41 protein-coding genes, 1 tRNA gene and 2 pseudogenes are annotated in these 50,266 nt (G+C 71.7%); 16 read left to right on the forward strand and 28 right to left on the reverse strand.

Annotated elements, in window-relative coordinates; translation table 11 throughout:
* The 4 genes and pseudogenes from J7E97_RS21370 to rsmI all read right to left on the reverse strand — a co-directional run.
* Window positions 1-395: pseudogene (locus J7E97_RS21370) on the reverse strand (hypothetical protein); the annotation flags it as partial.
* A 197-nt stretch (window positions 396-592) separates the two neighbouring features.
* Window positions 593-1,471 carry a TatD family hydrolase gene (locus tag J7E97_RS21375; protein WP_215029672.1) on the reverse strand — a complete coding sequence of 293 codons (879 nt, stop codon included), beginning with the start codon at window positions 1,469-1,471 and terminating at the stop codon, window positions 593-595.
* A gap of 10 nt (window positions 1,472-1,481) precedes the next feature.
* On the reverse strand, window positions 1,482-1,985 hold the full coding sequence (locus J7E97_RS21380) for a hypothetical protein (RefSeq protein ID WP_374224202.1): 504 nt from the start codon (window positions 1,983-1,985) through the stop codon (window positions 1,482-1,484).
* A gap of 138 nt (window positions 1,986-2,123) precedes the next feature.
* A complete protein-coding gene (gene rsmI / locus J7E97_RS21385; RefSeq protein ID WP_215029768.1) occupies window positions 2,124-3,029 on the reverse strand; it encodes a 16S rRNA (cytidine(1402)-2'-O)-methyltransferase in 906 nt (301 codons plus the stop codon).
* Between the two features lie 224 nt (window positions 3,030-3,253).
* Between rsmI and J7E97_RS21390 the strand changes: the two genes are divergently transcribed.
* Window positions 3,254-5,047, forward strand: a complete 1,794-nt coding sequence (locus J7E97_RS21390) for a phospholipid carrier-dependent glycosyltransferase (protein ID WP_215029675.1) — start codon at window positions 3,254-3,256, stop codon at window positions 5,045-5,047.
* Between the two features lie 140 nt (window positions 5,048-5,187).
* The gene (locus J7E97_RS21395; protein WP_215029678.1) at window positions 5,188-6,828 is read left to right on the forward strand and encodes a penicillin-binding transpeptidase domain-containing protein; all 1,641 of its coding nucleotides are present in this window, start codon (window positions 5,188-5,190) and stop codon (window positions 6,826-6,828) included.
* A 25-nt stretch (window positions 6,829-6,853) separates the two neighbouring features.
* Here J7E97_RS21395 and J7E97_RS21400 read toward each other — a convergent pair whose 3' ends face one another.
* The 5 genes from J7E97_RS21400 to J7E97_RS21420 form a co-directional block, all read right to left on the reverse strand.
* The gene (locus J7E97_RS21400) at window positions 6,854-7,330 is read right to left on the reverse strand and encodes a YbaK/EbsC family protein (RefSeq protein WP_215029681.1); all 477 of its coding nucleotides are present in this window, start codon (window positions 7,328-7,330) and stop codon (window positions 6,854-6,856) included.
* 117 nt (window positions 7,331-7,447) lie between these two features.
* Entirely contained in the window at window positions 7,448-8,611 is a 1,164-nt protein-coding gene (locus J7E97_RS21405; protein ID WP_215029684.1) for a serine hydrolase domain-containing protein, read from the reverse strand.
* 28 nt (window positions 8,612-8,639) lie between these two features.
* Window positions 8,640-9,404: an energy-coupling factor ABC transporter ATP-binding protein gene (locus J7E97_RS21410; RefSeq protein ID WP_374224203.1), complete on the reverse strand. Its 765-nt coding sequence runs from the start codon at window positions 9,402-9,404 to the stop codon at window positions 8,640-8,642.
* Window positions 9,401-10,162: a cobalt ECF transporter T component CbiQ gene (gene cbiQ, locus J7E97_RS21415; RefSeq protein ID WP_215029690.1), complete on the reverse strand. Its 762-nt coding sequence runs from the start codon at window positions 10,160-10,162 to the stop codon at window positions 9,401-9,403. The genes J7E97_RS21410 and cbiQ overlap by 4 nt, the downstream gene beginning before the upstream one ends.
* A 1-nt stretch (window position 10,163) precedes the next feature.
* Window positions 10,164-11,225, reverse strand: a complete 1,062-nt coding sequence (locus tag J7E97_RS21420; protein ID WP_215029693.1) for an energy-coupling factor ABC transporter permease — start codon at window positions 11,223-11,225, stop codon at window positions 10,164-10,166.
* Window positions 11,226-11,408: 183 nt separating this feature from the next.
* Here J7E97_RS21420 and J7E97_RS21425 point away from each other — a divergent pair, with 183 nt between their 5' ends.
* A complete protein-coding gene (locus J7E97_RS21425) occupies window positions 11,409-11,831 on the forward strand; it encodes an SsgA family sporulation/cell division regulator (RefSeq protein WP_215029696.1) in 423 nt (140 codons plus the stop codon).
* Between the two features lie 70 nt (window positions 11,832-11,901).
* Here the strand turns inward: J7E97_RS21425 and J7E97_RS21430 are convergent, their stop codons facing one another.
* Window positions 11,902-14,118, reverse strand: a complete 2,217-nt coding sequence (locus tag J7E97_RS21430) for an MMPL family transporter (RefSeq protein WP_215029700.1) — start codon at window positions 14,116-14,118, stop codon at window positions 11,902-11,904.
* A 137-nt stretch (window positions 14,119-14,255) separates the two neighbouring features.
* Window positions 14,256-14,846, reverse strand: coding sequence for a TetR/AcrR family transcriptional regulator (locus J7E97_RS21435; protein ID WP_215029703.1), 591 nt, complete (start codon window positions 14,844-14,846; stop codon window positions 14,256-14,258).
* Between the two features lie 220 nt (window positions 14,847-15,066).
* On the opposite strand from J7E97_RS21435, the gene J7E97_RS21440 reads away from it, so the two are divergent.
* A complete protein-coding gene (locus J7E97_RS21440; RefSeq protein ID WP_215029706.1) occupies window positions 15,067-18,366 on the forward strand; it encodes a S41 family peptidase in 3,300 nt (1,099 codons plus the stop codon).
* A 156-nt stretch (window positions 18,367-18,522) separates the two neighbouring features.
* On the opposite strand, the gene J7E97_RS21445 is transcribed toward J7E97_RS21440, so the two are convergent.
* Genes J7E97_RS21445 through J7E97_RS21455 form a run of 3 tightly spaced genes read right to left on the reverse strand, consistent with a single transcriptional unit; the run spans window position 18,523 to window position 21,970 of the window.
* On the reverse strand, window positions 18,523-19,407 hold the full coding sequence (locus tag J7E97_RS21445; protein WP_215029709.1) for an SDR family oxidoreductase: 885 nt from the start codon (window positions 19,405-19,407) through the stop codon (window positions 18,523-18,525).
* Window positions 19,404-20,348, reverse strand: a complete 945-nt coding sequence (locus tag J7E97_RS21450; RefSeq protein WP_215029711.1) for an alpha/beta fold hydrolase — start codon at window positions 20,346-20,348, stop codon at window positions 19,404-19,406. The genes J7E97_RS21445 and J7E97_RS21450 overlap by 4 nt, the downstream gene beginning before the upstream one ends.
* Window positions 20,345-21,970, reverse strand: coding sequence for an NAD(P)/FAD-dependent oxidoreductase (locus J7E97_RS21455; RefSeq protein WP_215029771.1), 1,626 nt, complete (start codon window positions 21,968-21,970; stop codon window positions 20,345-20,347). The genes J7E97_RS21450 and J7E97_RS21455 overlap by 4 nt, the downstream gene beginning before the upstream one ends.
* A gap of 227 nt (window positions 21,971-22,197) precedes the next feature.
* On the opposite strand from J7E97_RS21455, the gene J7E97_RS21460 reads away from it, so the two are divergent.
* Window positions 22,198-22,857 (forward strand): MerR family transcriptional regulator, encoded by a 660-nt coding sequence (locus J7E97_RS21460; RefSeq protein ID WP_215029713.1) that lies wholly within the window; start codon window positions 22,198-22,200, stop codon window positions 22,855-22,857.
* Here J7E97_RS21460 and J7E97_RS21465 read toward each other — a convergent pair.
* A complete protein-coding gene (locus J7E97_RS21465; protein ID WP_215029715.1) occupies window positions 22,839-23,642 on the reverse strand; it encodes an exodeoxyribonuclease III in 804 nt (267 codons plus the stop codon). The genes J7E97_RS21460 and J7E97_RS21465 overlap by 19 nt on opposite strands.
* A gap of 38 nt (window positions 23,643-23,680) precedes the next feature.
* Between J7E97_RS21465 and J7E97_RS21470 the strand changes: the two genes are divergently transcribed.
* From J7E97_RS21470 to J7E97_RS21495, 6 genes are all read left to right on the forward strand, one after another.
* Complete coding sequence (locus J7E97_RS21470) at window positions 23,681-24,178, forward strand: GNAT family N-acetyltransferase (protein WP_215029718.1); 498 nt, start codon at window positions 23,681-23,683, stop codon at window positions 24,176-24,178.
* Between the two features lie 433 nt (window positions 24,179-24,611).
* A complete protein-coding gene (locus J7E97_RS36845) occupies window positions 24,612-25,991 on the forward strand; it encodes a glycosyl hydrolase (protein WP_215029719.1) in 1,380 nt (459 codons plus the stop codon).
* A gap of 139 nt (window positions 25,992-26,130) precedes the next feature.
* Complete coding sequence (locus J7E97_RS21480; protein WP_215029721.1) at window positions 26,131-26,970, forward strand: hypothetical protein; 840 nt, start codon at window positions 26,131-26,133, stop codon at window positions 26,968-26,970.
* Window positions 26,971-27,060: 90 nt separating this feature from the next.
* Entirely contained in the window at window positions 27,061-28,458 is a 1,398-nt protein-coding gene (locus J7E97_RS21485) for a glycosyltransferase family 2 protein (RefSeq protein ID WP_251054915.1), read from the forward strand.
* A gap of 25 nt (window positions 28,459-28,483) precedes the next feature.
* Window positions 28,484-29,731, forward strand: a complete 1,248-nt coding sequence (locus J7E97_RS21490; RefSeq protein ID WP_215029727.1) for a hypothetical protein — start codon at window positions 28,484-28,486, stop codon at window positions 29,729-29,731.
* Window positions 29,732-29,805: 74 nt separating this feature from the next.
* Complete coding sequence (locus tag J7E97_RS21495) at window positions 29,806-30,894, forward strand: sugar phosphate nucleotidyltransferase (protein ID WP_215029730.1); 1,089 nt, start codon at window positions 29,806-29,808, stop codon at window positions 30,892-30,894.
* A gap of 92 nt (window positions 30,895-30,986) precedes the next feature.
* Here J7E97_RS21495 and J7E97_RS21500 read toward each other — a convergent pair whose 3' ends face one another.
* From J7E97_RS21500 to galU, 10 genes are all read right to left on the reverse strand, one after another.
* The gene (locus J7E97_RS21500; RefSeq protein ID WP_215029734.1) at window positions 30,987-31,385 is read right to left on the reverse strand and encodes a hypothetical protein; all 399 of its coding nucleotides are present in this window, start codon (window positions 31,383-31,385) and stop codon (window positions 30,987-30,989) included.
* Between the two features lie 128 nt (window positions 31,386-31,513).
* On the reverse strand, window positions 31,514-32,959 hold the full coding sequence (locus J7E97_RS21505) for a hypothetical protein (protein WP_308346614.1): 1,446 nt from the start codon (window positions 32,957-32,959) through the stop codon (window positions 31,514-31,516).
* Window positions 32,960-32,973: 14 nt separating this feature from the next.
* The gene (locus tag J7E97_RS21510) at window positions 32,974-33,444 is read right to left on the reverse strand and encodes a hypothetical protein (RefSeq protein WP_215029737.1); all 471 of its coding nucleotides are present in this window, start codon (window positions 33,442-33,444) and stop codon (window positions 32,974-32,976) included.
* 321 nt (window positions 33,445-33,765) lie between these two features.
* A tRNA-Ala gene (locus tag J7E97_RS21515) sits at window positions 33,766-33,839 on the reverse strand.
* Window positions 33,840-33,917: 78 nt separating this feature from the next.
* On the reverse strand, window positions 33,918-34,931 hold the full coding sequence (gene glpR, locus J7E97_RS21520; RefSeq protein ID WP_215029740.1) for a gephyrin-like molybdotransferase receptor GlpR: 1,014 nt from the start codon (window positions 34,929-34,931) through the stop codon (window positions 33,918-33,920).
* 160 nt (window positions 34,932-35,091) lie between these two features.
* Window positions 35,092-35,706, reverse strand: a complete 615-nt coding sequence (locus tag J7E97_RS21525; RefSeq protein WP_215029743.1) for a GNAT family N-acetyltransferase — start codon at window positions 35,704-35,706, stop codon at window positions 35,092-35,094.
* 17 nt (window positions 35,707-35,723) lie between these two features.
* Complete coding sequence (locus J7E97_RS21530; RefSeq protein ID WP_215029777.1) at window positions 35,724-36,215, reverse strand: molybdenum cofactor biosynthesis protein B; 492 nt, start codon at window positions 36,213-36,215, stop codon at window positions 35,724-35,726.
* Between the two features lie 101 nt (window positions 36,216-36,316).
* Entirely contained in the window at window positions 36,317-36,820 is a 504-nt protein-coding gene (moaC, locus tag J7E97_RS21535; protein ID WP_215029746.1) for a cyclic pyranopterin monophosphate synthase MoaC, read from the reverse strand.
* A gap of 73 nt (window positions 36,821-36,893) precedes the next feature.
* Window positions 36,894-38,261, reverse strand: coding sequence for a gephyrin-like molybdotransferase Glp (gene glp, locus J7E97_RS21540; protein WP_251054916.1), 1,368 nt, complete (start codon window positions 38,259-38,261; stop codon window positions 36,894-36,896).
* Between the two features lie 4 nt (window positions 38,262-38,265).
* Window positions 38,266-39,168 (reverse strand): UTP--glucose-1-phosphate uridylyltransferase GalU, encoded by a 903-nt coding sequence (gene galU / locus J7E97_RS21545; RefSeq protein ID WP_215029748.1) that lies wholly within the window; start codon window positions 39,166-39,168, stop codon window positions 38,266-38,268.
* 93 nt (window positions 39,169-39,261) lie between these two features.
* On the opposite strand from galU, the gene J7E97_RS21550 reads away from it, so the two are divergent.
* The gene (locus tag J7E97_RS21550) at window positions 39,262-39,879 is read left to right on the forward strand and encodes a 5-formyltetrahydrofolate cyclo-ligase (protein WP_215029750.1); all 618 of its coding nucleotides are present in this window, start codon (window positions 39,262-39,264) and stop codon (window positions 39,877-39,879) included.
* Between the two features lie 44 nt (window positions 39,880-39,923).
* On the opposite strand, the gene J7E97_RS21555 is transcribed toward J7E97_RS21550, so the two are convergent.
* Complete coding sequence (locus J7E97_RS21555; RefSeq protein WP_215029752.1) at window positions 39,924-42,782, reverse strand: penicillin acylase family protein; 2,859 nt, start codon at window positions 42,780-42,782, stop codon at window positions 39,924-39,926.
* Window positions 42,783-42,988: 206 nt separating this feature from the next.
* On the opposite strand from J7E97_RS21555, the gene J7E97_RS21560 reads away from it, so the two are divergent.
* The 4 genes from J7E97_RS21560 (at window position 42,989) to J7E97_RS21575 (ending at window position 47,563) form a co-directional block, all read left to right on the forward strand.
* On the forward strand, window positions 42,989-44,551 hold the full coding sequence (locus tag J7E97_RS21560) for a potassium/proton antiporter (RefSeq protein WP_308346615.1): 1,563 nt from the start codon (window positions 42,989-42,991) through the stop codon (window positions 44,549-44,551).
* 360 nt (window positions 44,552-44,911) lie between these two features.
* Window positions 44,912-46,252, forward strand: coding sequence for an MFS transporter (locus tag J7E97_RS21565; protein WP_215029754.1), 1,341 nt, complete (start codon window positions 44,912-44,914; stop codon window positions 46,250-46,252).
* Window positions 46,253-46,319: 67 nt separating this feature from the next.
* Window positions 46,320-46,640, forward strand: a complete 321-nt coding sequence (locus tag J7E97_RS21570; RefSeq protein ID WP_215029756.1) for an FmdB family zinc ribbon protein — start codon at window positions 46,320-46,322, stop codon at window positions 46,638-46,640.
* Between the two features lie 89 nt (window positions 46,641-46,729).
* Window positions 46,730-47,563, forward strand: coding sequence for an S-methyl-5'-thioadenosine phosphorylase (locus J7E97_RS21575; RefSeq protein ID WP_215029758.1), 834 nt, complete (start codon window positions 46,730-46,732; stop codon window positions 47,561-47,563).
* Between the two features lie 92 nt (window positions 47,564-47,655).
* On the opposite strand, the gene J7E97_RS21580 is transcribed toward J7E97_RS21575, so the two are convergent.
* Window positions 47,656-49,644, reverse strand: a complete 1,989-nt coding sequence (locus J7E97_RS21580; RefSeq protein WP_215029760.1) for a hypothetical protein — start codon at window positions 49,642-49,644, stop codon at window positions 47,656-47,658.
* Window positions 49,645-49,855: 211 nt separating this feature from the next.
* A pseudogene (locus J7E97_RS21585) lies at window positions 49,856-50,266 on the reverse strand (WxL domain-containing protein); the annotation flags it as partial.

The raw sequence follows: 50,266 nt of genomic DNA on the forward strand, positions 1-50,266 counted from the left end.
ACGTCGGGGAACACGTCGGGGAACACGTCGGGGAGCGGGCCGGGCTGGGCGCGTCTGCGGCGGCCGGTGGCCAGTGGCTCCTGCACCGGGGCGGCCTCCGCCTCGGCCGCCCTGCGTCGCCGGGCGCCACCGCGCGGGGCCGGGACCCCGGGCTGCGGCAGCTGCGACTCCGGCCGTCCCGGATAGGGGCCCGGCCCCGCGTCCGGGCCGGGCCCCGGGTCCGCCAGGCCCACCGGTGAGGGCGGCCCGGCCTGGGTGGCCATCGCGTCGGCCCAACTGACGACCCCGTCGCCCGGAGCCCGGCCCTGTTCGTGCCCGGCATCCCGGTCCCACGGGTCCCGGGGATCGGGGCCTGCGGGATCCCCGCCACCGGCCGGCCAGGACATATCGCTCACGACGCTCGCTCCACTGGTCCGTCCCGCTGCTCCGGGCACGGCACCCTAGCGGAGCGACCGTCACGCCACAAAGCCGGACGGCTACGCACCGTGGCGAACGAGTGATGCGGGTGACGGGTGAGGGGTGACGGGTGGCGCGAGCTGACGCGGACGGAACGCCGGCCCCTCGATAGGGGGCGCGGGCGGCAGGCGGGCGCTCAGTAATCGAAGGCGCGGGCCGTGTTCGCCGCCAGGGCCGTCGCCATGGCGTCCTCGTCGAGGCCGCGGACCGCGGCCATGGCCCGTACCGTCAGCGGGATGAGGTACGGGGCGTTCGGCCGTCCGCGGTAGGGCGCCGGGGTCAGGTACGGGGCGTCCGTCTCCACGAGTACGAGCTCCAGCGGGGCCACCGCCAGGGCGGCGCGCAGCGGGGCCGCGTTCTTGAAGGTGACGGTTCCGGCGAAGGACATGTAGTACCCGGCGGCCGCGCATTCCAGGGCCATCTCGGCGTCGCCGGAGTAGCAGTGGAAGACGGTCCGCTCGGGCGCGCCCTCCTCGCGCAGCACGCGCAGGACGTCCGCGTGGGCCTCGCGGTCGTGGATGACCAGGGCCTTGCCCTGTCGTTTGGCGATCTCGATGTGGGCGCGGAAGGAACGCTCCTGCGCGGCCGCTCCCTCCGGCCCGGTACGGAAGAAGTCCAGCCCGGTCTCGCCCACCGCCTTCACGTGCGCCAGCGCCGCCAGGGCCTCGATCTCGCCGAGCGCGTCGTCGAGGGCGCCCTCGCCGCCGCCCTCGCGGGCGCCCTGGCGCGACCAGCCGTCGGGGTCTCCGTGCACGATCCGGGGGGCCTCGTTGGGGTGCAGGGCCACGGCCGCGTGGACGTTGGCGTACGCGGCGGCCGTCTCGGCCGCCCAGCGGGAGCCCTTCACGTCGCAGCCGACCTGGACGACGGTGCTCACGCCGACGGACGCGGCCTTGGCCAGGCCTTCCTCGACGGTGCCGGACTGCATGTCCAGGTGGGTGTGGGAGTCGGCGACCGCCACCCGCAGCGGTTCGGGCAGCGGGGGCGGCGCGTCGTTCGACGTACTACGGCTCATGCGGCCGATCTTATGACCGGCGCATAAGTCCGAGGAGCCGGGCCAGCAGCCCGGGCCGTTCCGCCGGGACGGGTCCGGGGCCCTCGTGCGGCACCTTGCGCTGCTTCGGCGGCCGGTGGTGCTCCTCCTCGTACGTCGCCGGGACGGGACCGGCGATGCCGGGGGCGGCGCGGTGGTGGTAGAGCTGGTCGATCATGCCGAGGACCGACTTGACCTGACCCTCCCGCATGATCCGCACCACGTGCCCGCCGCAGTTCGTGCACGTCGGGTTCGACAGCGGCGACGGAACCCGCAGGCCGTTCACGGTGTAGACGATGAAGGGGTGTCCCGTGCCGTCGACGTGGTGCTCTATCTCGTACCCCTGCTCCCAGGCGTAGCCGCACTTCATGCACGCGAAGGCGTACGCCTCGTGCACGGTCGGCACGCCGGTCGTGGTGGCGGCTGCGGTTGTGGTGGGCGCGGCGGGTACGGCGCGTTCGGCGACGGGTACCTGGGGGTCAGCGATCTCACTCATGCCAGCTCCTCTTGTTCCACTGGTGCAATGCCAGTGGACGCCTCTTCGGGCGGGAGCGCATCAGGCCCTGTCTACTGTTGGACGGTCTTTGGGCGAGTCATGCCCAAAGCGCCCGGTGCGCGGTCTGAGCTTTGCTTTTCAGGTTAGCTCTTTACCGACGGGCGGCACCTTTTGTGCCGCGTTCTTTGCCGCCACGACGGCGTCGAAGACCTCGCGCTTGGGTACTCCGGCCTCGGCGGCGACCGCCGCGATGGCCTCCTTGCGCCGCTCGCCCGCCTCCTCGCGCACCCGTACCCGGTTCACCAGCTCCTCGGCGTCCACGTCGCCGGGGGTCGCCGCCGGGGCGCCCTCGACCACCACGGTGATCTCGCCGCGCACGCCTTCGGCGGCCCAGGCGGCCAGCTCGCCGAGGCCGCCGCGCTTGACCTCCTCGTAGGTCTTGGTCAGCTCGCGGCAGACGGCGGCGCGGCGGTCGGCGCCGAAGACCTCGGCCATGGCCGCCAAGGTGTCGTCCAGCCGGTGCGGGGCCTCGAAGTAGACGAGGGTGCGGCGTTCCGCCTGGACCTCGCGGAGCTTGCCGAGGCGCTCGCCGGCCTTGCGCGGCAGGAAGCCCTCGAAGCAGAAGCGGTCGACGGGCAGGCCGGACAGGGCGAGCGCGGTGAGGACGGCGGAGGGTCCGGGTACGGCTGTGACCTTGATGTCCTTCTCCACGGCGGCGGCGACCAGCCGGTAGCCGGGGTCCGAGACCGAGGGCATGCCGGCGTCGGTCACCAGCACGACGCGCTTGCCGGCCTCCAGGGCCTCGACGAGCTCCGGGGTGCGCGCGGACTCGTTGCCCTCGAAGTACGACAGGACGCGCCCGGTGGTGTAGACGCCCAGCCCCTGGGTCAGCCGGCGCAGCCGGCGGGTGTCCTCGGCGGCGATCACGTCGGCGCGTTCCAGCTCGGAGGCGAGCCGCGGCGGCGCGTCGGCGAGGTCGCCGATGGGGGTGCCGGCGAGGACGAGGACGCCTGCTCCCGCCGCGCCGGAGGCGGCGGCGGGCAGGGCCGTGCGGGGCGCCGCGGAGACTGGTTCGCGGGCGGCTTCGGACGGCGCGTCGGCGGTGGCGTCGGCGGTGGCCTCGGAGGGGCGGGGCTGGTCAGTGGTCACCGCCCCATCCTCTCAGCCGTCCCGGCCCGCCCACCCCGGCGCTCCCGTCCCCGGGGTTTCGGCCCGGCCGCGGGTCACCCGGACCCCCTCGACGCGGCCTCGTTCCCTACGATGACCCGGTGACCAGTACCGCGACGCCGCCGCCCAGCCCCGCGGGGGCCCCGCCCGCCTCAACGGCGGGGCCCGACCTCGGCCCCGGATCCGGCCCCGCCGACCAGCCGTCAGCCTGGCTGCGCCGTCTGCGCGGCTTCGGGTACGCGGCCCGGACGGGGGCGCAGAAGCAGTCGGACGTCCGCACCCGCCTGGTGCCCCCGTACGCCCGTCCGTCCGCGCAGCTGTGGGCGACCCTGGGCATCGGGGCAGAGGCGGCCGCGGTCTGGGAGCGGGTGCTGGCGTGGGCCGGGCCGCTGCTGGTGGCGCTGGTCGCCGGGGTGCTGCGGTTCGCGCATCTGGGCACCCCGAAGGCGGTGATATTCGATGAGACGTACTACGCCAAGGACGCGTGGGCCACGATCAGCCAGGGCTACGAGGCGAGTTGGCCCAAGGACATCGACAAGTCGATCCTCGCCAACCCCGACGGGGTCGGCCTCCCCGTGGACCCGGGCTACGTCGTGCACCCGCCGGTCGGCAAATGGGTGATCGGCCTCGGCGAGTGGATGTACGGCTTCGACCCCTTCGGCTGGCGGTTCATGACCGCCCTGCTCGGCACCCTGTCCGTGCTGATGCTGTGCCGGATCGGGCGGCGGCTGTTCCGCTCGACGTTCCTCGGCTGCCTGGCCGGGCTCCTGATGGCGGTGGACGGCCTGCATCTGGTGATGAGCCGCACCGCGCTGCTCGACCTGGTGCTGATGTTCTTCGTCCTGGGAGCCTTCGGATCGCTGGTCATCGACCGGGACAAGGCGCGGGCGCGGCTCGCGGCGGCCCTCCCGGTGGACGACGAGGGGCGGACCCGCCCGGACGCCGGGATCGCGCGGACGCTGGGGCTGGGCTGGCGCCCGTACCGGATCCTGGCCGGTGTGTGCCTGGGTCTGGCCTTCGGCACGAAGTGGAACGGCCTGATCGTGCTGGCCTTCTTCGGCGTCCTGACCGTCCTGTGGGACGCGGCCGCGCGCCGCACCGCGGGCGCGGGCGCCCCGTACGCGGCGATGCTGCGCCGGGACGCGCTGCCCGGCTTCCTCTCCACCGTCCCCGTGGCGATCGCCGTCTACCTGACCTCCTGGCTCGGCTGGATCCTCTCCCCCGACAACGGCAAGGGCGGCTACTTCCGCGACTGGGCCGCCAAGAACGACCAGCACAGCTCGTGGTCGTTCGTGCCGGAGTGGCTGCGGAGCCTGTGGCATTACGAGACGGAGGTCTACAAGTTCCACGTGGGCCTGACCTCCGGCCACACCTACGAGTCGAACCCGTGGAGCTGGCTGGTCCTCGGCCGTCCCGTCTCCTACTTCTACGAGTCCCCCGCGCCCGGCACCGACGGCTGCCCGGCCACCGAGACGGCCAAGTGCGCCCGCGAGGTGCTGGCGCTCGGCACCCCGCTGCTGTGGTGGGCGGCCTGCTTCGCGCTGCTGTACGTGCTGTGGCGGTGGTTCTTCCGCCGCGACTGGCGGGCCGGAGCGATCGCGTGCGCGGTCGGCGCGGGCCTGCTGCCCTGGTTCAACTACCAGGAGCGGACCATCTTCTTCTTCTACGCGGTGGTCTTCGTCCCCTACCTGTGCCTGGCGGTGGCCATGATGATCGGCGCCCTCCTGGGCCGGGCCGGCTCCTCGGAACGCCGCCGCGCCCTGGGCGCGGTGGCGGCGGGCGTCCTCGTGCTCCTGATCGTCTGGAACTTCATCTACTTCTGGCCGATCTACACGGGCCAGAGCCTGCCGATGGATTCCTGGCGGGGCCGCATGTGGCTGGACACCTGGGTTTGAAGTGCGGCCGGGGACGAGGTCCCGGTCCTGTAACAACGCCCCCGGTCGCGCCTGCGTTCGACGTAAAGTTCGTCCCGAGGGCCTTTGAACGCGTTCAGCGTTCAGTGGGGGGCCGTGGTACGGGGGACGGGGACTGTGAAGTGAACGGGGCAGCGAAGGGCGCGGTCATCGGCGGGGTGTTCCTCGCGATGATGGGCGGAGCCGGGTACGGGGTGTACGCGCTGGTCGGCGACGCCGGCGGGGACGACGCCAAGAGCACGGGCGCCGCCGCACCGGCGGCGCCCGCCAAGGGCACGGGGCCGGTCAGCGACAAGGAGGCCGCGGAGACCGCCAAGGCCTTCTTCGCCGCGTGGTCGGCCGGGGACGCCGCCAAGGGCGCCGAGCTGACGAACAATCCGGGGGGCGCCCGGGACGCGCTGGGCGACTTCACGACCGCCGCCCTCGTGTCCAAGGTCGCGATCACCCCCGGCGCGCAGACCGGCACCACGGTGGCGTACTCCGTCGCCGCGGAGGTCACCTACCAGGGGGTCACCAAGCCGCTGGCCTACGAGTCCAAGCTCTCCGTGGTCCGCGGCAACACCACCGGGCTGCCGCTCGTCGACTGGGACCCCGCGGTGCTCCACCCGCAGCTCCAGAAGGGCGAGCGGCTGCGCGGCGGCCCCCCGCCCAGCCCGCCCGTCAAGGCGGTCGACCGCAACGGCAAGGAGCTGACGGCCGAGAAGTACCCGTCGCTGCGCAAGGTGCTCGACGACCTGCGCCAGAAGTACGGGGAGAAGCTGGGCGGCACGGGCGGCGCCGAGCTGTGGATCGAGCCGGCCACCCCGGGCGCCCCGCGACGGAACCTGCTGACGCTCGTCGAGGGCACGCCGGGCAAGATCCAGACCGTCCTGGACGCCGACGTGCAGGAGGCGGCCGAGAAGGCCGTACTGCGCTTCCCGCAGGCCTCGGTGGTCGCCGTCCAGCCCAGCACCGGGGACGTGCTGGCCATCGCCGACCACCGGTCGGACGGCTTCCCGGCCTCCGTCAGCGGCGGGCGCGCGCCCGGCTCCACGATGAAGATCGTGACCGCCGCGATGCTGCTGGACCGGGGCCTCGTATCGGCGGACAAGGTCGCCGAGTGCCCGCCGGAGGTCTCCTGGGAGGGCCGGCGCTTCACCAACCTGAAGGGTTTCAAGCTCGACGACGAGACCTTCGCGACGAGCTTCGCCCAGTCCTGCAACACCGCCTTCATCAAGCAGATCAAGCCGGTCGGCGACATCGGCGCGCTCCCCAAGGAGGCCCGGGAGGTCTTCGGCATCGGCGCCGAGTGGAAGGTCGGCGTGCCGACCGTCGACGGCAAGGTCCCGGAGGCCACCGGCCCGGCGGCGGCCGCCGCGTACATCGGCCAGGGCGAGATCCAGATGAACCCGCTGACCATGGCCTCGATCACGGCCACCGCCCGCACCGGGGTGTTCCGTCAGCCGGTCGTCGTCAAGGCCTCGCTGGACGGCCGCGCGCTCGCGAAGGCTTCGCGGTCGATGAAGCCGGCGGTGGCGGCGCAGCTGGTGCGGATGATGAAGCTGACGGCGAGCAGCGGTACGGCGCGGGCCGCGATGTCCGCGGTCGGCGGCTCCGACAAGGGCGCGAAGACCGGCTCGGCCGAGGTCGACGGCGCGCAGAACCCGGACAGCTGGTTCACCGGCTTCAGCGGTGACGTGGCGGCCGCGGCCATGGTCGAGGGCGGCGGACACGGCGGGGACGCGGCGGGCCCGATCGTGGCGGCCGTACTGAACGCGGGCTGAGGGCCGAGCCCTCAGCCCCCGGCTCTCAGCCCTCCCGTACGTCGGCCAGTGCGGCCCCCGCGTGGGCGATCAGCTCGCGCGGGGCCATCGGGAACACCGTGTGCGGGGTACCGGCGGCCGCCCAGACCACGTCGTGGGCCAGCAGGGAGCGGTCCGCGATGACCCGGGTGCGGGTGCGGTGCCCGAAGGGCGGGACGCCGCCGATGGCGTAGCCCGTGGTCTCGCGGACCAGGGCCGCGTCGGCCCGGGTCACGGCGGTCGCGCCGAGCTCGCGGCGCACCGCCTCCACGTCCACCCGCGACGCCCCGTCCATCAGGACCAGTACGGGCACCCCGTCGGCCGCGAAGATCAGCGACTTGACGATCTGGCTGAGCTCGCAGCCGATCGCGGCGGCCGCGTCGGCGGCGGTCCTGGTGCCGTCGGGGAAGCTCCGTACTCCGGGCTCCAGGCCCAGCGCGGCGAGGGCTTCGGCGAACAGCGGATGTGTGGTGGTGGTCGTCATGCGGCCACGCTAACGCCGTGCGCCGCCCGGAGCTCCGCATTTTCCCCGAGATCCCCCGGACCGCGGGGACCGCCCCGAGCGCCGAGCGCCGGGCCCCGGGCGAACCGGCGGCGGCGGTCACAGCGAGGCGCGGACCGCCCGGACCAACGACTGCGCGCGCGGGTCGGCGGTGACCGACTTGGCCAGCGCGTTCGTGACGTAGCCGAAGCCGATGCCCGCCTCCGGGTCCGCGAAGGCCAGCGAGCCGCCGCGGCCCGGGTGGCCGAAGGAGGACGGGGAGAGCAGCGGCGAGGCGGGGCCGTGCAGCATGTGGCCCGGCCCGAAGCGCGTGTTGACCACCAGGACCCGGTCCGGGCCCGAGGAGAGCTCCGTGCCCGCCAGCGCGGTGGTCCGCGGGGTGAAGAGCCGCGCCCCGTCCTGGGTGTCGGACAGCAGCGCCGCGTACAGGCCCGCCAGGGCCCGCGCCGTGCCGATGCCCGCCGACGCGGGGAGCTCGGCCGCCCGGTACTCGGGGGCGTTCTCGTCGGGCAGCGGGTCGATCGCCGCGAAGGCCCGCCGGGTCAGCGAGCCGGGGTCGGCGTAGGCCTGCGAAACGTTCCTGCGCGGCCGGATCTTCAACGCTCCCACCGACTCCGGCGGATCCACCGGCGCGACCCGGCCCACCCGCCCGGCCTGCGCCTGCGGCAGACCGATCCAGAAGTCCAGCCCCAGCGGCCCGGTGACCTCCCTGGCCAGCCACTGCCCCAGCGAGGTCCCGCCCGTCACCCGTGCCACCAGTTCCGACAACAGCCAGCTGTACGTCTGCGCGTGGTAGCCGTGCGCCGTGCCCGGCTCCCACAGGGCCCCCTGCGCGGCGACCGCCCGCGCGCCCGAATGCCCGTCGACCGCCTGCGCCGGGGTCAGCCCCCGGTCGAGCGCCGGGACCCCGGCGCGGTGCGCGAGCAGGTCCCGTACGCGCGCGTGCTCCTTGCCGCCCGCCTTGAACTCCGGCCAGTACGAGGCGACCGGCGCGTCCAGGTCCAGCAGCCCCCGCTGGTGGAGCAGCAGGGGGACGACGGCCGCGACGCCCTTGGTCGCCGAGCGCACCACCTGCGCGGTGTCGGCGCTCCAGGCCGCGCCGCCCCCGTCGGCGTCCTTCGTACCGGCCCACAGGTCCACGACCCGTCGCCCGTCGCGGTAGACGGCCACGGCCGCGCCCCGGTCGCCGAGCACCTCGAAGTTGCGTACGAAAGCCTCGCGGACGGCCTCGTAGCCTTCCGCCACCTCACCCTGGATCTCCACGAGCGGTCCAACAACCGGCCGTACGCGGTTATGCCACCGACACCGAGCGCGGGTCGAAGCCGAACGGCAGCTCCAGCCGGTGCGCGCGCATCAGCTCCTCGTCGCACAGCACGTCCTGCGTCCGCCCGTCCGCGACGATGGTCCCCTCGCTGAGGATCACCGCGCGCGGGCAGAGCTCCAGCGCGTACGGCAGGTCGTGCGTCACCATCAGCACGGTGACGTCCAGGGAGCGCAGGATGTCGGCGAGTTCCCGGCGCGACGCCGGGTCGAGGTTGGAGGACGGCTCGTCCAGCACCAGGATCTCGGGACGCATGGCCAGTACGGTCGCCACCGCGACCCGGCGGCGCTGCCCGAAGGACAGGTGGTGCGGCGGCCGGTCCGCGAAGGCGCCCATGCCGACCTGCTCCAGGGCGCTGCGCACCCGCGCCTCCAGCTCGGGACCGCGCATTCCGGCGGCGGCCGGGCCGAAGGCCACGTCCTCCCGCACGGTCGGCATGAACAGCTGGTCGTCGGGGTCCTGGAAGACGATGCCGACCCGGCGGCGGACCTCGGCGAGGTTCCGCTTCTCCACGGGCAGCCCGGCCACGCTCACAGTGCCGACGCCGCCGCTCAGGATGCCGTTGAGGTGCAGCACCAGCGTGGTCTTGCCGGCGCCGTTGGGTCCGAGCAGGGCCACCCGCTCGCCCCGCCCGACGGTCAGGTCGACCCCGAAGAGGGCCTGGTGGCCGTCGGGGTAGGCGTAGGCGAGGCCGGAGACGGCCAGCGAGGGGGCTTCGGCAGGGGGTGCGTTCAAAGCGTCCAACCCATCAGACAGACGGCGAGTGCCGTCACCGGGAGTGCGGCCGCGTACGCCCACTGGGCGCGGGTGGCCGCCACTTCGTCGATCACCGGCATGGAGCCGGCGTAGCCGCGGCTGACCATCGCGAGGTAGACCCGCTCGCCGCGTTCGTAGGAGCGGATGAACAGGGCGCCGGCCGTCTTGGCGAGGACGCCCCAGTGCCGGAGCCCGCGCGCCTCGAAGCCACGGGAGCGGCGGGCGATGGACATCCGGCGCAGCTCGTCGGTGATGACGTCGCCGTACCGGATCATGAAGGAGGCGATCTGGACGAGCAGCGGCGGCAGCTTGAGCCGCTGCAGCCCGAGCAGCAGGGCCCGCAGTTCGGTGGTGGAGGCGAGCAGGACGGACGCGGCCACGCCGAGGGTGCCCTTGGCCAGCACGTTCCAGGCGCCCCAGAGGCCGGAGACGCTGAGCGACATGCCGAGGACCTCGACCCGCTCGCCCTGGGCCACGAAGGGCATCAGGACGGCGAAGGCGACGAAGGGCACCTCGATCAGCAGCCGGCGCAGCAGGAAGCCGGCCGGGATCCGGGCGGCGGCCGCGGCCGCCGCGATGAGGACGGCGTAGAGCCCGAAGGTCCATACCGCCTCGCGCGGTGTGGACACGACGACCACGACGAAGGCGAAGGTCGCGGCGAGCTTGCAGTGCGGCGGCAGGCCGTGGACCGGCGAGTGCCCGTGCCGGTAGAGCTTGTGGGCGTGGCCCGCGCCCATGTCAGGCGACCGGCGCGGCGGTGGAGACGGCCGTCAGGTCGGCGCCGCGGCGGCGGCGGACGGTCCAGAAGACGCCGGTGCCCACCGCGACGGTCGCGCCGACGCCGATGACTCCGGCGAGGCCGCCGGAGAGGCGGGCGTCGGAGACGTCCTTGACGCTGTAGTCGGCGAGCGGGGATTCGGCGGCGGCGTGTTCCGTCACCTTCTCGTCGATGCCCTTGTCGGCGGCGACCTTCTCCAGGCCGTCGGGGCTCGCCGAGGCGTAGAAGGAGACGAAGCCTGCCAGCGCGAGGGCGGCGACCAGACCGGTGATCCACACGGGCTTCGTGGAGCGGGCGGCGAGGCCGGCCGCGGCGGCGGGGGCCGCGGCCGGGGCGTCGACCAGCTCGCCGCCGACGCGCAGCTTGAGCGGGGCGGACAGGCCGCGGGCGCCGTGGACCAGGTCGGGGCGTACGGCGATCACGGCGCCGACGGTGGCGGCGGTGATGAGGGCCTCGCCGACGCCGATGAGGACGTGGACGCCGACCATGGCGCCGAAGACCTTGGTCAGCGGCACGTCGGTGGTGCCGCCCAGCGCGTACAGGAGGGTGAACATGCCGGCCGCGGCGGGCACCGAGAGCAGGGCTCCGGTGAAGGCGGCGACGGTCACCGAGCGGCGGCCGTCGGGCAGCAGCTTGACCAGGCCGCGGAAGACGGCGTAGGCGACGACGACGGTGACGACGGCCATGTTCACGACGTTGACGCCGAGGGCGGTCAGGCCGCCGTCGGCGAAGAGGACGCCCTGCATGAGCAGGACCACGGACACGCAGAGCACACCCGTGTAGGGGCCGACGAGGATCGCGGCGAGCGCGCCTCCCAGCAGGTGGCCGCTGGTGCCGGCGGCGACGGGGAAGTTCAGCATCTGGACGGCGAAGATGAAGGCGGCGACGAGGCCGGCGAGCGGGGCGGTCCGCTCGTCGAGCTCCCGGCGGGCTCCGCGCAGGCTGACCGCCACGGCTCCGGCGGCGGCGACACCTGCGGCGATGGAGACGGGGGCATCGATGAAGCCGTCGGGCACATGCATGGATCTGCTCCGCTTCCTGCGGTCCGTTGAACTGACGAAATATTTAACCGTTTAAGCATAGGGCCCACTTGCGAACGGTTGGCAAGAGCGGTGGGAGCACAAATAGCCTCGTGCGGTTTCGTGGGAATGTGCGAGGCTGGGGGCAAGAGGGGCGTATATGTTCTGATTCGAGGAGCTTTGCCGATGTCAGCCGCTGCCGAGAATCCCCCCGCGGGCAACACCGCGACAGCCACCGCGACGGCCACCGTGACCGTGGTCGAAGAGCGCGTGCGCGCCCGCGTGATCACCGACGACCCGCTCTACCGGGCCGTTCCGGCAACGCTCCGCTTCGTCCCCGCCGAGCCCCTGGCCGTACGGATCGTCTTCCCCGCGGACCTGTCCCCCGAGGGCATCGACAACGAGTGGGTCTTCCCCCGCGCCCTCCTGGAGGCCGGCCTCCAGGCCCCGACCGGGACGGGCGACGTACGCATCTGGCCCTGCGGACGCGTGCAGGCCGTCGTCGAGTTCCATTCCCCCGAAGGTGTCGCGGTGGTCCAGTTCGACATCGCCGCGCTGCGCCGTTTCCTGCGCCGTACGTACGCGCCCGTGGCCGCCGCCACCCGTTAGGCCCAACGGGACCGGCCCCGCACCTCTCGGGTGCGGGGCCGGTCTTCATCTCGTACGAACCTTCGGCCGGTCAGACGTTGACCAGCTCGCGGTCCTTGCCGTGCCCGTCCGCGCCGCCCGGGCCGTCCGAGGACTCCCCGAGGTGCTTGCGCAGGCTCTCGCCCTCGACGTCCACGTTGGGCAGGATCCGCTCGAGCCACTTCGGCAGCCACCAGGCCTTGTGGCCGAGCAGCGCGAGGACGGCCGGGACGATGGTCATGCGGACGACGAACGCGTCGAAGAAGACGGCGACGGCCAGTCCGAAGCCGATCATCTTGACCATCTGCTCGCTGGCTCCGATGAAGCCGGAGAACACCGCGATCATGATGACGGCCGCGGCCACGACCACCCGGGCGCTGTACTGGAACCCGGTGACGACGGCCTGGCCCGGCCGCTCGCCGTGGACGTACGCCTCACGCATGCGGGTGACGAGGAAGACCTCGTAGTCCATGGCCAGGCCGAAGACCACGCCCACCATGAAGATCGGCATCATCGACATGATCGGACCGGTCTGCTCCACCCCGAAGAGCGAGCCGAGCCAGCCCCACTGGAAGACCGCTACGACGGCGCCGAGGGCGGCGACCACCGAGAGCAGGAAGCCGAGGGCCGCCTTGAGCGGGACCAGGATCGAGCGGAAGACGAGCATCAGGAGCAGGAAGGCCAGGCCGACGACGAGTGCCAGGTAGGGCAGCAGCGCGTCGTTCATCTTCTGCGAGAAGTCGATGTTCATCGCGGTCGCGCCGGTGACGAGGACGTCGTTGCCGCTGCCTTCGCGGATCTCGTGGACCAGGTCCTCGGTCGCCGCGGAGGAGGGGCGGTCCTTCGGGACCACCGTGATGACGGCGGCGTCCTTGGCCTCGTTCTGGGTGGGCGGCATGACCGCGGCCACGCCCTCCAGGCCCTTGATCCGGTCGGCGGTCTTGTCGGCGAGCGCCTTGTCCCCGTCCACGACGACCATCAGCGGGCCGTTGAAGCCGGGGCCGAAGCCCTCGGAGAGCAGGTCGTACGCCTGGCGCTGGGTGGTGGACACCGGCTGGGCGCCGTCGTCCGGCAGGCCCATCTCCAGCTTGCTCGCGGGAATCGCGATGATGCCGAGGCCGATCACTCCCGCGAGCAGCACCATGACGGGGCGGCGCAGGATGAAGCGGGCCCAGCGCGTGCCGCCGTTGGGCTTGGGCCCGGCGCCTTCGGCGGCCGGCTTGCCCTTGCCGAACAGCTTGCTCTTCGCTCCGGCGGGCAGCACCTTCCCGCCGGCGAATCCGAGGATGGCCGGGACCAGCGTCAGGGCGACGAGGACGGCGATGACCACGGTGCCGGCGGCGGCGAAGCCCATCTTGGTCAGCATCGGGATGTTGACGACGGCCAGACCCACCAGCGCGATGACCACGGTCAGACCGGCGAAGACGACGGCCGAGCCGGCGGTTCCGGCGGCGCGGCCCGCGGCCTCCTCGCGCTCGCGGCCCTCGGCGAGCTCCGCGCGGTAGCGGGAGACGATGAAGAGGGCGTAGTCGATGCCGACCGCGAGGCCGATCATCATCGCGAGGGTGGAGGTGGTGGAGCCGAGGTCCAGCACGTTGGCGAGGGCGGTGATGGAGGAGATGCCGATGCCCACGCCGATCAGCGCGGTCAGCAGCGGCAGTCCGGCCGCGATGAGCGAGCCGAAGGTGATGACGAGGACGATCGCGGCGATCGCGATGCCGATGATCTCGCCGGAGCCCGTCTCGGGGGCGGCCATCAGGGCGTCGCCGCCGATCTGGACGTTCAGGCCGTCGGCCTTGGCGGCCGTACCGGACTCCTTGAGGGCCTCGCGGGTGGCGTCCGTCAGCTCCATGCCGCTGACCTTGTACTTGACGCTCACGTACGCGGTGGAGCCGTCCTGGCTGACGGCCTGGGCCTCGTACGGGCTGGCGACCGAGGAGATCTGGTCCTTGCCGGGACCGTCCTTCAGGTCGGCGACGATCTTCTCGACCTGCGGCTTGACGGCCGCGGAGTCGACCTTCTCGCCCGCCGGGGCCTTGATGACGATGCGGGCGGTGGCGCCGTCGGCGGCCATTCCCGGGAAGCGCTGGTCCAGCAGGTCGAAGGCCTTCTGGGCCTCCGTGCCGGGTATGGAGAACGAGCCTGAGGTGGGGGCGGACGCCGAAGCCGCGCCGAAGCCGGCTACGAACAGCAGCGCCACCCAGACGAGGGCGACGAATCGGCGGCGCCGGAAGGCGCCCCTGCCGAGTCGGTAGAGGAAGGTGGCCACGTCGGTGGTTCTCCCGTTCGGGTCGTGGGATGGAACAGGGCATGGAATGCCGGTCCGACGACGAGAGCGGCGTGTCAGGAACAGCAGGGATCGAGCGCGAGCGCGGGGACAGCTCGCAGAACAGCGGGGAGAGCGGATCAGACGCCGAGGGCGGGGAAGACCACGGCGTCGATGAAGTCACCGAGGAAACACCGGTCGACGGACCGGTCCTCGATCAGCGGGAGCGCGATGAACGCTCCGATGAGCATGTGTGGCACGAAGGCAAGGGCCGGACAGCCCGGGGCGATCTCGCCTCGGTCCACCGCCCGCTGCAGCATCGCCTGGAGGCCGGTGATCTCCGGGTCGACCAGTAGTTCCCGCAGCGCCTTGTGGAGCTCGGGGCTCTCGTGGACCGCATGGGTCAGACCCCGCATCAGCGCGGTGTCCTTCGCCATCTGGGCGTCGTCGGAGTTCTCGACCATGACGGCGAAGTCCCCGCGGATGCTGCCCGTGTCGATCTCCCGGAGGGAGACCGGCTGGGTACAGCGCAGGGCCTTGGCCACCAGCTCCGGCTTGCTCCCCCACTGGCGGTAGAGGGTGGCCTTGCTGGACTTCGTACGGGCGGCGACCGCGTCCATGGTCAGCGCCTCGTAGCCGACCTCGCGCAGGAGGTCGAGGACCGCCCCGTGGAGTTCGGCTTCCCGCTCGGGGGTGATCCGGCTGCGGCGCGACATGACTTCTTCGACCATCTCGGCACCTCTTCCCGACCTGCCATCCGAACGAAACCGTTTCGTACGGATAAGACGATACCCCCGGCGCCAGCGAAACGAAACCGTTCCGTTTCGTTTCGGCAGTGGCGTCGGTCACGCTCCCGCTCCCTCCCGGCCGACCCGCCGGACGGTCCCCCGACACCCGCATGGATCACCTGTACGAGTTGCCAGCCCCCCTCCCCGCGGAAAGCATTGGGGTGTGAGTCACGACGCGGCGTACCTCCGGTTCCCCCACCTCCACGACGACCTGCTCTGCTTCGCCACCGAAGACGACCTCTGGGTTGCACCCCTGGTCCCCGCCGGCGGGTCCGCGGGCCGGGCCTGGCGGATCACCGTCGACCGGACCCGGGTGGGCCACCCTCGGTTCTCCCCCGACGGCACGCACATCGCCTTCACCACCTGGCGCAGCCTCGACCCCGAGATCCACCTCGCCCCCGTCGCGGGAGGCCCGGCCCGGCGCCTCAGCTACTGGGGTTCCAGCGACACCCGGGTCTGCGGCTGGACCCCGCCCGACAAGGACGGCCGCAGCGACATCCTCGCCGTCTCCTCCCACGGCCAGCCCTTCTCCTACTTCTCCTGGGCCTACATCCTGCCCACCGACGGCAGTCCCGGCGGCCGGCTCCCCTGGGGGCCCGTCTCCGACATCGCCGTCCACGAGGAGGTCCAGGCCGGCGGGGGGACCGGCGAGCGGCGCACCCTGCTGCTGACCGGCAAGCCCCCGCACGAGCCCGCCGCCTGGAAGCGCTACCGCGGCGGCGCCACCGGCCGGCTGTGGCTGCACGGCGAACGGCTGCTGGAGGACATCGAGGGACACCTGGACTCCCCGATGTTCGTGGACGGCCGGATCGCCTTCCTCTCCGACCACGAAGGCATCGGCAACCTCTACTCCTGCCTGCCCGACGGCGCGGACCTGCGCCGGCACACCGACCACGCGGAGTTCTACGCCCGGCACGCCTCCAGCGACGGCTCCCGGATCGTCTACCAGTGCGCCGGCGACCTGTGGATCGTCGAGTCGCTGGCCCGGGGCGCCGTCCCGCGCAAGCTGGACGTCCGCCTCGGCGGCCCCCGCGCGGGACGCCGCACCTACCAGATCTCGGCCGCCAGCCACGTCGACTCGCTCTCCGTCGACGCCACCGGGCGGGCCAGCGCCGTCGTCGTGCGCGGCAGCCTGTACTGGCTCACGCACCGCGACGGCCCCGCCCGCGCCATCGCCGACACCCCGGGGGTGCGGGTCCGGCTGCCCGAGATGCTCGGCAGCGGCGGGCAGGTGGCGTACGTGACGGACGCCGAGGGCGAGGACGCGATCGAGATCGCCTACCTGCCCCGGGCCTCCGGGGACCGGGAGCCGCGCCGGCTCGCCCCTGGCGAGCTGGGCCGCGTACTGGAGCTGGTCTCCGACCCCGAAGGGGAGCGGCTCGCCGTCGCCTCCAACGACGGGCGGCTGCTGCTCATCGACGCGACCGAGGAGTCCAACGGCGAGGCGAGCGAGCTGATCCGGTCCGACAACGGGCCCGTCACCGACCTCGCCTTCTCCCCCGACGGCTGCTGGCTGACCTGGTCGCACCCGGGCATCGGCCGCTCGCTGCGCCAGATCAAGATGGCCAGGATCTCCGGGCCCGGCGCGCACACGGTCGTGGACGTCACGGGCGGCCGCTTCGAGGACGAGAATCCGGTCTTCACCTCGGACGGCCGCTATCTCGCCTTCCTGTCGTGGCGCGGTTTCGACCCGGTCTACGACGTGCACACCGGCGACCTGTCCTTCCCACTGGGCTGCCGCCCCTACCTGGTGCCGCTGTCCTCGGCGACCCCCTCCCCCTTCGCGTTCTCCCCGGACGGCCGCCCGGCGGCGGGCGGGCTCGACCCGGCCGAGGGCGACTCCGGCGACTCCGGCGACGGCACCGTCACGGTCGAGGCGGAAGGACTGGAGAGCCGGGTGACGCCCTTCCCCGTGTCGGCGTCCAAGTACTCGGCCCTGTACCCGGTCAGCGGCGGCGGGCTGGTGTGGCTGCGCTGGCCCATCTCGGGCGCGCTCGGCGAGACCTTCGCCAATCCGGCCGACACCAGCGGCAAGCCGACGCTGGAACACTTCGACCTCGTCAAGGCCCGCAAGACCGAACTGGCCTCCGGGCTGGACTGGTTCGCCGTCAGCGGCGACGGCACCCGGCTCGTCGTCAACGACGACGGGGACCTGCGGGCGGTCCCCTCCACCGAGTCGGGCGACAGCGACTCCACCGTCTACCTCGACCTGCGGCGCATCCTGCACGAGGTGGACCCGGCGGCCGAGTGGCGCCAGGCCTTCGAGGAGGCCGGGCGGCTCATCCGCGCGTACTTCTGGGACCCGAACATGTGCGGCATCGACTGGGACGGCGTGCTGCGCCAGTACCGGCCCCTGGTCGAACGGGTCGCCTCCCCCGACGAGTTCGCCGACCTGTTGCGCGAGGTCCTCGGCGAGCTCGGCACCTCGCACGCGTACGTGTCCCCGGCCCGGCGCAACGAGGGGCCGCCGCACTACCAGCGGGCCATCGGCCTGCTCGGCGCCAACCTCTACCCCCGCGACGGGGCCTGGGTCGTCGGCCGGATCCTGCCCGGCGAGTCCTCCGACTCCAAGGCCCGCTCCCCGCTCGCCGGCACCGGCATCCGGGAGGGCGCGGTCCTCACCCACGTCGACGGCCGGCCGGTGGACCCGGTCACAGGGCCCTACCCCCTGCTGTCGGCGGCGGGCGGCACCACCGTGGAACTCACCTTCGAGCCCGCCGAGGGCCAGGGCCACGCCCGCCGGGTCGCCGTCGTACCGCTGGTCGACGAACGGCCGCTGCGCTACCAGGACTGGGTGGCCAAACGCCGCGCGGTGGCCCGCGAGGTCAGCGGCGGCCGGTGCGGGTACCTGCACATCCCCGACATGGGCGGCTCGGGCTGGGCGCAGTTCAACCGCGACCTGCGGGCGGAGATGTCGAAGCCGGCCCTGATCGTGGACGTGCGCGGCAACGCGGGCGGGCACATCAGCGAGCTGGTCGTGGAGAAGCTCACCCGCTCGATCCTGGGCTGGGACCTCACGCGGGGCGCCCAGCCCGTCTCCTACGCCTCCAACGCGCCCCGGGGCCCGATCGTGGCCCTGGCCGACGAGGCCACCTCCTCCGACGGGGACATGATCACGGCGGCCTTCAAGCTGCTGGGGCTCGGCCCGGTCGTCGGCCAGCGCACGTGGGGCGGGGTGGTCGGCATGACCGGGCGGCACACCCTCGGCGACGGCACGGTGATCACCGTGCCGATGAACGCGGCGTGGTTCCCCGAGTACGGCTGGTCGGTGGAGAACCAGGGCGTGGAGCCCGACCTGCCGATCCTGCGGACCCCGCTCGACTGGGCGGAGGGGCGGCACGCGCAGATGGACGACGCCGTGCACCTGGCGCTGGAGCTGCTGGAACAGGATCCGGCGGCGGTGCCGCCCGGCTACACGGACGTACCGGACCGGCGGCGGCCGCAGCTGCCGCCGCGCGGATGACGCCGTAGGGCATGCGAAGGGGGCGCGACCCGGGAACGGCGGGTCGCGCCCCTCGGCGCTTCAAGCCGTCAGTGCTTCAACACGTCAGTGCTTCAACACGTCAGTGCTTCAACACGTCAGTGCTTCAACACGTCAGCGCTTAAAGGCGTCAACCGGTCAGCGGCTCCGCGTGCGCTCCTGCTCGTCCGCCGCGCCGCCTGCTCCCACAAGTCCCGTGGAGACGCTGGCCAGTCGGGGCTCGAACCGCTTCATCTCGCGCTGTCCGACCGTCGCAATGATCCCGGGCAGGTAGCCGCGGAACCCCTGCATGCCGCGCAGCCACCACTGCGCGTAGACGTGCGCGGAGCGCCGCTCGATGCCCGCCACGATCCGGTCGACGGCCGGGCCCAGCGGGTACGTCTGGTTCGACGGCCACGGCAGCCGCTGGCGCAGCTCGCGCATGACCTCGTCCTGGTCGGCGCCGCGCACCATGTCGGTGTCGGTCCACGACAGGTAACCGACGCCGACCTTGACGCCCTTGTAGCCGACCTCGGCGCGCAGGCAGTGGGCGAAGGCCTCGACGCCCGACTTGGAGGCGCAGTACGCGGTCATCATGGGCGCCGGGGTGATCGCGGCGAGCGAGGCGATCTGGAGGAAGTAGCCGCGGCTCTCCATCAGTACGGGCAGGAAGGCGCGGGCGGTGACGGCCCCGCCGATGAGGTTGACCTCGATGACCCGGCGCCAGGCGTCGGGATCGGAGTCCACGAACGGGCCGCCGGCCGCGACGCCCGCGTTGGCGACGACGATGTCCACCTTGCCGAAGCGGTGCTTGACCTCCTCGGCGACCCTCGCCATGGCCTCGTGGTCGGTGACGTCGGCGTACCAGTGGTCGCTTTCGGTGTGCAGCCGCTCGGAGACCTCCTTGAGGGCCTCCGGCTCCAGGCCGACGAGGGCGACCTTCGCGCCGCGCGCGGACAGTTTGCGGGCGAGCAGCTCGCCGACCCCCCGGGCGGCGCCGGTGACGACGGCGACCTGGCCTTCCAGACTCCTGCGAGCACTCACGGCGTCTTCTCCTTCGTGGCGTTGGGATTCTGGGCGACGTGGAGCGCGACGAGTTCGCGCATCGTGTGGGTGACGGCTTCCGGAGCCTCGACGGGGGTCATGTGCCCCATGCCGGTCAGCTCGGTGAGGCCCACGCAGTGGGGCAGCGCGGCCGCCAGCCCCCGGGCGTGCCCGATCGGGGTCAGCCGGTCGCTGGTGCCCCCGATGACGGCGGTGGGCACGGTGAGCGCGGTCAGCTGCGCGTCCAGGTCCAGTCCGGCCAGCACTCCGGACCAGGCGCGGCGCACCCCGGCGGGGCAGGCGTGGACGATCCGGGCGCAGGCCTCGACCTTCTCGGGCGCCGAGCCGGGGCCCATCGTGGCGTACTTCAGCACCGCCTTGGCGACGGGGGTGACGGGGCCGAGCGGGGCCCGGGCGCCGAGCACGGCCGCGGTGATACGGGTCCTCGCGCGGCCGGGACGCCACGGCAGGACCAGCGCTTCCGCGACCAACCGGCCGCTGCCGGTGCTGCACAGCAGCGCGGCGGCGGCGTGCTCGGCGAACTCCGGCCGGGCGGCGGCGGCCATGACCGTCATCCCGCCCATGGAGTGGCCGGCGACGAGCGCCTTCTCGCCGGGGGCGAGGGTGGCCTTCAGGACGGCGACCAGGTCGTCGGCCAGCGCGGTGGTGCTGTAGCCGGCGGCGTCGGCGGCGGCCGGGCTGCGGCCGTGGCCGCGCTGGTCGTAGGCGATGACCCGGTGGTCGGCGGCCAGGTCCCGTATCTGCGCCGCCCAGAAGGCGGTGGAACAGGTCCAGCCGTGCGCGAGCACGACGGCCGGAGCCCCGTCCTCGCCGTGCACCTCGACGTGCAGGCGCGAGCCGTCGGCGGAGGTGGCGACCAGCTCGTGGCGGGCGGACGGCGGGGCGTAGGGCCCGGCCGTGACGTGCGTCAGGCGGCTCACGCGGCGCCCTCCGCGGCGGTGGCGGACCGTTCGGCGGCGGCCGGCTTGTCCTTCGCCGGGGCCTTGGCCGTCGCCTTGGCCAGGTCCTTCGCCGGGGCCTTCGCGACCGCCGGGGCGGAGGCCGGGGCCGGGGCGGAGACCCGCTCGCGCTCCCGATGGCGGACGACCTCGTACTCACCCAGGTCCACGCCGCGCGTCTCCTTGCGGAACTCCCCGGTGGTCCCCGGCCAGACGGTGGTGTTGCGTCCCTGCGCGTCCAGGTACCAGCTGGTGCAGCCGCCGGTGTTCCACACCGTCCGCTCCATCCGCGCCTGGACGTGCCGGTTCCAGGTGTTGACCGCCGAGGGCCTGGCCGCGAGCGCGACCCGGCCGCCCAGCACGTTCAGCTGCCGCAGGTAGTCCGCCATGTAGTTCAGCTGCGACTCGATCATCAGGATCATCGAGCTGTTCCCGAGCCCGGTGTTCGGCCCGATGATCGTCATCCAGTTGGGGAAGCCCGCCGCGGTGGCTCCGCGCAGCGACTGCATCCCGTCCTTCCAGACCTCCGCGAGGGTCTTGCCCTCCGCGCCGACGACCCGGTCGGCGATCGGCATGTCGGTGACGTGGAAGCCGGTGCCGAAGACGATCGCGTCGGCCTCGGTCTCGGTCCCGTCGGCGGCGACCAGGACCGAGCCGCGGATCTCCTTCAGCCCGGAGGCGACGAGGTCCACGTTCGGCCGGGTGAGCGCGGGGTAGTACTCGCTCGACAGCAGGATGCGCTTGCAGCCGATGCGGTACGAGGGCGTCAGCTTGGCCCGCAGCGCCGGGTCCTTGATGGAGCGCGCCATGTTGGCCTTGGCGAGGGATTCGACCAGCCCGAGCTGGTTCGGCCGCTTGGTGAAGGCGCTGACCTGGAGCTCGCGGATCCCCCAGAGCAGCCCGCGGCGCGCAGCCCGGGTGAAGGGAAGTTGGCGGTGGAGCCAGCGCTCCACGGAGGTGATGGCGCGGTCGGTGCGCGGCATCACCCACGGCGGGGTGCGCTGGAAGAGGGTGAGCCGCTCCACGTCGGGCGCGATGGCCGGGACGATCTGGATGGCGGAGGCGCCCGTACCGATCATGGCGACGCGCTTGCCGCGCAGGTCGTAGTCGTGGTCCCAGCGGGCGGAGTGGAAGACCTTGCCGGGGAAGCCGGCGAGCCCGGGGATCTCCGGCATCTTCGGATCGGACAGCGGGCCGGTGGCGGAGACGACCACGTCGGCGGTGAACTCGCCGCCCGAGGTCTCGATGTCCCAGCGCAGCTCGTCCGCGTCCCAGCGCATCATCCGGACCTCGTGGTTCAGCCGGATGTGGCGGCGCAGCCCGAAGGTGTCGGCCACGTGCTCCAGGTACTCCCGGATGGCGGGCTGCCCGGAGAAGGTCCGCGGCCAGTCCGGGTGAGGAGCGAAGGAGAAGGAGTAGAGGTGCGAGGGCACGTCGCAGGCGCACCCGGGGTAGTTGTTGTCGCGCCAGGTCCCGCCGACCGCGTCGGCCCGCTCCAGTACGACGAAGTCGGTGATCCCCTCCCGCCGCAGCCGCACGGCGGCGCCCAGTCCGCCGAATCCGGACCCGATCACCGCCACTCGTACGTGCTCGCGCCCGTCCATGCCACCACCCATGCCCGCCGCCTCCGAATGTCCCACGCTGCCAGCAATCACTGGCACAATCGGGAGAGTAGAGCAGCCCCGTACTCGTGGGTAGGGGTCGCGCCGGGAAAGTTACCGTGGGTACGGCCTAGGCTGCGCCCGTGCCGGACAATGCGACGCAGGACCCAGCGGACACAGCGCAGAACACAGCGCGGGACGCAGCGCGAACGACGGAGGCAAGGACCACAGTGCGCGAATACCGCACGGAGGAGCTGGCCGAGGCCGCCGGCATACCCGTACGCACCCTGCGCTTCTACCGGGAGCGCAAGCTCCTGCCGCCGCCCCGCCGCGAGGGCCGCATCGCCTGGTACGACGACCACCACTTGGCCCGGCTGCGCACCATCGCCGCCCTGCTGGAGCGCGGCCACACCCTCGGCGGCATAGCGGAGCTGACCGTCGCCTTCGAGAACGGCCGCGACGTCGGCCAGCTCGGCGAGCTGCTCGGCATCGGCTGGTCCGAGGAGACCCCGGTCCGCCTGACGCCCGAGGCCCTCGCCGACTACTTCGAGGGCGAGGTGACCCCGGAGAACCTGGCGGCCTCGCTCGACCTCGGCTACCTCGCCACCGACGGGGAGGAGATCGTCCACGTCAGCCGCCGGCTGCTGGACGTCTCCTCGGCGCTGGTCCGCGAGGGCGTGCCGCTGTCCGCCGTACTGGAGGCGGGCCGCCGGGTGCGCGAGCACGCGGACGCGATGGCGGCCCTGTTCGCCGAGCTCATCTCCACGCACATCTCCCAGGAGGCGGTCCCGCGCCTGCGGCCGCTGGCGAAGAGCGTGGTCGAGGCCGAGCTCACGATGGCGATGGACCGGCTGCGCCCGCCGGTGTCCGCTCAGACCCCGAGCTCGTAGACGACGGTCACGGGCGCGTGGTCGGACCACCGCTCGGGGTGCGTCTGCGCCCGCTCCACGAACGCCTTGACGGCCCTGGCCGCCAGCCCCGGGGTCGCCACCTGGAGGTCGATGCGCCAGCCGGCGTCGTTGTCGAAGGCGCGCCCGCGGTAGGACCACCAGGAGTACGGACCCTCGGTGTCGGGGTGCAGGGCGCGCACGACGTCCACGTACCCGGCGCCGTCGTAGACCTCGCCGAGCCACTCGCGCTCCTCGGGCAGGAAGCCGGCGTTCTTCCGGTTCGTCTTCCAGTTCTTCAGGTCGGCTTCCCGGTGGCAGATGTTCCAGTCGCCGCAGACGACGACCTCGCGTCCGTCCGCGGCGGCCCGCGCCCTGAGCTCCTTCAGGTAGGCGAGGAACTCGCCCATGAACCGGTACTTCTCGTCCTGCTTCTCGGTCCCGGCCTCCCCGGAGGGCAGGTAGAGGCTGGCCACCGTCACACCGGGCAGGTCGATCTCCAGGTACCGGCCGGAGGCGTCGAACTCCGAACTCCCGAAGCCGACCCGCACCCGCTCGGGCTCCCGGCGCGTGTACAGCGCGACCCCGGCGCGACCCTTGACGGCGGCCGGAGCGAAGACGGTGTGCCACCCCTCGGGCGCACGCACCTCCTCGGGAATCTGTCCCTCCTCGGCCCGTACTTCCTGCAGGCAGACGACGTCGGCGTCCGACCCGGCGAGCCAAGGGGAGAACCCCTTCTTGGCCGCGGCGCGGATCCCATTCACATTCACGGAGGTCACGGTGAGCATCCCCGCACGATAGCCGGAGCGTTCCGTAGGCTGTTCGGATGTCTCAGGAGATCCAGCTCCGCGTCGTGTCGTACGACCACCCGGACGCGGTCAAGCTCAATGACCAGGTGCAGATCGAATACCAGGAGCGCTACGACGGCGAGGGCGATGTCACATTCCTCGACCCGGCGATGTTCGCCCCGCCCCGGGGCCTCTACCTCCTCGCCTACGACGCTTCGGGCGCGCCGATAGCCAGCGGCGGGTGGCGCGGCCAGGAGGCGAACGACGAGGGCTACTCGGACGGCGACGCCGAGCTCAAGCGCATGTACGTGGTCCCGGAGGCCCGCGGCCTCGGCCTGGCCCGCCGCATCCTCTCCGCGCTCGAAGCGGATGCCCGCGCGGCCGGCCGCCGGCGCATGGCCCTGGAGACGGGCGACCAGCAGCCCGAGGCCATCGCCCTCTACCTCTCCTCGGGCTACGCCCCGTCCCCCAAGTTCGGCCACTACCGCTTCCACGACACCAGTCGCTGCATGACGAAGCTGCTGAACCCGGCGTAAGCCCCGGCCCTCACCAAACCGCCCTGAATCCACCTGCATCAACCCGCTCCGCCCGGCCCGGGCCGCCCCACCCGGGCCACCGGCCCGCCCGGGCCCGGGCGGGGGAGGCCGCACACGGCCCCGAACTCCCGCCGCTGCCCGGCAAGTCCGTCCCGCGGCGGCGACTTCTAGCGTCGGGCGGCGGCTTCTGAGCCTCCGACACGGGCGCGTTCCCGGTGAGATAGGGCACACCGCGCGCGCCGACCACGCGTCAAACCACTTCTGATCAGCGGGGAAAGGCCCCGGCCATGTCCACAACCCGGGATACCTACCCCACCCCGAACGGTTCAGACCGCTAACATCTGAACGCGTACAACCTTTCGCATCACTCGCGAGTCTGTGTGATTACTGGCAGTGCGTTCACACAGACATCAGTTGGCAAGGAGGGCGTGAGGTGAGGCGCCGTACGGCAATTTTGAGCGGCGGCGCCGCCGTGGTCGGAGCTCTGGGCTATACGGGCCTGCGGGCTTCACGGGATTCGGACTCCTTCTCCGTCCGACAACTCGTCGACCGCGACCTCACGCTTCGCGACCCCGCCGCCTCCCCTTCGGCCCGCGCCGTCTTCCGGCTGCTCGCCGACCTGGAGAACGACGCGCGAACCGGGAACCCCCGCGCCACCGTCATCGGACAGCACGTCGAGCTCCAGAACGAACTCAACAATCCCGAATACGGCGACTACCAGGGATTGAAGCAGCCCGGTTATTACTACCGGAAGCCCGCCGACTTCACCGGCAAGTTCCCGGGATTCGTCGAGCTCGACCTCGGGCCCGGTTACGAGGCGGAAGGCTGGGGCGTGGACCGGCCCCGCCCCTACTCCTCGGCCTGGCCCTCCGGCCGCAAGGAATGGGCGTACGTCGACGACGTCGTCGACCTCGCGGCCGGCGTGTGGTCGGGTCTTCCGCGCGGCGACGACGGCACGTACAACAGGGACGGCAAGGAGAACCGCAGCGACGGCTCCGCCTCCGAGCTCCCCCCCAACGGCGGTGACCCGGCCGGTCTCGTCGGCATGTCCTTCCATCAGCCGTGGCCCGGCAGCAAGCTCAAGGGCTACCAGGAGACGCTGCGGCGCAATTCGCCGGCCGCCAAGGACTCCGGCTGGATCGACCGGCTGCTGACTCCGGGCACCGACGAGCACAAGGCGCTCCTCCTCGACCTCTCCTTCCTCGCCGACCACCTCGGTTACCTCGCGTCGCACGACGTACCCGTGCTGCTGCGCCCGTACCACGAGATGAACGCCGGGGCCAAGGACGGCTTCTGGTGGTCCGGCCTCGCGCCCGAGCAGTACAAGAAGCTTTGGCGGACGCTGTACGAACACCTGGTGAAGACCCGTGGTCTGCACAACCTCCTCTTCGTCTGGTCCCCGAACGCCTGGGACCACGTTCACGGCAGCGAACCCTGGGACTACTACCCGGGCGAGCGCCACGTGGACCTCGTCGGCGTCGACGACTACAGCGGCAGTCCGCAGAAGCCCTTCGGCGGCGGTGTGTGGACCAAGAAGTGGTACGACGGCCTGGCCGACTACCGCAAGCCGCGGATGATGGCCGAGTCCTTCCACGTGCCGGTTTCCAGCGCCCAGCCCCGGACGCTGGAGAAGACCCCGTGGGTGATCTGGACGGTGTGGGGCCAAGGCCTCACGCAGAAGAACCGGTCGGGCCCACAGGACATGAACACACCCGCCGACGTGGAGGCCACGTACGGCTCTCCGCGCGCCCTGACCGGAGGACCGGATTCGGGCGATGCGCGGCGGGTCTGGAAGTCACTGCGGCCGACGTGACGGGCACCGTCCCGGCAAGTTTTGCCCCCTGGGACATCTGAACTCAACACTGCGCTGCGACAATGCGAACGGTTGCGCGAGGGGAATCGCGCAACCGGCCAGTCCAGCTCCTGCTTGCCATCCCAGCTATTCAGACGAGGTGAGAGTCATATCCGGCACCACGGGTTCGGCCTCCGGCCGAGCTTCCCTCGAAGTACCGCGCATGCACCAGGTCGCCGCCTACATGGCCCTGGCCTGGGCGGCAGTGCTGCTCTGCTGGGCCTCGTACAGCTGCTTCTGGCAGGTCGGCATCGCCGACTTCGCCAAGGGCATCGTCTACTACGGGCTCAGTGACGGCTCCGGCCGGGCGGACACCGCGAACCTGAACTGGGCCGTGGTGTACATCATCGCGGGCCTGCTGATCCTGCGGGCCAACTCCTGGGCGCGCGGCCTCGCCTGTGGCGCCGCGCTCATCGAGGGCTACAACAGGCTGCGCAGCCTCACCGGCGCCCTGTTCGACAGTCGCCAGCAGGGCTGGTTCCTGGACACCACCGAGGGCAACCTGAAGCTGGCGACGTTCAGCGCCGGGGTCCTCATCACCACGACGCTGGTGTTCCTGCTGATCAAGGAAGCCGCCGTCTACGAGCCGTGGGTGCCGCCGACCAACCGGTGGACCCAGCAGGCCCAGGAAGCCCAGCTGGCCCACCAGGCGCAGCAGGCCCAGCAGCTCCAGCCGCAGGCGCAGCAGTTCCCGCCGCAGGGCCAGCAGGTCCCGCCGCAGGGTCCGTACGGCTCTCCGCCGCCCCAGGGCAACTACGGGTACCCGCAACAGGGCCACTACGGCTATCCGCAGCAGGGCCAGCAGGCGCCTCCGAGCCCGCAGGCGCCGCAGGCCCCGCAGGCGCCCGGCCAGTTCCCGAACCCGTATCAGAACCCGCAGCAGCCCGCTGCCCCTTATCCCGGATCGCAGCCGCCGCAGTCGCCGCCCCCCGGCAACTAGCCGCCGGCTCGTTCCATGTCGCCCCACTCGGAGAACCGTTCAATGACCGCCACCACCCCGGAGCATTCGTCCACCCGGCATGGCGCCAGGATGACGCAGCGCCACGCCTCGTGGAAGCCCGGCATCCTGCCGTTCCTCCTCCCGTTCCTGGTTCTGCTCGCCTTCGGTATGTGGTCGTACCTGCCGAACAGCACCCCGATGGCATGGGTGCTGACGATCGTGTGGTCGCTGCCCGTGGTGGGCGTGATGGTCGGTCTCCAGGGCGCGCTCCTGATCCGGCGCCGGGTGAAGCGCTCCGACGAGATGGTTCCGGCGGCCCCCGTCGAACAGGACTTCCTGATCGCCCTGGTGCCGACCATCGGGCGGCACGACACCTACCCGGCGCTGGAGCGGTCGGTCCTGTCGTACGTGGACCACCTGCCCCAGTACTTCCCGCACATGCGCGTCGACGTACTCACCGAAGAGGGCTGCGAGGCGGCGGAGCGGATCCAGGCGCTGGAGGACCGGAGCCCGCTGATCCGCGTCGTCACCGTGCCGAAGGCGTACGCCACCCCCAACGGCACCCGCTTCAAGGCCCGTGCCAACCACTACTCGCACGAGCTGCGCATCGCCGAGGAGGAGGCCCTGGAGAACGTCTGGGTCCTCCACATGGACGACGACACCGCGGTCGGTCCCGACACCTCGGCCGCCGTCGCCCAGTTCATCAACCGGCAGCGCAGGGCGCACCCGGACGAGACCAAGCACATGGCGCAGGGCATCCTGACGTACCCGCGCGAGAACGCGGTCAACATGTTCACCTGGCTCGCCGACGCGGTGCGTCCCGCCGACGACATCGCCCGCTTCCGCGCGCTGACCGGCACGGGCACCCCCGTGGCGGGCGTACACGGCGAGCTGCTCCTGTTGCGCGCCAACATCGAGGCGACCATCGGCTGGGACTTCGGTCCGAAGGCCATCGTCGAGGACGCCCAGCTGGCCCTGAACTTCTGCCGCATGTACCCGGGGCGCAGCGACTGGTTCAACGGCCGCTGCTACGGCGCTTCGCCGGCCACCGCCCGTGACTTCATCAAGCAGCGCGAGCGCTGGGCCTGGGGCCTGGTGGCCCTCTGCTTCAACCGGACCATTCCGCTGCGCTACCGCTGGTTCCTCTCGATCTGCGTGACCACCTGGATCCTCGGCCCGCTCCAGCACATCGGCGCGATCCTGCTCATCGCATGGTTCACCGGGAACATGAACACCTCGCCGGTCGCCCAGTCCGTCGTTGTGCTGTGGTCGCTCAACTTCGCCTACGTGGTCTGGACGTACTGGGAGGGCCTGCGGCTGAACGCGCTGGTCTCCATCAGCGGCCGGCGCAAGTGGTGGGAGCCCATCGTCGTCGTAGGCCTCATACCCCTGTTCTCGATCCTGGAAGGGCTCGGCGGATTCCGCGGATTCATCAAGTTCGTGCGGCGCGAAGAGAACAAGTTCGTCGTCATCGCCAAGCCCGCCTGACCCTTCCCCCAGGAACCTCACTCCCATGACACGCTCTCGCATCCCCCTCCTCGCGGTCTTCCCGGTCACCGTCATCACCGGCGTGATCATCGCGCCGCTGCTGTTCGGCAACCACCCCCTGCGGTGGTCGGCCGGTTCCGCCATGCCCCATCTGGTCGTGAACGACGAGCAGATCCGTGCGGAAGCGGCGCTCAAGAAGGCGAGCGGCGAGGAGAAGCCGTCCGCCGAGGCCGCTGCCGCCGACGCGGCCGCGGCCGCGGTCGCGGCGGCTCCGACGGTCAAGGCCGACAAGCCGTGGAAGGCCGGCATGCCGCAATGGGGCGTGCAGATCTACTGGGAGGACAACCCCGAGCAGAACGCCGCCTACCTCACGGAGAAGGCGAAGCTGCAGGCGAAGTACCTGGTCGACCTGAAGGCGAACTCGGTCTCGGTCTCCTTCCCCTTCTACACCGGTACCAGCACATCGACGAAGACGGAGGCCGGCCCCAAGACGCCGAGCCCCGAACGCCTCGAAACCGTGCTCCAGGTGTTCCAGGAGGCGGGGCTGCGCACCACCCTGCGCCCGCTGATGGACGAGAAGTCCCTCGGCGGCATGCCCAACTGGCGCGGCAACATCAAGCCGTCCGACCGGGACGCCTGGTTCGCCTCGTACAAGAAGTTCCTCGGCCCGTACCTGACCGTGGCGGAGAAGCACAAGGTCGCCTCCTTCACGCTGGGCACCGAGCTCAACACCCTGGAGGGCGACCCCCGCTGGAAGCCGCTCGCCACCGCGGCGGAGAAGATCTACTCGGGCGAGATCGGCTACGACGCCAACTACGACAACTACGTGGCGGGGCGGATCAACATGCCGGTCGAACAGCTGGGTGTCGACGCCTACTTCCCCGTGAAGGTGCCCGACGACGCTCCGGTGGACACCTTGGTCAAGGGCTGGAACGAGTGGCTGGACAAGAAGACGACCGGCGCCCTCCCCGAGATCGTGATCTCCGAGGCCGGTATCGGCGCGATGACGGGCGCCTACCACTTGCCGGGGGACTTCTACACCACGCGCGCCCTCAACACCCAGGTGCAGGCCAACTGGTACGACGCCGTCTGCCGGGTCGTCAAGCAGCGCAAGATGAAGGGCGTCTACTGGTGGTCGATCTACTTCGACGACAACCCGCTGGCCAAGCCGGACGACAGCGCGTCGCGCCTTCACTTCGCCGGGCGTCCGGACACCGAAAAGGTCATCCGGGACTGCTTCGGCTCGGACTACGCCCTGACCCCCAAGCCCTGACACACCTCTCGGCTCCTTGGTCGCGCACGTGACCCGACGAGCGTCGCACCTCCTGACCAAAGGCAGAATCTGAAATGAGCGAGGCGATCCTCCTCGTCGGCGGCAAGGGCACTCGACTGCGCCCGCTGACTGTTTTCACCCCCAAGCCCCTGCTGCGGGTGGCGGGCGTACCGTTCCTCACCCACCAGCTGGCCCGCGCGGCGAAGGCCGGGGTCACCCGGATCGTCCTCGCCACCTCCTACCTCGCCGAGCTCTTCGAGCAGGAGTACGGCGACGGTTCCGGTCTCGGCCTGGAGCTGGTGTACGTCACCGAGAAGGAGCCCCTCGGCACAGGCGGCGCGATACGCAACGCCGCCGAGCACCTCACGAGTGCGCCGGGTGACCCGGTCCTGGTGTTCAACGGGGACATCCTCTCCGGCCTCGACATCGCCGCCCTGCGGGACGGCCACAAGGCGTCCGGCGCCGACGTGAGCCTCCACCTGACCCGGGTCGCCGACCCGCGGGCCTTCGGCCTGGTGCCGACCGGCCCCGACGGCCGCGTACTGGCGTTCCTGGAAAAGCCGGAGACCCAGGAACAGATCATCACCGACCAGATCAACGCGGGCTGCTACGTCTTCACCCGCTCGGTCATCGACACCATCCCGGCCGGCCGCGAGGTGTCCGTCGAACGCGAGACCTTCCCCGGCCTGCTGGCCTCCGGCGGCTACCTGCGCGGCGTCGCCGACGACAGCTACTGGCTGGACCTCGGCACCCCCGCGGCCTTCGTCAAGGGATCGGCCGACCTCGTACGCGGCCTGATCGACTCCCCCGCCCTGCCCGGCCCCGTCGGCGAGGCACTGGTCCTGTCCGGCGCCCGGGTGCACGAGCAGGCCGTCCTGAGCGGCGGCACGGTCGTCTGCGAGGGCGCCGTGGTCGAGGCCGGTGCCGAAGTCGACGGCAGCGTCGTCCTGCCGGGCGCCGTGGTCGCGCGGGGCGCCCGCGTGCACCGCTCCGTGGTCGGCCGCCAGGCCTCCGTGGGCGCCGGTTCCGCGGTGCGCGAGGCCGTCGTCGGCGACGGCGCGGAGGTGGGCCCGTACAACGAACTGCCCGCCGGCGTGCGGATCGACTGCGGTGTCAGCCTGCCCGCCCAGGCCGTCCGCGTCTCCGCGCCGGTCATGGCCTGACACTTCCCCGCGGACAGCCGAGCGGCTCCCCACCCTGACCGGGTGGGGAGCCGCTCTGCTGTCCGCGGGCTCTCGCCCCGTACGGTCAGTGCTCAGTCGACGCCGCTGAGGTAGACCCGGCTGGTGCGGTCGTCGACCTGCGCCACCGCGACCTTCAGCCAGTTGAGGTTGTCCTCGCACGGCGCGCACACCTGGCCTTCGCGGACCCTCGCCAGCAGATCGGGCTCCGGCAACCCGAGGTGCGAGAACGGCGTCGATGGGTTCGTACTGCGGGCGAGTGGCTGTTCCCGCAGGCCGAGCGGTCGCTCCGGCTTCAGCTGTGCGACGAACTCGTCCACCTCGTCTTTGGGGAGGACGAACGCCATGATCAGGCCGTCGTCCTGCAGACCCTCCAAGTGCGCGGCCTTCGCCTCCGTTGCCGCGGCGGGCAACTGCACCTGCAGCGTCTTGGCGACCGACGCCACGGTGGCCCCGTCCACCCAGTGCGACACTTGCCCCGATGAGCGGTCCGGCGCCGGGGGGCCGTTCCCCTTCATCCCCGAGCACCCGGCCACTAGCCCGGTGAGCAGGGCCACCCCGCCGACCAGCGCCGGACGCCACCTGCTTCGTGGCTCCAAGCTCACCGGGCGTCTCCGTTCCGGCCGATGTCGGTACGTGTGCCGTCCCGTCCCGGTTCCTTCGGATCGGGCCAGGCGCCGCCCGTACTCATGTCGTGCTGCTGCACCGAACTGCTTCCCCTCATGTCGAATTCCCTGGCCTGTCCCGTCGTGTGCATTCGGGCCATATCGGCGTCGGTCACCGTGGTCGGACCGATGGGCGTGGCTTTGCCGGGGTCCCAGTTGTACCGGTCCCACACATTGACCTGATAGTCGATGCTGACCTGCGGCTTGCCGTCCGGTCCCGGCACCGCCGTCACGACGCCCGTGGTGTTCGTCATGGCGCTGCCCACGGCCAGGTACCAGTTCGCTGTGCCGTCCGGGCCCTTGTCGTGGGTGTATCCCTCACCTGCGGTCTCCACGGGGATCGCGACGGGCTTGCCGCCCGACTGCGCGAAAGCGTCCAGCGCCTGGCGGCGCCATTCGTCCTCCTGCTTGCCGCGCGTCACCGCCGACACGTCACGCAGGACCGTGTCGTCCCCGTCGCTCAGCATCCTGTCGACATCGAGGTCGAGGGTCTTGCCGGTCCCGTTCAGATAGTGGTCCATGTGCCGGGCCGCATCCGTCTTGCCGATGAAGTCACCGCTGTTCGAGATCCCGTTGGCCTGGAACTCCTTCCAGTAGTCCCCGAAGCCGGGTGAATCGACGTCGTACCGCCCCGCCCCGTCGTCAGCGGCCACCCGCTTCACCGAAGGGGTCAACAGGCCGGCGGCCAGCAGCTCGTCCTTGTGCTGCGTCCAGAGCTGCGCGCGCGACTCAGGACTCAGGGACTGCCACAACCGCTGCAACTCCTTGCGCTGCTTGCCGTCGGCGTCTTCTCCCAGACCGGCGAGTTTCAGGGCGCGGGGCAGCATGTCCTGGTCGAGCGACGTGTACGACGCGTGGCCCGCGTTGGTCGGATCACCGCCGTGGCTCGCGCGCAGCGCCCGTACCGCAGCCGCGTCCACCTCGGAGGCGTGGCTCACGATCCCGGTCAGCGTGTCGGCGTACCACTGCATCATGTCGCGTTTCCTCTGCCCGGGCCCGTCCACCTCGCAGACAACGGCATCCGCGATCACCACGGTCCCGTCCGGGCGTCCGGTGACGCTGAAGCCCTCTTCCTTGGCCTCGGCGGTCACGCTCCTGGCCTGCTGCTGGATGCTCTTCAGCTCGGTGTGCGCGTCATCGAGGACACTGAAGATGCTCCGCGCCTCCGCGTGGAGGTCAGCGAACTCCTTCACCGTCTTGCCGACGAACTCCCGGGTCACGCCCGCGTTGACGCCCTCCCAACGGGCCGTCTCCGCCTTCGCCTTCATACCGTCGCGGGCCTCGCCGCCGAGCCGCTGCATCTCCCCGGCCACGCGCTTCCAGTCAGCGACCGCCGCACCCAGTTTGCCGAGGTCGACTTCCATGAGCTCGCTGTAGTTCACGGGCTGCTCCTCCCCTACTTGAAGTACTCGGCGAGCCGGGAAGCGGGTACGGCCGAGCCGTCCCGGTTCCGGAGGGACGCGGCGATCGCCGCGTCATCCTCGGCATGCGCCTTCTTCGAGTAGTCCAGGTGGTTCGATATGTGCGCACAGGCCTGGAGGACGCTCTTGACCTGCGAGGTCCATACGGACACCGTCGTCTCCAACTCACCGCCGAGGGCGAAGTTGCTGCCCTTCAAGGCCGCTGCCGCCTGCATCGTGGAGCCGGCCCCCTCCGTGTTGGCACCGGCGCCGGCGATGTCCGCCTCCTTGTGCAACCGCCCGTGCAGCACGAAGGCCTCATGCCCGACACCACCGAGGTCGTCCTGGTTCACGACAAGGTCGCCCTGCCCGCCCCCGGGCCCGCCCGGTACCCGATTGAGCCGCATCGACACATGCCGGCCGGCGGCTACCGCCGCCTTCGAGTTCTCCCACTCATCCCATGCCATCGCGCCATTCCACCACGCACCTGCGACAACTTGATCAACAGCCAAGAAAGCCCAGTCAGCTTTGAGCCAGAGTCCGCTCCCGGCCCGGTGGTGCGCCGAGCCCTCAGGCACCAGGGCGCCCCACGGCATGGAGGACGAGGCCTTTCCTCAGCCGCTATACGGCTGGAAGCCGCCGGTCCGCGACCGGCGGTCCCGCAGCGCCGCCGGCAGTCCGAAGAACAGGCAGCGAACGGCCCCTGAAACGACGAAGATCCCGCCTGATCTTTCGATCGGACGGGATCTCGTCACCGTTCCCGAGAGCTACTCGCGAACTGTCGTTTGTGGACCTGTGGGGATTTGAACCCCAGACCCCCTCGATGCGAACGAGGTGCGCTACCAGACTGCGCCACAGGCCCTTGCGACGTGTGAAACATTAGCATCCCCTCGCGGGTGCTCCAAAACCGATATCGGGGAGCGTCCGCGCAGGTCACCGATCACTCGTTCGCGGCGCGCGGCCGCTCGTCGCCCTCGTACTGGTCGAACAGCGGCGTACGGGCCGCGTCGCGGCCACGGGGGCGGGACGGCGGGGGCGCGGGCTGGGCGCGCAGGCGCGGTTCCGTCGGCTCGGCCGTGCTGGAGCGGGTCGCGCTCCAGGCGTCCGGGGCCGCCGGGCCGCCGGTGGCGCGGGGGGCGACCGGGGCCGTCACGTACGTGGGCAGCGGGACCGGGACGGGCTCCCAGCTGTCACCGCGGGCGGGGCCGCGCTCGCGCTCGCGCTGCTGGTCCACCCACTCCGCGTGGTCGGTCTGCTCGACCAGGGCGCGCCGTCCGGCCTCCTGCGGCGAGACCGGTGGCGCCGGGTCCGGTTCGGAGCCGGCGGTCGCCTCGGACTCGCGGCGCCGCGGGCGGTTCTCGCGGAGCCGGCGGGCGGCCGCTTCGGCACGCCGCCGGTCCATGGTGAACTCGAAGCGCCGCCGCTCCTGCACCCGCAGGTGCACGATGTACGTGCTCAGCAGCAGGGCGGGGGCGGCGGGGGCCCACAGGTAGTGGAGTCCGCCGACGGCGGCGACGACCGCGCCGAGGGTGAAGATCAGGAAGAGCAGGGCGGTGGTGCGCCGGCGGCGGGCCAGGACGACCAGGCGCTGCGCGCGGCGGGCCCGCTCCGCGCGGTCCGCCCGCTCCGAGGCGGTCGGTCTCGGCTCCGCCCGGGTCGGCGCGGGCACGACGACGGCCCGGACGTCGTCGACGTCCGCGGAATTCACCGTTTCCGTCGCTGCGTCCGGGTCCGCGGGGGGCTGGTGTCGCGCCTCCTCGTCACCGCGCTCACGCAGTCCCTTGGCGTAACGGCGCTCCATTCCCGCCCGGCCGGAAAGCAGCCGGATGGCGGTGGAGAAGCGTTCCGTCGGACGGGCTTCGTTCAGCTCGTCCTGCCTCCGGAGCCACATGGGCACCAAGTAGGCGGCCCAGGCCCCGACAATGACTGCGTAGATGAGGCCGCTGCTGCTCACACCCCACACCGTAGAGGGGTGCGGGCGGGCGGATCCGCCAATTGGGACGGCGTGTCGCACGATCTCGCTGATATCACGGACTTTTTTTGTGATTTCTCGGATCAGGTTATGGGCGAACCGGTCGCCGACCGAAAGAATTCGAACATATATCGGATTTGCATTAACTCTGGGACGCGGGCCCGTGCGAGTGGCGTTGCCGGTGCCAGCGGCGCAGGAGCCCCTCCCGGGCCTCCTCCGCCGTCAGCGCGTACACGAGGTGGTCCCGCCACGCGCCGTCGATGTGCAGGTAGCGCGGCCGCAGGCCCTCCTCGCGGAAACCGAGCTTCTCCACCACCCGCCGGCTCGGACCGTTCTCCGGGCGGATGCACACTTCGATCCGGTGCAGCCCGACCTTCGTGAAGCAGTGGTCCACCGCCAGCGCGACCGCCGTCGGCATGACCCCGCGGCCCGCCACCTCGCGGTCGACCCAGTAGCCGACGTGGCCCGCGCACATCGAGCCCCAGGTGATCCCGGCGACCGTCAGCTGGCCCACCAGGCGCCCCTGGTACTCGATGACGAACGGCAGCATGCGCCCGGCACTCGCCTCCGCCCGCAGGTGGCGGACCATCTGGCGGTACGTCGGGCGCTGGATCACCGGCCCCCAGGGCGCGGGCGGCGGAATGGTCGCCTCCCAGGGGCGCAGCCAGTCGCGGTTGCGCCGGTTGACCTCGCGCCAGGCGCTCTGGTCCCGCAGTTTTATCGGCCGGAGCGTGACATCGCCGTCCGCCAGCACCACCGGCCAGGAGGGGCCGTTCAGCTCGCGCTCCCTGGTCTGTCGGCGGGCCGCGGGTGGTCGCCGCCGCGGATCTGGTCGACGGCGTGGAGCAGTACCCGGGACAGGACGGCGATCCCGTCGCGGACCCCGCCCGTCGAGCCCGGCAGGTTCACGATCAGGGTGCGGCCGGCCACGCCCGCCAGTCCTCGCGACAGCGCCGCGGTCGGCACCTTGTCCAGGGACTCGGCGCGGATGGCCTGCGGGATGCCCGGGATCTCGTAGTCCAGCACCCGGGCGGTGGCATCCGGGGTGCGGTCGGTCGGGGAGATGCCGGTGCCGCCGGTGGTCAGGATGACGTCGTACCCGGCGGCCACGCCCTCGCGCAGCGCCGCCTCCACGGGGTCCCCGTCGGGGACGACGCGCGGGCCGTCCACCGCGAAGCCGAGCGAGCGCAGCCCCTCGGCGAGGACGGGGCCGCCCCGGTCCGCGTACACGCCCTGCGAGGCCCGGTTGGAGGCCGTGACCACCAGCGCGCGCGGGGAGCCCGGGGCCGTGGCGTGAGCCGGTGGCGGTGCGGACTCCGGCTCGTGGGGGTGGCTGTGGCTGTGGACCTCGCCGCCGCGCGGGGCGTTCACGAGCGGACCCAGTCGCCGGACTTGCCGCCCGTCTTCTCCTCGACCCGCACGTCCGTGATGACCGCGCCCTTGTCCACGGCCTTGACCATGTCGATGACGGTGAGCCCGGCGACCGCGACGGCGGTCAGCGCCTCCATCTCGACGCCCGTGCGGTCGGTGGTCTTGACGGTGGCCAGGATCTCGACGGCGTCGTCGGCGACCGACAGGTCGACCTTCACCCCGGAGACCGCGAGCGGGTGGCACAGCGGGATCAGGTCGGGGGTCTTCTTCGCGCCCATGATCCCGGCGATCCGCGCGGTGGCGAGGGCGTCGCCCTTGGGGACGCCCTCACCGCGCAGCAGCTCGATCACCCGGGGGGAGACCAGCACGCGTCCGCTGGCCCGTGCCGTCCGCGTGGTGACGTCCTTCTGCGAGACGTCGACCATCCGGGCCGCGCCGGCCTCGTCGATGTGCGTCAGCCTGGTGCCGGCGGCGCCGCCGGCGCTGCTCTGCGTACTCATATCTGCGTGCCGCTCCCGTCCGGGCCCCGCAAGGGCCTGTGTGGTGCAACACGCTACCCGCATCCGCCGGACCTCAGCCGAGCAGGACCACCTCGACCTCGGCCCCGGGCTCCACCGAGGTCACGTCCTCCGGTACGACCATCAGCGAGTCGGCGTGCGCCAGCGCGGCGATCAGGTGCGAGCCCGCTCCGCCGACCGGGCTGACCGTGCCGCTCCGCTCGTCGTACTTGCCGCGCAGGAACTGCCTGCGGCCGGCGGGGGAGCCGATCGCCTTGTCGGCCTTCAGGACGGCGCGCACGCTCGGCCGGCTGACTTCGGAGGCGGGCAGTCCCATGAGGGCGCGGATCGCGGGGCGCACGAACAGCTCGAAGGAGACGTAGCAGGACACCGGGTTGCCGGGCAGGGCCAGCAGCGGGGTGTGGTCGGGGCCGATGGTGCCGAAGCCCTGGGGCTTGCCGGGCTGCATGGCGAGCTTGCGGAAGTCGATCCCGGCGCCGTCGATGTCCACGCCGTCGGCCCCGACGCCGGTGGAGACCGCGGTGAGGGCCTCCTTGACCACGTCGTACGCGCCGACGCTGACCCCGCCCGTGGTGACCAGCAGGTCGGCCCGGATGAGCTGGTCCTCGATGGTGGAGCGCAGGGTGTCCGCGTCGTCGGCGACGGCGCCGACCCGGTAGGCGATGGCGCCGGCGTCCCGCGCGGCGGCGGCCAGCGCGAAGCTGTTGGAGTCGTAGATCGTGCCGGCGGTCAGCGCCTCGCCGGGCTGGACCAGCTCGCTGCCGGTGGACAGGACGACCACCCGCGGGCGCGGGCGCACCCGCACCGTGCCGCGCCCGATGGCGGCCAGCAGGGCGATCTGCGGCGGGCCGAGCACGGTGCCCGCGGCGAGCGCGAGGTCCCCGGCCCGTACGTCGCTTCCGCGCGAGCGGACGTGCGCCCGCGCCTCGGCGGCGCGGTGCACCCGTACCTCGCCGGCGGCACCCTCGGGCGACTCGCTGGCCGGGGACATGCCGGAGGCCGCTCCCCCGCCGCTGCCGCCGTCGGTCCACTCGACCGGTACGACGGCTTCGGCGCCGGGCGGCAGCGGGGCGCCCGTCATGATGCGGGCGGCCTGGCCGGGTCCGACGGTCGGCAGGTCCCCGCTGCCGGCCGCGACGTCCCCGATGACCGTCAGCACCGCGGGGAACTCCTCGCTCGCGCCCTGGACGTCGGCGGTCCGGACGGCGTACCCGTCCATCGAGCTGTTGTCGAAGGGCGGGAGGGCGACGGGCACGGTGACGTCCTCGACCAGGACGCAGCCCTGGGCGTCGAGCAGCTGGAGCTCGATGGGCTCCAGCGGCCGGACGGTGGCGAGGACGTCCGCGAGGTGCTCGTCCACCGACCAGAGGCGCTGGGGGTCGCCGGCCGGTCGAGGTTCCTGCGGTGCGTCGGTCTTGGTCAAGGTGCTACATCTCCTCCGTGACGAAACGGCGAAGCCAGGTGCGGAACTCCGGGCCCAGGTCCTCACGCTCGCAGGCGAGTCGGACGATGGCCCGCAGGTAGTCCCCGCGGTCCCCGGTGTCGTAGCGGCGGCCCCGGAAGACCACGCCGTGCACCGGGCCGCCGATGGTCTCGTCGGCGGCCAGCTTCTGCAGGGCATCGGTCAGCTGGATCTCTCCGCCGCGGCCCGGCTCGGTCTCCCGCAGTATGCCGAAGATCGCGGGATTGAGGACGTACCGTCCGATGACCGCGAAATTGCTGGGCGCGTCCACCGCGTCGGGCTTCTCGACGAGACCGGTGACGCGGACGACCCCGTCCTCCTCCGTGCGCTCCACCGCGGCGCAGCCGTAGAGGTGCACCTGGGCCGGCTCGACCTCCATCAGCGCGACGACGGTGCCGCCGGTGCGCTGCTGGATGTCCACCATCTGTCGCAGCAGCGGGTCGCGCGGGTCGATGAGGTCGTCGCCGAGGAGGACGGCGAAGGGTTCGTCGCCCACGTGCGGCTCGGCGCACAGCACGGCGTGGCCGAGACCCCGCGGGTCGCCCTGGCGGACGTAGTGCATGGTGGCCAGGTCGCTGGATTCCTGGACCTTCTTGAGCCGGTCGTCGTCGCCCTTGGCGATGAGCGCGGATTCCAGCTCGTAGTTGCGGTCGAAGTGGTCTTCGAGTGCGCGCTTGTTACGGCCCGTGATCATGAGGACGTCGTCGAGGCCCGCCGAGACGGCTTCCTCGACCACGTACTGAATGGCCGGCTTGTCGACGACCGGGAGCATTTCCTTGGGTGTCGCCTTGGTTGCGGGGAGAAAGCGAGTACCGAGGCCCGCGGCCGGAATGACGGCCTTTTTGATCACGGGGTGCAACTGAGTCATGGGCGGAACGATAGTCGGTCGCACCATCGGTCATGTGAGATTCGAATGAATAATGATCAAGTATGTACCGGTACGGAGAGGTAGGAGACATCCGTGGCAGAGAACCAGCCGCAGCCCGCGCCAGCCCCCGCCAAAACGGCCCTGCGCCGGGAACTCCTGGCCGCCCGCCGGGCCTTGTCCCCCGACCTGCTCCGTACGTCGGCCCGCGCGCTCTCCCGCTCCGCTCTGGAACTGCCCGAACTGGCCGACGCGCGCACGGTGGCGGCGTACGTCTCGATCGGGACGGAACCCGGAACCCGCGAACTGCTCGACGCGCTGCGGGCGGCCGGGAAGCGGGTGCTGCTGCCCGTTCTGCTGGCCGACAACGACCTCGACTGGGCGGCGTACGAAGGCCCGGGGAGTCTGGCCGAGGCCGCGCACCCGGGCAAGATGCGGCTCCTGGAACCGGCCGGACCGCGCCTGGGCCCGGACGCGGTGACCGGCGCCGACGCGGTACTGCTGCCCGGACTCGCGGTGGACCGGCGCGGGATGAGGCTCGGGCGGGGCGGCGGCTCGTACGACCGGGTGCTGAAGCGGCTGGAGCGCGCCGGGGCGCATCCCGCGCTGGTGGTGCTCCTCTACGACGACGAGGTGGTCGCGCGGGTCCCGGAGGAGCCGCACGACCACCCCGTGCGGGCGGTGGCCACCCCGTCAGGGGTGGTGCGCTTCTGAGCTTCGGCGCTGGCTTCGGCGCTGGCTTCGGCGCTTCGGCGGCGTTAGGGCATCAGCCTCAGGGTGTCGACCGTGGCCTTGTCCACGGCCTCCTTGCCGAAGGGCCAGTCCAGCAGTTCGCCCTTGGCCCACAGGGTCGTCTGGTCCGTGTAGTGGTCGTGGTACGCGTGCCCCGAGGCGCCCGTCAGGTTGATCCAGCGGGACTTGTCGAGGCCGCCCAGGTTCACGACCATCCGCATCGACGGCACCCAGGTGACCCCGTACCCGCTGGAGGCGTTCCAGCCGGTCGCGTTGACGGTGGCCTCGCCGCCGCCCAGGTTCCACGGGCCGCGGTTGAGGAGCCACTGGAGGTAGCCCGGGCCCTCGGTGCCGATCGTCTGGTTCTTCAGCATCAGCTGGTGCAGCCGGCCCCAGCTCCAGGTCGACTGGTCCTTGCCGAGCTTGGCGGTCAGCTCCCAGCGGGCGTCCTTCATGGCCCTCGCGAAGAGCTGGTCGCGGGTGGTGGTGTCCGCCTCGCCCCGACGGGCGGCGGGCGACCGCCACCACTCGGAGTTCTCGTTCTTCACCAGGCGGCGGACCACCTCGAACCAGCGGTCGCCGCCGTCCGGCTGCGCCGAGTCCGCATCGCGCGCACCGCATTCGCGGATCATCTTGGCGAGGTCGTCGGCCGGTCCGGTCGTCTGCTCGGGGACGTTCATGCAGCTGCCCTCGATGCGCAGTTCCTTCGGCATCTTGTCGCCGAAGGCCAGCTTGAGGATGTTGCGCCAGACCGAGTTGAAGTACGCGGCGGCCGCCGAGTCGGGCTCCTGGGTGTAGTTCCAGCCCTCCAGCAGCTTCTGCGCGGAGCGGACGTCCGGGTCCGAGACCTCGATCTTGGCCAGCATCGGGGTCAGCAGCGCGGCGATCTCGCTGCTGTTGTCCATCTGCATGGTGCGCATGTCGTCGGTGGAGATCTTGCCGCTGTCCTTGATCTTCGCCTCGATGAGGTCGTTGATCCGCTGGCTGCGGGCGCCGTAGCCCCAGTCGGCGGTCAGCAGGTACGGGTACTTGCCGGCGCCGGTCTCGGTGACGGCCTGGTTCGCGGTCACGATGAAGCCGCGGCCCGGGTTGAGGTCGTACGGCATCTCGTCCTGCGGGACGTAGCCCGCGTTGCCGTCCTTGCCGCCCTTCCAGGCGTACTTCGAGTCCCAGCCGGGGGTCGGCATGCGGCCGTCCGCGCCGCCGCCGCGGATCGGGATGCGGCCCGGGGCCTGGTAGCCGATGTTGCCGCTCGGACCCTTGCTGTCGGCGTAGATCAGGTTCTGCGACGGGACCTCGAAGTCGCGGGCCGCGGCGCGGAAGCCGTTGAAGTCCTTGGCCTGGTTGATCTTGAAGACGGCGTCCATGGACTTGCCCGCGTCCAGCGCCGTCCAGCGCAGGGCGACGCCGTAGCCGTTGCCGCGGTCGGGCGCGGAGCTGGCGACGGGGGCGCGGGCGCCGACCGAGCCGATCTCGTCGCTGCGGTCGGAGATCAGCGGGCCGTTGTTGGTGCCGCGGACCGTGATCTTCTTCTCGCCGCCGCCGGCGATCTTGATGACCTCGTCGCGGACGGTGAAGGGGAGGACCTTGCCGTCGTAGACGTAGCCCTCGGGCCTGACCTGCTCCAGGTAGAGGTCGGTGACGTCGGCGCCGAGGTTGGTCATGCCCCAGGCGATGTCGGCGTTGTGGCCTATGACCACGCCCGGCATGCCGGAGAAGGTGTAGCCGGCCACGTCGTACTGGCACTGGGCGGAGGCCGCCCGGCAGTGCAGGCCCATCTGGTACCAGACCGAGGGGAGCTGCGGGGAGAGGTGCGGGTCGTTCGCGAGCAGCGGCTTGCCGGTGGTCGTGTACTGGCCCGAGACGACCCAGGAGTTGGAGCCGATGCCGCTGCCGGCGGGGCCGAGGATCGCGGGGATCTCGTCGAGGGTGTCGGCGAGCGCGCTCATGTGGGTGCGCAGGCCCACGGTCGCGCCCTGGGCGGTGGTGTTGCCCGCGAGGCCGGTCGGGCCGTCGGCGTCGCCGGTGCGGACGGAGGCCTGGGAGCCGACCGGGCCGCCCTGGCCCGCGGAGCCGGGGGTTCCCGTGGAGCCGCCGGAACCGGAACCCGCTCCGGGGCCGGCCTGGGGGGCGTACTTGCCGCCCTTGACGGAGCCGCCCTCGACGATCGCCCTGTTCCGGTCGAAGGGGTAGGGCGGGTAGAGGTCGTCGATCTGCGCCTGGGAGAGCTTGCCCGTCATCAGCGCGCGGTCGATCTCGTCCTGCATGTTGCCGCGCAGGTCCCACGCCATCGCCTTGAGCCAGGCCACCGAGTCGACCGGGGTCCACTGCTCGGGCCGGTAGTCGTCGCTGAGCTTGAGGGCGGCGTGCTCGACGGAGAGGTCCTTGCCGGACTTCTCCTTCAGGTACGCGTTGACCCCGTCGGCGTATGCCTGGAGGTTCTTCTTGGTGTCCGCCGACAGCTTGGTGTCGTACTCCTGCTGCGCGACCTGGCGCCAGCCGAGGGTGCGCAGGAAGGCGTCCGTCTCGACCTGGCCGGAGCCGAACATCTCCGAGAGCCGCCCGGAGGTCATGTGCCGGCGTACGTCCATCTCCCAGAACCGATCCTGCGCGTGCACGAAGCCCTGCGCGCGGAAGAGGTCGCTGTCGGTGTCCGCGTAGAGCTGCGGGATTCCGTTGGCGTCGCGCTTGACGTCGACGGTCCCCGCCAGGCCCGGCACCTTGAGGGAGCCGGTGGTCTGTGGGTACGAGGCGCGCACGCTGTCCACGCTCCAGTACGCGCCGTAGCCGAGGCCCGCGAAGAGCGCCAGGACCAGGACGAGCACGATCAGACGGGCACGTCGTCCCTTCTTCTTGACGGAAGGGGCGGTTTCGTTGGCGGGCATCGCTGTCCTTAGAGGGGCAGGGTGGTCCTGGGAGTGCTGGGAGCAACCATAGGCGCAGGACAGGGCTCGTTGATCCGCGAGGGTCGAGGTCGTGAGGACACAGCCCCGCAGGCGTTTCACAATGTGGTTGTCGAGTAAAGGGCGCGTCAAGATTAGGTAAGCTAACGAAGTACGTGCCGTACGCGCCCGTGCAGGAACGATGCGTCGTGCGACGCCCGTCGTCCCGCCCACGCCAGGCACGTCGAGGAAAGGGCCGCCCGCTGACTGTCCACACGCTCAATGAGCTTCTGCTGGTCTGCTCGCTCGTGCTCCTCGTCGCGGTCGCGGCGGTTCGCGTCTCCTCGCGCAGCGGACTCCCCAGCCTGCTCATCTACCTCGGCATAGGCGTCGCGATAGGCCAGGACGGCATCGGCAACGTCGTGTTCGACAACGCCGAGCTGACCCAGGTCATCGGTTACGCCGCGCTCGTCGTGATCCTCGCCGAGGGCGGTCTGGGCACCAAGTGGAAAGAGATCAAGCCGGCCCTGCCGGCCGCGATCGTGCTCTCGCTGGTCGGCGTCGCCGTCAGCGTGGGTGTGACCGCGGCCGGAGCGCACTATCTGGTCGGACTCGAATGGCGCCAGGCCCTGCTGATCGGCGCGGTCGTCTCCTCGACCGACGCGGCGGCGGTCTTCTCGGTCCTGCGCAAGGTCCCGCTGCCCTCGCGGGTGACGGGCGTGCTGGAGGCCGAGTCCGGCTTCAACGACGCTCCCGTGGTCATCCTGGTCGTGTCCTTCGCGACCGTCGGACCGGTCGACGAGTGGTACGTCCTGATAGGCAAGATCGCCCTGGAGCTGACGATCGGAGCCGCGATCGGCCTGGCCGTGGGGTTCCTGGGCTCGTTCGGACTGCGGCACGTGGCCCTGCCCGCCTCCGGCCTCTACCCGATCGCGGTCATGGCCATCGCCATCACGGCCTACGCGGCCGGTGCGATGGCGCACGGCTCCGGCTTCCTCGCCGTGTACCTGGCGGCGGTGGTCCTCGGCAACGCGAAGCTGCCGCACTGGCCCGCCACCCGCGGGTTCGCGGACGGGCTCGGCTGGATCGCCCAGATCGGCATGTTCGTGCTGCTCGGCCTGCTGGTCACCCCCCACGAGCTGGTCCACGACTTCTGGCCGGCCGTCATCATCGGGCTGGTGCTGACGATGGTGGCGCGGCCGCTGGAGGTCTTCGTCTCGCTGCTGCCCTTCCGGCTGCCCTGGCAGGAGCAGGCCCTGATGTCGTGGGCCGGCCTGCGCGGCGCGGTGCCCATCATCCTGGCGACCATCCCGATGGTGTCCGGGATCGAGGGCAGCGAGCGCGTCTTCAACATCGTCTTCGTGCTGGTCGTCGTCTACACCCTGGTGCAGGGTCCGACCCTGCCGTGGCTGGCGCGCAAGCTGGAGCTCGGGGACACCGACGAGGCCGCCTCCGACCTGGGCATCGAATCGGCTCCGCTGGAGAAGCTGCGCGGACACCTGCTGTCCTTCGCGATCCCGCCCGCCTCGCGGATGCACGGCGTTGAGGTGAGCGAGCTGCGACTGCCGCCGGGGGCCTCCGTCACGCTGGTCGTCCGGGACGCGAAGAGCTTCGTACCGGCGCCCTCGACCGTCCTGCGGCGCGGGGACGAGCTGCTGGTGGTGGCCACCGATCCGGTGCGCGACGCGGCGGAGGCGCGGCTGCGCGCGGTGGCCCGGGGCGGCAAGCTGGCGGGGTGGCTGGGGACCGGCGGGGCGAGTACCGCAGGTTAGAGCGGCACTCTAATTCGGCCATCTTCGATGGCTTATGCCCGCATTCACCCGCTTTTAGGCCGAGCCTGAATGCGAAGTTCCCGTTAATCGCAGGTGAAGACATGCCCTGTAGCCCTAATCACAGGACATACAAGCCGATCTGCCTGTACGATAAAGGGACACCACATCGAACCAACTCTGCCTGACGCAGAGCTGGCGCGACCGCAAAGCGGCCGTGGCACCCAGAGGGCGCCCAGGTATCACTCGGTTCTGCGCAACAGGACAGCTCTCGGGGCTCCCACATGTACGGGTGCGGCCGCTCACAAGGTGGCGCATCGTCCGCAGACGGGGAGTTCTACCAGGCAGCGGAAAGGCCAGGCCGTGACATCCGCGGTCACGACCGACACGTCCGCCCGCCCCGGCTACGGGCAGCTCCTGCGCACGCCCGGCGCCCTCGGCTTCGTCCTCCCGGGATTCGCCGCACGGCTCCCCTTCGGCATGCTGACGATCAGCATCCTGCTCCTCGTCCAGCACACCACCGGCTCCTACGGCAGCGCCGGCATCGTCGCCGCCGTCACCGGTATCTCCATGGCGCTGTTCGCCCCCGTCATGGGCAAGCTCATCGACCGCCACGGCCAGAGCGCCGTCCTGGTCCCGGTGGCCCTCACGCACGCCACCGCCGTCAGCTCCCTGGCGGCGCTCGCGCTGCTGGGTGCGCCCGTCTGGGCGCTCGCACTGGCGGCCGTCCCCGCCGGTGCATCCGTCCCGCAGGTCGGACCCATGGTCCGGTCCCGCTGGGCGGCCAAGCTCGAGGGCTCCCCGCTGCTGCCCACGGCCGCCGCGTTCGAGTCCGTCACCGACGAGTTCACCTTCGTCGTCGGCCCGGTGCTCGCCACCGCGCTGTGCACCGGCATCAACCCGGCGGCCGGTCTGGTCACCGAGGCCGCGCTGACGCTGATCGGCGGCCTTCTCTTCGCCGCCCAGCGCGCCACGCAGCCCCAGCCCGTCGCCCGCCCGGCGCACGGTGAGAAGCGCGCCTCCGCCCTGTCCTTCCACGGGCTGCGCGTCCTGATCATCGCCTTCATCGGGATCGGCGCCGTCTTCGGCGGCATGCAGGTCTCGCTGGCAGCCTTCTCCGAGGAGATCGGCAACCCCGGCGCCAACGGCCTGCTCTACGGCGTCTTCGCCGCGGGCAACATGATCGCCGGCATCGCCTGCGGTGCGATCGCCTGGAAGATCGGCCCCCGCCGCCGCCTGATCCTCGGTTACATCGGACTCACCGCGGCCGCCTCGGTCCTGTGGGCCGCGAACTCGATGATCCTGCTCGGCGCGCTCGGCCTGGTCGTCGGCCTGTGCATCGCCCCCGCGCTGATCACCGGCTACACCATGATCGAGCAGCTGATCCCGGCCACCTCGCGCACCGAGGCCTTCACCTGGCTCACCGGAGCGGTCGCCTTCGGGCAGGCCGCCGCCGTGACCCTGGCCGGCCGTCTGACGGACGCGCACGGGTCCTCGTACGGGTTCCTCGTGCCGCTGGTGGCCACCGCACTGGCGCTGAGCATCCTGCTCGCCCTGCGTGCGAAGCTGGCACCGACGGCCCCGAGCCGGATCGTCAGCTCGTCCACGCCGCCCGCACGGGCCGTCCGGTCCACCTCGTTCACGCCCTCCAAGGGCGTGAACGAGCGTGGTCTGGGTCACCGCGTGCCGGTGACGGTGGACTGATCTGCCGGAATACGTCACCATGGAGCGTCGTTAGCACTCATTGAGCCAGAGTGCCAGGAGGAAATTCGTGCCGACCTACCAGTACCAGTGCACCGAATGCGGTGAGGGCCTTGAGGCCGTGCAGAAGTTCACCGATGACGCACTGACCGTGTGCCCGAGCTGTGAGGGACGCCTGAAGAAGGTGTTCTCCGCGGTCGGCATCGTCTTCAAGGGCTCCGGTTTCTACCGGAACGACAGCCGCGGTGCTTCGTCGAGCAGCACGCCTGCCTCGAAGCCGGCGTCCACGCCCGCCGCCTCCCCGGCCGCGGCGTCGACGGCGTCGTCGTCCTCGTCATCGGCCTCGACTTCTGCGTCTTCGTCGTCGTCGTCGAGCAGCTCTGCCGCCTGACCTGCCCGACCGCTCCTCAGCATCGTTCGAGGCCCTGCCGTCGTCACCGACCGCGGGGCCTTCGGCGTGCCGCCGTTAGGGTGGGCCGCATGGCGAATGCAGAGATCGGTGTCATCGGCGGATCGGGCTTCTACTCCTTCCTGGAGGACGTCTCCGAGATCCAGGTCGAGACGCCCTACGGGCCCCCCAGCGACTCCCTGTACCTCGGCGAGCTGGCCGGCCGGACCGTGGCGTTCCTGCCCCGGCACGGGCGCAGCCACACCGTTCCCCCGCACAAGATCAACTACCGGGCCAACCTGTGGGCGCTGCGTTCGGTCGGCGTCCGCCAGGTGCTCGGCCCCTGCGCGGTGGGCGGCTTGCGCCCCGAGTACGGACCGGGCACCCTGCTCGTCCCCGACCAGCTGGTCGACCGTACGAAGTCCCGCGCGCAGACCTACTTCGACGGCGAGCCCCTTCCGGACGGCTCCGTCCCGAACGTCGTGCACACCACCTTCGCCGACCCGTACTGCCCCGTCGGCCGGGAGGTGGCGCTGGCCGCGGCGCGCGGCCGGGAGTGGGAGCCGGTGGACGGCGGCACGATGGTCGTCATCGAGGGGCCGCGCTTCTCGACCCGCGCCGAGTCCCGCTGGCACGCGGCGGCCGGCTGGTCGGTGGTCGGCATGACCGGTCACCCGGAGGCGGTCCTCGCCCGCGAGATGGGGCTCTGCTACACCTCGATGGCGCTGGTCACGGACCTCGACGCGGGCGCCGAGACGGGCGAGGGGGTCTCCCACACCGAGGTCCTGAAGGTCTTCGGCGAGAACGTCGGCAGGCTGCGCGAAGTCCTCTTCGACGCCGTCGCGGCCCTGCCCCCGACCGAATCCCGCGCCTGCCTGTGCACCCACGCCCACGACGGCTGGGACCTGGGCATCGAGCTGCCGTAGGCGCGGACCCGTACAGGGACCCGTACGTGAACCCGTACACGGCCCGGTGCCATGTACGGGGCCGCGTCGCGTACGGGTTCATGCCCCGTCCGCTAGCGCACCGTGAAGCGGGTCTGGATCACCTTCCCGTCGGCCAGGACCTCGGAGGCCATGATCGAGGTCGTGGCCGGGTCCCTCACGGTGAAGTTCAGCGCGAACGTGCCGTCCAGGCCGATCACCCGCGTCACGCAGGGGTCGGCTGTCTTCGAACCGTCCGCCTTGCGGCCGCTCACGGCCACCGTGGCCACCGGCGCGAAGCTGCGTCCGGTGACCTGGACGGCCGTGCCCACGGGGCCGCTGTCCGGCGAGAGCGCGTAGGAGGGCGCCGGCGGCGGCGGGGTGCCGCCGACGGTGAAGCGGGCCAGCGCCTTCTTCCCGTTCACGAGCCACTCGCGGGCTTGGAGGGCGACGGTGGCCGGATCGTTCACGGTGAAGGTCTGGGAGAAGCTGCCGTCGAGGCCGACGACCTTGGTCCTGTAGTTGTCCGCGCTCTTGGAGCCGTCCGGCTTCAGCCCGTCGATCTCGACGGTGCTCACCGGGGCGAACCCCTGCCCGACGACCGTGACCTTGGTGCCGGTCGGCCCGGACGACGGGGAGAGCGTGATGAAGGTCTTCGCCACCGTGAGCGGGGCGGTGACGTGGAGGCCGCCGGCGGTGACCTGGACCTGGTAGACCCCCTCGGTCGCCGAGGAGGCGAGGGTGACCGTACCGGACAGGGCTCCCGAGGCATTGACTCCCAGGTTCGTGGCCGACAGTTTCGCGGGGGCGCAGCCGGTGCCGCCGGCCGCGCACAGGGCGGCGGTGACCGCGGCGCCCGCGGGCCAGCCGGCTCCTGAGAGCCCCACCGTGGCGCCCGGTTTCACGGTCGCCGCGCCCGTGGCGAGGGTCACGGGGTGCGTGGTGACGGTGAAGGGGACGCGGGTCTCGGTGCCTTCCACCGCGCCTTCGTCGGTGTGGATGAAGGCTATGGCCGGGTCACTGATCGTGAACTCGGTGCTGAAGGTGCCGTCGGTGGTCGTGCTCGGGTAGACGGCCGTGTCGTCGAGGGTGTTGCCGGCGGCGTCCAGCGCCACCACGTTCAGCTGCTGGTCCTGGTGGTAGTTCTTGCCCGACACCGTGATCACGCTGCCGACCGGACCGTGGTCCGGGCTCGGCGTCAGCTCGTACGGGCCCGCCGGCACGTACGCCTTCACCTCCAGCGGGGCCTTCGCCTGCTTCGTACCGTCGCTGACCTGGACGGAGTACGAACCATCGGAGACCGTCCAGGAACTGGCCAGCGCGATGCTTCCGCTCAGGCCGCCCGAGGCGTCGATCGCCAGCGCGCTGGAGGCGATCTTGGCCGCGTCGCAGTTGCCGCCCCCCGCGTCGCAGAGGGTCGGGGTCGCCGTGGCGCCCGGGGTCCAGCCGCCGCCGGCCAGGGCCACGGAGGTGCTCGGTTTCACCGGACCGGTGGGAGCGGACACGGTCGCCTCCGTGCTCCCGCCGCCCTGCGCGGTCACCGTGGCCACGGTCCCGCCGCCGGCGGTGACGTCGCAGGGGGTCTGGTAGGTGCCGCCGAAGACCACGGTGGTGGTCCGCGTCCGCAGGGGGGTCAGGTTGACCGCCCCGGACGCGGTGGCCGGGAGGAAGAAGTCGCCTTCGAACGGCGGCAGGACCACGGCCTGGCCGCTGGTGTAGTCGAGGTTGACCGTCGGCCCCTGGATGGTGACGGTGCCGGTGGCCCCGCCGGACAGGGTCAGGTCGATCGCCGGGGTGGTCGGGATGTTGCTGAGGTTGGTGGTGCTCTTCGCCGGACCGGCTCCGAGGGTGATCTTGGCGTGGACCTTGCCGCCCGGCGGAACGCTCGTGCTCGTCAGGTCGACGGTCATGGCCTGCGGACCGGTGGCCTCGCCCTGCCCGGCGGGCAGGGAGCAGTGCACGGTGGGGGTGACGGTCCCGGCCTGGGCCGCGGGAGCCAGGGCGAGGCCGCCGGCGGCCAGGACCAGGGCGATGCCGCCCGAGGCCAGTGGCGCGCGCCGCAGCAGTCTTCGGTGCGAGAGCATCCGATCTCCCTTTGTCGGTGGGGGTGTGGGGTGCGGGGTGTGGGGCTGGCGGTGCGGGGGTGGTGGAGGGGTGGGACGGGCCGGGACCCGTGCGCGGTTCGCGCGGGGCCCCGGCCCGGTGGTGCGGGTGGCGTGCGGGTTGGTGTGGGTTTGGTGCTGGGTTGGTGGTCGTCCGTGGCCCGGGGGGCCGTGGCGCCGGCGCCCGGTGGCGTCAGGACAGCGAGAGCGTGAGCGTCGCCGCGTAGTTCCCGCCGGGGATGACCGCCGGGGTGTGGAGGTTCAGCCCGGCGGAGGCGTCGAAGACTCCGCCGACCACCTGGCCGCCGCCGGAGGCGAGTTCACACAGGCCCGCCGGGGTCGCGCCGAGTGCTCCGGGCGCTCCCGCGCTCGGTGTGCCGACCGCGTTGGAGTGCGCAGCGCAGGACGGGGTCCAGCTCACGGCGCCGGCCGGGATGACGGCCGTGCCGCCGCCTGCGGCGGTGAAGTCGCTGAGCGTTCCGGTCAGCGACCAGCCGGCGGTGCCGCCTCGAGCGTCCGAGACCTCGATCGGGTTGAGGGTGCCGTGGACGTCGTGGCTCGCGCCGTCCAACTGGATGGTTCCGAAGTTCACTTCGGCGCCGGC

The sequence above is a fragment of the Streptomyces sp. ISL-66 genome, from assembly GCF_018614135.1.
In the GTDB taxonomy this organism is placed as follows: Bacteria; Actinomycetota; Actinomycetes; order Streptomycetales; family Streptomycetaceae; genus Streptomyces.

Bases quoted from the DNA above. Each gene is read 5' to 3' on its own strand.
- J7E97_RS21495 (WP_215029730.1), top strand. From the start codon at position 29,806: ATGAGCGAGGCGATCCTCCTCGTCGGCGGCAAGGGCACTCGACTGCGC.
- J7E97_RS21465 (WP_215029715.1), bottom strand. From the start codon at position 23,642: ATGCTCACCGTGACCTCCGTGAATGTGAATGGGATCCGCGCCGCGGCC.
- J7E97_RS21580 (WP_215029760.1), bottom strand. From the start codon at position 49,644: ATGCTCTCGCACCGAAGACTGCTGCGGCGCGCGCCACTGGCCTCGGGC.
- J7E97_RS21555 (WP_215029752.1), bottom strand. From the start codon at position 42,782: ATGCCCGCCAACGAAACCGCCCCTTCCGTCAAGAAGAAGGGACGACGT.
- galU (WP_215029748.1), bottom strand. From the start codon at position 39,168: ATGACTCAGTTGCACCCCGTGATCAAAAAGGCCGTCATTCCGGCCGCG.
- J7E97_RS21400 (WP_215029681.1), bottom strand. From the start codon at position 7,330: ATGACGACCACCACCACACATCCGCTGTTCGCCGAAGCCCTCGCCGCG.
- J7E97_RS21470 (WP_215029718.1), top strand. From the start codon at position 23,681: ATGTCTCAGGAGATCCAGCTCCGCGTCGTGTCGTACGACCACCCGGAC.
- J7E97_RS21485 (WP_251054915.1), top strand. From the start codon at position 27,061: ATGACGCAGCGCCACGCCTCGTGGAAGCCCGGCATCCTGCCGTTCCTC.
- J7E97_RS21575 (WP_215029758.1), top strand. From the start codon at position 46,730: ATGGCGAATGCAGAGATCGGTGTCATCGGCGGATCGGGCTTCTACTCC.
- J7E97_RS21380 (WP_374224202.1), bottom strand. From the start codon at position 1,985: ATGAGTGAGATCGCTGACCCCCAGGTACCCGTCGCCGAACGCGCCGTA.
- J7E97_RS21510 (WP_215029737.1), bottom strand. From the start codon at position 33,444: ATGGCATGGGATGAGTGGGAGAACTCGAAGGCGGCGGTAGCCGCCGGC.
- J7E97_RS21420 (WP_215029693.1), bottom strand. From the start codon at position 11,225: ATGCATGTGCCCGACGGCTTCATCGATGCCCCCGTCTCCATCGCCGCA.
- J7E97_RS21375 (WP_215029672.1), bottom strand. From the start codon at position 1,471: ATGAGCCGTAGTACGTCGAACGACGCGCCGCCCCCGCTGCCCGAACCG.
- J7E97_RS21435 (WP_215029703.1), bottom strand. From the start codon at position 14,846: ATGGTCGAAGAAGTCATGTCGCGCCGCAGCCGGATCACCCCCGAGCGG.
- J7E97_RS21455 (WP_215029771.1), bottom strand. From the start codon at position 21,970: ATGGACGGGCGCGAGCACGTACGAGTGGCGGTGATCGGGTCCGGATTC.
- cbiQ (WP_215029690.1), bottom strand. From the start codon at position 10,162: ATGGGCGCGGGCCACGCCCACAAGCTCTACCGGCACGGGCACTCGCCG.
- moaC (WP_215029746.1), bottom strand. From the start codon at position 36,820: ATGAGTACGCAGAGCAGCGCCGGCGGCGCCGCCGGCACCAGGCTGACG.
- J7E97_RS21425 (WP_215029696.1), top strand. From the start codon at position 11,409: ATGTCAGCCGCTGCCGAGAATCCCCCCGCGGGCAACACCGCGACAGCC.
- J7E97_RS21490 (WP_215029727.1), top strand. From the start codon at position 28,484: ATGACACGCTCTCGCATCCCCCTCCTCGCGGTCTTCCCGGTCACCGTC.